The sequence below is a fragment of the Amazonocrinis nigriterrae CENA67 genome (genome assembly GCF_016056305.1).
GTDB lineage: Bacteria > Cyanobacteriota > Cyanobacteriia > Cyanobacteriales > Nostocaceae > Amazonocrinis > Amazonocrinis nigriterrae.
Window position 1 is genome coordinate 1 of the sequence record NZ_JAECZC010000004.1, and the last position, 54,306, is coordinate 54,306.

A 54,306-nucleotide genomic window follows, 5' to 3' on the forward strand; every position below is an offset into this window, starting at 1 on the left:
GCTGCACTGGCTGTAGCAGAGTTATGGTCAGCCGCCGTTGGTGGCAAACAAGAGACTAAAGCTGCCACGATCAACACCATACCTGCACAGAAAGTTCTTGAGCAACGTATCCAACTTTGCATGTTGCATCACCTTCTATTTTAAGTTTGCTTGTTTGAGCAGAAAAAGAGTAGTCCTACTCCTTTTTTGCCTGGAGATTATCGTTTAGACAGCAGGGGAGAATAAATTGCAACTGTAATATTACAGGGGCATTGTAGTAAACTTTTACTCTCATGCTTCCAATAGTCTTGTCTGGTGCGATCGCTCGTTTGCAGATTTGATGGTGTTAACTGCGTAGACATCGCACTCACAATTTAAGTAATTTCAAACAGGATTTGTCAGGATTTACGCTTATATCTTTGAGGCTGATCAGTTCTTCTATTATTTATTTCAACTTTAGTAATTCTAATTCCGGAGATTTCCTACCGACAGTTCCACCAAAATCGCTCAATTGTCTTGATTTCTGGTTATTAGGGAATGGGGAGTGGGGAGTAGAGATGAGGGAGATGAGGGGGATGAGGGAGAAATAGCAACTGACCCTTCGGGTGACGCTCCTGCGTCGCTAACGCTGCGCTAACGGCAGTTGCTTCAAGTCGGCAAAGCCGACGACAGTCGCTTCAAGTCGGCAAAGCCGCCCACAGCGCTGTCTCCCCAACGCACTGCCTCACAACTGACAACTGACAACTGACAACTGACAAATGATACTTGTATGTGATGATAGGATGAATGAGATTTTGAGCTAATTCAGCGGCACAAATGGCACGCACAAAGTCTGGACAAAAGATTCCTATTGAGAAACTTCAAGCTTCCATAGCAGAACTAGAAAAGTTAGAAGAGAAACCTAAAGAAGAATTAACACTGCGAGAGAGTATTTATTTCCTTCGCGCTCATTTGCAATCGGCTCTGAAGAAGGGCTACAGTTATCAAGACCTTTCTAAAATACTTGCAGCTCAAGAAGTTAAAGTTTCGGCAGCCACAATTAAACAATACTTAACAGACATTGAGAAGGAAGAAAGTATAAAGAAGCCAAGGACTAAATCAAGACAAGTTAAGCAAGCTGACTCTGCTGCTCTTGATTTATCAACATCATTAGCAACCCCACCAGAAGCTGAATTAACTCTATTCGTTGAAAAGCTGAATGCAGATGTGGGTCAATCTACTATAGAAATCCCACAGAAGCAGTCATCAACAGATAGTATAGAGCCTGAACAGAAAATTACCAAAGTTGTGAGGCGAAGAAATCCAAAAACTTCTCAGCCGAAAGCAAATATTTTAGATGATTTCAATCAGTACTAGGGGTAGCTGTTATGCCGACAATTCATTTAATAGATGGTGAAAAAGGTGGGGTAGGAAAGTCTCTCGTAACCCGGACAATGGTTCAGTATTGCCTGGATAAAAGAATACCGTTTGTACCTGTGGAGACTGATAGATCTAATCCTGATGTCGCTGGTGTTTATAAGGGAATATGTCAGTATGCTGTGTTTACTGAAGATGAACGGCAGGCTGATAAAGCAGATAGAATTTTTGAAATGGCTATGTCTAAGCCAGTAATTGTCAATCTGGCTGCTCAATCGCATAGAGCTGTCAAAAGCTGGATTGAGAAAAATCAGTTAATCGAACTGGGAAGTTCTGAGGGAGTGAGTTTTTGTAAGTGGTTTGTGTCCACAGGAGGATACGACAGTTTAAATTTATTTGTGCAGTCAGTAAATAGCTATGGTGACAGAATCCTTCATATTCTGGTGAAGAATTTCGGCTTATGCGACGATTGGGAGCATGTTGAGTCAGACCCTGTGATGCAAAAGCTGTTGAAGAAACACAGGATTCAGGTTATAGATTTTCCGAAACTGTCATATAAAGAGAGAAATATCATTGACCAAAACCGCCTGACCTTTGCGGAAGCCAGAGAATATAAAGAATTTGGGGTTCTTGGCAGACAGCGAGTTGTACATTTTCTCAAGCTTGCTTATGCTGCTTTTGAGACAGTCGGCATCTGGTATGAAGAGGTTAATAGAGTGTAAAAAAGTAGCAGTTAGGATGTTGGTATGGACGATCGCCTATACCAACTTCAACCAAGATAAGGGTACTGTGGCGGTTTGATTTTCAATAATTCAGCCCAGTATTTGATAGCATTATTTTTAGTAGTTTCTATGTCACGCGATTTGTGAACTCTGACTATTTCCATGAGAAAATATGTCAGTTTAATAGCAGTAAATAAGTTAATCAATCCCACTGCTTTCAAATGTTGTAAAAATAAGTGAAGCAAAATTTGTATCTTTCGTCTGTGGCGAAAGTGCATCCACCACTGCATTTGATGTATGGCAATAGTATTTTTATAATTTAATGTAGTTTCTACTTGAATTAATTTATCTTTTACTTGCTGATAAAACTGTATTTCTCTATCATGATCACCTGCTTTTTGAGCATTAGCAGCATCATCAGCGAATTGATAAGCCTGACTAATTAAGTTACCTGCGGTTTCTGCCTGCTGTTGAGTATAACCAAGTTTCATATATATAGTAGCTGCTGCTGATGCCAATTCTGCAAACTTAAGAGCATCATGTAACCAATATATTTGTGCTTGTAACTCTCCTAGTGTGGCTGCTAAACTCTCATTCATATTAAATCTAGGTTTTTTTCTCAGGCAATCTGGTTGTGATTGACCACAGAAGTATAGCAAAGTGCTGAGTGCTGAGTGCTGAGTGCTGAGTATAAACCCGGTTATTTCAAGGCTTTGAGCCATCAGCATTGTCCTAACAGATGTGACCACGGCTATATTTTAAATGTTAAGCGATCGCCTCTACCTCCTTAGCTTCATTTTGAGAGGAAAATCAAGAGCGATCGCTCATCGAGCAGCAGAATCTGAATACTCCAACACTCAGATGGATCAACGGTTAACAGTACTCATATCCGGGTAACGCGCACCTGCTGCGACATTTTTTGGTGCAACTGCTTCAAGTCGATTCAACTCTTGTGAAGTCAGGGTAATTTCAGTAGCTGCAATATTCTCCTCCAGGTAAGTGCGGCGTTTTGTACCAGGAATGGGTACAATATCTTCTCCTTGAGCCAAAAGCCATGCTAGTGCTAATTGGCTGGAAGTTACTTTTTTTTCGGTGGCGATCGCCTTGACTTGCTCTACTAATTGCAGGTTCTTATAGAAATTCTCACCTTGAAAGCGAGGAGAATTTCTGCGATAGTCATCAGGTGCAAGATCATCAGGGCTAGTGATTGCACCTGATAAAAATCCTCTTCCTAGTGGGCTATAGGCAACAAACCCAATTCCTAATTCCCGCACAGTAGGTAAAATTTCATCCTCTGGCTCTCGACTCCAAAGAGAGTATTCTGTTTGCAATGCAGTAATGGGGTGAACTGCCACAGCTCGTCGAATCGTGGCAGGAGCAGCTTCGGAAAGTCCTAAATAACGGACTTTGCCAAGCTTGACTAACTCTGCCATTGCCCCTACAGTATCTTCAATGGGTACAGTTGGATCTACACGATGTTGATAGTAGAGGTCAATCACTTCTACTCCCAGGCGTTTTAGCGAGGCATCACAAGCTTGATGGACATATTCTGGCCTGCCACTAATTCCTTTCCAACCACCATCTTCAGTGCGGACATTGCCAAATTTGGTTGCTAATACTACTTGATCCCGGCGGTCTTTAATGGCTTTACCTACTAGTTGCTCATTCGTAAAGGGCCCATACATATCAGCAGTATCAAGAAAATTAACTCCAAGTTCCAATGCTCGATGAATTGTGGCGATCGCCTCCTGTTCATCACGACCACTATAGAACTCAGACATTCCCATACAACCAAGTCCGATACTTGAAACCTCTAACCCTTGTTTGCCTAGCTTTCTGGTTCTCATGAAATAACCTCCTAGTCAGTAATTGGTCAGATCAAATTAGCTCTTTGAGCATTATCCCTTTCCCTATTACCAAGTTATCTATTCATGAACTACTCCTGGCTCTAGCTAAGCTCATATTTTTAACTTCTAGTAGCCTGTCAAAATCTTTTTGGCAGGCACAGGGATTGGGTAAGGGGAAAAGGGTAAAGGTTTTAATTCCTTTCCCTTTACCCTTTTCCCTTTAAGCGGTCTTCAAGAGTCAAAATTTGCGTGGTGAACTACTAGTTTTTCAGTCACTACCGTGCTATTACAGCTAATTACTCCTATGGTCTTTTGATGTATGCAGTTCTGAAGTTAGTTGACACCGTAAGAAATAATTCTGTTGGATATGGCGCTGTTGTGGAGTTCCTTGTGTCAGCGTCCATCTCAGCTAATAACGGCTATATCTTGCTTGCTAAATGAACGCTACAAGCTTGATATCAGCTATGTTTAACTTAAAGGCATTAATTCCTCATCGTATCATTTAATTTGTCACTGTAAATCAGTAGCGACCACCGCTGCCAAAATCTTTGCAGATTTATAGACAAATATTTACATAATTCATAATGCAAAATACATTTGTGTTGTGTAAACTAACTTATAAAAATGCCATAAAGTAGGCGAACATAATTAAATATTGTTAAATGCCAACTGAGGAAACCAACTCAAGAAAAGGTTTTTCCCTTCTGCCCTAGCAAGAACCTTGGTGAGGTAGTCTCATAATTGGGAGTGTCCAAAACTGCGACCTTCTCACCGCTAACGCCCCTCGCAATCGATGCCAGGCTTAAGATGTACGACTGTTTCACCTCCTGCCTTTTAGTTAGAACATCGATAGAAAAGGTCAGAAAGTTTGTGATTTCTTTAAAATAAAAAAGATAAAATTTGCTATAGAAATCACACTGTAAGATAGTGACTATTAAAAAATATAATTTTTGTAACAATTGATAAAATTTTGGGAAAGGTTTAGAAAAGAATCAAAAATATCCTTAACGTCCTATGTTATAGAAATAAAATTCAGAAATTACACGGATATAATTAAATACAAGAATGATTAAGATGATATAGCACTAATGAAAGTATCTGAATGTTCGGAATGTAGCAATCTGATTTGAGAGGTGAAAAATTAGTGAGGGTGTAAAGTATGTTGAGAGGAAATTCTGCATTGGAACGCTACTCTATTAGTAATGCTTTTGTTGTCTCTCTACTTCTTTTGAGCTTTTCAAGCTGACTCAGAAAAACTATACGCCGACACATTTAAAACAAATGGGTTGCTATGAAAATTAGCTGACCATATTGTAGAACGCGATCGCACAGATGCTTGTAGATGGCTAGATGACTAGATAGCTAGTGTGGGTTTTGGAAGAGCTGACTTACTTTTTAATTAAAGGAACAAAGTATGACCCACCCGGAAGTGATGGTATCGAATAATATACTTGATGAATTTAAAACTTGTACTCAACTGCAATATAACGGCCAGTTAAATATTAAAAGTTCAAAGGGACACCAATGGACTTTCTACTATCGCCTGGGAAGACTTGTTTGGGCAACAGGGGGAACTCATCCTTTCAGACGTTGGCGTCGTTATATGGCTCAATATTGCCCCCAGGTTGATGTGGATAAGATGCAGTTACGCAAGCAAGACATATCAATTAATCACTGGGATTATCGCCTGTGGGAGATTTTGTATAAAAAACAAAAAATTCAACGAGAACAAATTAATGCTATTGTGGAAAGCACGATCGCAGAACTATTATTTGACCTAGCTCAGCAAACGAATTTTGTTTATGGAAGTTGCGATCGCAACCAAGACGTGATCTTAGAAACACCAATGAGTTACACGAGTGCAGATGTGTCTATGAAACATATGCAAGACTCGTGGACAACTTGGTCGGAAGCTGGCTTAGCAAATTTTGCTCCTGACTTAGCACCAGTTCTGCGAAGACCCGAACAACTCCAGCAGCAGGTTAGTCCATGTGTTTACAAAAATTTTGTCACTCTGATTAACGGCAAACACACGCTGCGGGACTTGGGAGTCAAAATGAAGCAGAGTGTTTTGCCTGTTACCCGTTCATTACTTCCCTATATTCTCAAAGGAATCATTGAACTAGTGGAAGTACCTGATTTACCCTTGGTAATAACGGAAGACCAAAACAACTCTATCTCCACACAACCGAAAAGATCAACTGCTCCACTAGTAGCCTGCGTGGATGATAGCCCTCAAGTCTGTAAAATGCTAGAGGAAATTCTTACCGCAAATGGACTGAGATTTGTCAAAATTCAAGATGCTGTACAAGCTCTACCAACTCTCATTCAGGATAAGCCAGATCTAATTTTCTTAGATTTGATCATGCCAGTTGCTAGCGGTTACGAAATCTGTACTCAGTTGCGACGAATTTCTGCCTTTGCTAATACACCCGTGATTATTTTAACGGGCAACGACGGTCTATTGGATAGAGTCCGTGCTAAAGTAGTCGGTTCTACAGATTTTCTCACTAAACCTGTAACAGCAGATAGGGTAATGAGTGTAGTACGTAAATATTTACCTGTACAGACTCCATCTCAAGTTAAAAGCAGACCTCAGCCTCCTTTAGAAGTCTGTCATTAAAGCAACAAAGAAAGCAGAAGGCAAAAAGAAAGAAAAGCTTAAAATATAAGCTTTTACTTCATTTCTACCTGCATAGTTTTTGTGAGCCAGCTGCATTCGTTATTCTCTCAACAGAGGAACTCTAAAAAAAATACTTTTGAGCATCAGGATAGCACTATTACAAAATTAGGTTAAGTGGTATTATCTCACATTTCTGGAAAAGCTTTTTAGTCAAGGTTTTTAAGCCAAAATTTCAAATCCCAAATTAGTATTAGGTTTAGTTTTACCCAAAAGCATTTTTATCAGCTTTGGGTTCTGTAACTTCAGCCTGAACTATTAATGGGATTGATAAAACCTTTTTGTATTGAAATTTTTGATGGACAAAATGTAAATATTACGTATTTTTTCGGAGTCAGATATAGAAACGATGAATCAAAATTGGATGAAAACAAAAATTTGTATCAATCTAATTTTGATACACGTTTCAGTTTTTATTTTCACTTTTAGGAGAATTTGACAGGGACTTACCATGAATACTGTTTTAGTTGTTGAAGATGGTTTGACTGATATGCAAATCCTCAGCCGTTACTTGCAACAAGCAGGTTATTCTGTGATTGGCGCCACAAGTAGTGAAGAGGCTCAAGTCAAAATAGACAGCACTAAGCCAGATTTGATATTTCTTGACGTAATTTTGCCAGGTAAAAGCGGATTTGAAATTTGCAGAGAACTGAAAAACAACCCTAATACTAGCAATATACCTGTAGTTTTTTGTTCAACTAAAAATAGTGATGTAGATAAAATTTGGGGTAATATGTTGGGTGCTGAAGGTTATCTTTCTAAGCCAATTAATCAAGAAGAATTAGTATTAATTCTCAAGCAGTTTCTGAAATAAAACGATGAAAATATAATTTTTCAAACCAGTTATGATTTGGCAGTATCAATCCAAGCAGTACTCAAAGGACAAATAACGTTGGAGAACAAGGAAAAATTTTTAAGTTTTAATTTAGGAGTAAGGGATACAGCAGTAATTGCTTTACAGCACATTACAGAAGTTGTGCCAGTATCATTAACAGAAATATGTCCCGTTCCGCAGATGCCTAGTTGTGTTTTGGGTATATACAACTGGCGCGGCGAGATGCTTTGGTTAGTTGATACAGAGGAAATGCTTGGTTATTCATCATTTTCCCAAGGAGTAAATTTGCTTTCAAAAATGATGGCTATTGTCTTAGAAATTGAGGGCAAATATTTGGGACTTTTGGTACGTCAATTCATGGATATCGAATGGCTAGATGATAGTCAAATCAAATCCCCATCTGGTGAGTTATTTTACCCAGAGATGTCACCTTTTTTACGAGGATATTTTATTAACCAAGCTGAGGAAATGATGTTCAGTTTGGATGCAGTAGCGATTATCCAATCTCCGATGTGGGCTATTCATAATTGACTAGGATTTTGCACTCCTCCCGAACAATTGGAAGTCGCGGTTAAACAAACATAGCCGCGATTTTAATCGTTAGTTTAGGTACAAAAAGTGAGTTGACAAATTGATAAGCCATTCTTGTACAGAGAGTATTGAATTTTCAACTACAGATGTCATGTAATGTCTAATTAAAATTCATAAATTAAACATCAAAATTGAGGTTTTTGAAAATGACGATCGCCTACCATAACAGCCAAAATAACCAAGATATATTCACTGATTTAAATCAGAATGATAATAACGTGAAAATAGCCACTATTGCAAGTGATGAAATTGCTGGTTTGAATACAATTAATCACGATTTTAAAATTTGGCGGCGGCAGTTGCAAGAAATTACTACTCACATGCGCCAAGCTACGGAGATGGATACGCTACTGAAAGTGACTGTAGCACAAGTTAGAGAGAAAATTGCTTGCGATCGCGCCTTAATTTATCAATTTACTTCTTTTGATTCTGGTACTGTTTTAGTAGAATCTAGAACCCTTGGTTGGACACCTATTCAAGGCGAAACTATTCCGGGAATTGTTTTTGGTTCCTATACCAATCAAGACTATTTAGAACCAATAGCTATTGACGATGTTAATCAGATACAACTCACGCCTTACCAAAAACAACTGCTGGATAAATTTCAGATCAAATCAAGTTTAAGTTTACCAATTTTAATAGAAGGTAAAGTTTGGGGTTTATTGGTAGTGAACCATTGTTCTGTAGCACGGCACTGGCAAGAGATGGAAATTACCTTACTATCTCAACTTACCACAGAACTAGCTTACAAATCGCAGACTTTTGAATTTCAACAAGAACTGCAAAAACGCACATTGGCAAAAAAATCAGTAGCTAAGGTTATTGACAAAATTCTCCACTTAGCAAATATTGATAAAATTTTCCAGACAACCACTCAAGAAATCCGGCAATTACTACGATGCGATCGCGTCGGTGTTTATCGCTTCAATGCAGACTGGAGTGGTCAATTTGTCGCTGAATCAGTGGGTCATAACTGGGTAAAAATGGTGACTCCTGAGTTTTTTATGGTGTGGGAAGATACCCACTTACAAGAAACCCAAGGAGGACGTTATGCCAAAGGCGAAAGCTTTGTGGTTAATGATATCTATCAAGCAGGTCATGCTCAATGCCACATTGATATTTTAGAACAGTATGAAATGAAGGCTTACATTGTTGCCCCCATATTTACTGGAGAAAAATTATGGGGGTTATTAGGAGTTTATCAAAATTCCGGGCCTCGTAATTGGCAAGCTTGGGAAGAAACGGTTGTGACTCAGATTGCCTTACAATTTGGTGTGGCGATTTCTCAAAGAGAATATGTAGAAAAAGCGGATCAAAAATCTGAGCAATTAACTCAGATAATTGAGCAAGAACAAGCTTTTACCAAAATAGCTAACCGCATCCGCCAATCCTTAGATGTGCAAAACATCTTCAAAATCACCACTCAAGAAGTACGGCATTTATTACGATGCGATCGCGTATCTGTTTTTCGTTTCAATCCTGATTGGAGTGGTGAATTTGTCGCCGAATCAGTAGGTAATAATTGGGCCAAATTAGTAGCCCCTGATATTAAAACAGTTTGGGCAGATACCTACTTACAAGAAAATGAGGGAGGTCGGTATAGCAAAGGTGATAGCTGTGTCGCTCATAATATTTATCAAATGGGCTATTCTTCTTGCCATATCGAAAGGTTAGAACAACTGGAAATTAAATCTCATGTGATTGTGCCAGTATTCACTGGTGAACAATTATGGGGCTTGCTAGCAGCTTATCAAAACACAGACTTTCGTGAATGGCAAGCTTGGGAAATCAACTTTATAGTTCAGATTGGTTTGCAATTTGGCATAGCTTTATCACAAGCAGAACATCTCGAACAAGTGCGGGTGAAATCTAAGCAATTACTTCAGATAGCCGAACAAGAAAAAGCTGTCACCAAGATTATCAACCGGATGCGGCAATCATTGGATATAGAAGACATCTTCAAAATTACTACTCAAGAAGTGCGGCAATTACTACGAAGCGATCGCGTAGCTATTTATCGCTTCAATGCTGACTGGAGTGGTCAATTTGTATCTGAATCGGTAGGTAATAATTGGGTCAAAATTATCAGTCCTGATTTCAAATCTGTTTGGGAAGATACCTACTTACAAGAAAATCAAGGAGGTCGGTATGTTAGAGGTGATCACTTCGTCGTTAATGACATCTATAAAGCAAATTTGACTCCCTGCCACATTGAGATTTTAGAACAGTTTGAAGCTAAATCTTATGTGGTAGTTCCAGTCTTTTCTGGAGAACAATTGTGGGGCTTGCTGGCAACTTACCAAAATTCAGCTTTTCGTCATTGGGAAGAATCGGAAGTCAGTTTAATAGCACGTATTGGCGACCAGTTGGGACTAGCATTACAACAAATTGAATATCTGCAACAACTACAGGGACAGTCAGCCCAATTAGCAGAAGCCGCAGCCAGGGAAAAAGCCGCCAAGGAGTTACTGCAACTACGTTCTATTCAACTTCTCACAGCCCTCAGACCTGCCCTTAACGGTGACTTGACAGTACGTGCGCCAATTACAGAAGACGAACTAGGCACCATCGCCGATGCCTACAATAATACCTTGCAAGCGCTACGACAAATCGTCATCCAAGTGCAAGCAGCCGCCCAAAAAGTTGCCCAAACCTCTGGTAACAGTGATACTTCACTTGCAGCACTGACCAATTTGGCAAAACAACAGTCTGATGATATTACTCAAGCCTTGGGTGAGATTCAACAGATGGTAGACTCCACTCAAGCTGTGGTGGCTAACGCCGAGTTGGTGCAAGCAGCAGTGCAACAAGCCAATCAAACTGTAGTGTCTGGCGATACCGCCATGAACCTGACTGTCCAAGCCATCCAAGCGATTCGTGAAACCGTCGCCCAAACCAGCAAAAAGATTAAACGCCTCAGCGAATCTTCACAAAAAATCTCCAAAGTGGTGAATTTGATCAGTAATTTTGCTACACAGACAAACGTACTGGCTTTGAACGCCGCCATTGAAGCCACCCGTGCAGGTGAATATGGCAAAGGCTTTGCAGTTGTTGCTGATGAAGTGCGTTCTTTGTCTCGCCAGTCAGCAGCAGCAACCATCGAAATTGAAAAATTAGTCCAGGAGATTCAAGCAGAAACCGGAGAAGTGGCAGTAGCAATGGAAATAGGTATTCAGCAAGTAGTAGAAGGTACAAGCCTAGTCAGCGAAACCCGCCAAAACTTGAATGCGATCGTTTCTGCAACTGCCGAAATTAGTCAATTAATCCAACAAATTACCGCAGCCACCTATCAACAAATGGGGCAATCGGTAACGGTGACAACATCAATGAAAGAGGTAGCAGAAATTGCTGACAAGACCTTTGCTGAATCTCAACAAATTGCTAGTGTCTTCCAAGATTTATCAGGAATGGCGCAAGATTTGTTAACAACTGCGAGTAAGTTTAAAGTCAACTGAAAAAAAGTTAGGAGTTAGGAGTTATTAGTTAGGAGTTAAAAGTTGTATAGTCAAAGCATTCATTGGATAAATCTTGGCTTTATGCATCAAGTGAGTAATGCTTTGCTTACTCTTTACCTAATTGTAATGTGAGGTTTCAGTTGTAAACAGTAGGAGAGTAAATGGCAGAAAGTATTATTCAAAAAAAAAGTTTTCAATTTGCTTTGGAAGTTATTAACCTATATATAAGACTGCAAGATCAGCGAGAATATGTGCTTTCTAAGCAGTTACTCAGAAGTGGGACAAGTATTGGTGCAAATGTCGAAGAAGCTAGCGGGGGTCAAAGTAGAAAGGATTTCTTGGCAAAAATGTATATTGCATATAAAGAAGCTAAGGAAACTAAATATTGGCTAAGGTTGTTACAACATTCTCGGCTAGTAAATATTGATTTAACAAATGAACTCGCTTATGCAGATGAAATCATTAGGATTTTAAGTTCAATAGTAAAGACAACTGAAAAATCAATAAATTCAGTAACTCCTCACTCCTAACTTCCAACTCCTCACTCCTAACTTCCAACTCCTAACTCCCCACTCCCTTTTTATGATTACAGACACAGAAATTCGTGAACAAGGTTATCTCTATTTTCTAGCAGAAGCACCAGAACTAGTACAAAATATCGAACAAGAACTGTTTAGTTTGTTGGAAGAATATAGCATTGCTAAAGTACATAATCTCATGCGGGCAACTCATACAATAAAAGGTGGGGCTGCTAACGTTGGACTAGAAACAATTAAGATGATAGCCCATTCTTTAGAAGATGTATTTAAGGCACTATATAGCCCAGAAATAGTAGTTGACGCTGAATTACAAACACTCTTACTACAAGCTTATGAATGTTTGAATTTAGCACTCACTAAAGAATTAACAGGAAGTACTGTTAATGATGAAGAAATTATTCGTCGTGCAACTTCAGTTTTTGCAGAATTACAAGAAAAACTGGGAGATGCTTTTGGTAATGACAATCATATCCCCACTTCTGAAGAATTGGGTTTTGATATTGTGCAATCTATATTTGAAGTAGGAGTACAGCAACGATTAGAAAGTCTTGCAAAAGCCATTAGCAATCCTCCAGATAAAACTGATTTCAGAAATTGTTTAGTTTCGCAAGCTGAGGTTTTTCTTGGTCTGGCAGAATCTTTAAATTTACCAGGATTAGGAGAAATTGCCCAAACAATGATCACAGGACTGCAAGTAAATCCTGACCAGGTATACCAAATTGCAGAAGTTGCTTTTGCAGATTTACAGCAAGCACAAAAACAAGTATTAGCAGGCGATCGCGCTTCTGGTGGAACTCCTTCTCCAGCTTTACAAAAACTCGCAGGAGTGGTAAAGGATAAGTTATCTGTAGAATCACATGATGATTCGTCTACTACAGCAGACAGCACAAATATCAATCCTACATCTCCTACATCTGTGAGCATTGGAGAAGAATTTTACGATTTTTTAACTTTATCTGGAAACACTAAAAATGAGCAGATTAAACCAACAACTGCTAAGTTGTATTTAAAAGTAATTCAGTATATTTTAGGTTGGTTTAATCATGAAATGGAAATACCAGAGTCAGAACTGGTATTGGCTATACTTATTTCAAACAAAAATGAAGAGGCTTCATTTAGTTATATTCAAAATTGGTTAAACAAATTTCTTGATTTCGTTCGAGATGAACAAGATAACTATAATCTTTGTTTGTATCAACAAGGTATGATTTTAATCATTCTACTTGCTGTTATCAAATTCCAATATTCTGTCAATAAAAATGACAACAATCTTGTTTTGATAAAAACACTGCAAAATAGAATTAGTCAATTAGCAAAAGAGTATAAAAAATATCCTCTTGTAACTGCTAAAGAGAAAAATTGGCTTGACAACCCCAAGTTACAAAAACTGTTATTTTTGAAAACAATCTCGACTCCTGTCTCATCTTTGGACGATAGTTTGTTAGAGGCAATCTGGGGAGGTGAAACACATCAACATATTACTGATGAAGTCGAAACTAACCAGCTTCAAGACGAAGTGAAAATTGATAACTCCTTAGAAATAGTTGAACCTTGGGTTGCTAATGAACAACAAATTGCGAATATTACTGTTTCAGCTATCAAAAATAATGAACCAATAGAAGATAAATATCAACCTACTAAAAGTAAAAATTATCGGCAAAGTTCGTTTATTCGTGTAGAGACAGAAGGTCTACAACACATCAATTATTTAGCAGGAGAATTGCTAATTCATCAAAAGCGACGGACTTTACATGATGAACAAATTCAAGAAATAATTGAGCAATTATTGCAGCGACTAGCCAAACATCAAGAAACTTTAAATCAATTACGTGCTTTACCATTACAGAGACAAACTTTTACATCCCAATCTACACAAAATTTTGCTAGTGTTAAATTTGACTCTCTAGAAATGGATGTATATACAGAATTCAATTTAATTTTACACGAAAGCATCGAAGAAACACTACAAATACATGAAACCACAGAGTCTCTTGACTTACTCCTTAAGCAAGCTATTCATATTAGTAATACAAAACAGAATTTAGCTTTTAGCATTATAGATAATTTAGTAGAAGCAAGAATGTTGCCATTAGGTAATATCTTGAATCGCTTTCCCCAAATGCTGAAAAAGTTGGCAAATATTTATAATAAACTTGTAGAACTAAAACTCACTGGCACAGAAGTACTAGTAGATAAAGCCATAGCTGAAAAGCTTTATGAACCCTTATTGCACCTAGTACGTAACGCTTTCGATCATGGTATTGAATCTCCACAAGTTCGTCAGCAAAATGGCAAATCAGAACAAGGATTAATCGAAATTCGTGCCTATCATCAAGGAAGTCAAACTATTATTGAAGTTTGTGATGATGGACAAGGATTAAATTTAGAAAAAATTCGCAGGAAAGCTCTTGAACTTTATCCTATCCAAAGTGAAGATAAAGCTAGAAACTATGCTGCTAATCTGACTGACGCTGAACTATTAGATTTAATGTTCTCGCCCGGATTTACTACTGTTGATAAGGTGAGCGAAATTTCGGGACGTGGTATAGGTTTAGATATTGTGCGTTCACAGTTGCAAGCACTTAACGGCTCAGTTTCAGTTCAATTTTTGCCCAACCGAGGCACAACCTTTGTACTTAAAATTCCTTTTTCTATGACCACAGATAAATTAATGTTAGTCCAAGCGGGGGGTGTTGTTTATGCTTTACTTTTGGATAGTATAGAAAAAATATTGATCCCCTCATCTCAGCAAATCAAAGAGTTTGAAGGTAAAAAAGTCTTGCATTGGAATACAGACCAAGATGAAGCTATGGTCAGCCTACATCAACTTTCAGACCTGATGTATTATAAAGGTTCGTTTTCTCATAGTGCGGCTTTATCTAGTACACCAATTACTCATGAACCACAAGATATGAACAATCCTGTGCTTTTGCTGCGGCGAAATCAAGGAATGTTTGGTTTAGAAATCGACCAAATAATTGGTGAACAAGAATTAGTAATTAGACCTTTAGGAAATGCGATCGCTCCCCCAAAATATATTTATGGTTGTAGTAGTTTAGCCAACGGTAACCTGATTTTAGTGATTGATGGTGCGCTACTGCTGGAGTCTAATGAGAAGCAAGCAACTCTTGATATATCAGCACTACCAACTGCTTATTCTGCTAATAAAAATACCTTGCAGATGTCGGGGTCTACTACTGCATCCATACCGCTACTTACTGCCTCTACTTCCACAGATAATATAGAAAAACAACCAATTCAGTCTACACCAAAAGTAGTGTTGATAGTAGATGACGCAATTAGTTTGCGACAAACCCTCTCTCTCACCTTGCAAAAATCTGGCTATCAAGTCATACAAGCACAAAATGGTGTAGAAGCTTTAGAACAGTTGCAACGTCATCCTGAAATTCAAGTGGTAATTTCCGACTTAGAGATGCCACGAATGAATGGTTTTGAGTTATTAGGTAATCTCCGTCAAAACCCCAATTTTATCAAAATGCCTGTAGTGATTCTCACTTCGCGCAGTGCTAATAAACATCGCCAACTTGCACAAGAATTAGGCGCACATGCTTACTTAACTAAACCTTATTTAGAGCATGAGTTTCTTTCGACTATCGAAACGTTAGTTAATCAAGATGTGAAGAATCTAACTACTTTAGTGATGAATTATTAATCATTAAACCTGTTATAGAAAATTGGCAGTAGGAAGTAGGGGAAAATCTCTGTTGTACCTAAGTGAAAACGGCTGTATGATTCTGTAGCTTCACACACTCTGTCTACACAAGTAAGTTCAGAAATCAAAGCGAATTGCTATGTAAATAAAATACAGAGTAAAAATCATGATTTTTACTCTGTGTTCATATAGGTTGCTCTTTGGGGCAGCTGCACCCTTAAGTTGTGACGCCCTTTGTTTTGTATTTCATAATTTAAATTGATTAGCAATTAATTACATCTGCCTTTTGACTGTTTTAAATAAATTATTGCTTGTCAGATGACTCTATTTTTAAATAGATTTTACCAAGACAAAATACTTTAGTTAATATTAGCATTATTGCGAACATGAAAGCTTTGAATTTGCTTTTTATCGGCCATATCGAATATCTTTGATAATTATAACTGCTCAAAGTATTAATTGATTAAAGGTCGGTGTATCGTTTATTATGAGTAATTTTTGGCGTTTTATCTACTAATATAGTGACTAAAAAAGCTGCGATCGCTCTCAATTATTTATCAAATAACGTATTATAAACTTGATGACATCAATTTAACAAATACTCAACAAAAAAAGATACTTGAATTGCATCATTTATAACATCAATATCAACTGGCAAAATATAGCCAACATATTTAATTAGTGAAAATTTTAAGGTTGAGATTGTCTAATTTTCTCAAAAGTCTAAAATCTTGCGGCTCAAAACTCTCAGGTTGTATTATTTATTTTTATATATAGCAAATTGGACTGCTAGGATTAGAAGTACCATACTCCATAGTTTGGTAGTTTCAACCATCTCTTAATTGAGATTAAATAAACTTATAAGTCTATTGATCATCATTTTTAATTTTTTAAGAATTTGAACTTTCCCAACAAAAAAACCCTGAGATGACAGAAAAACTCTACTATTTATGCAAAACCTTTATTTTTCTTTACTAGTCCGTTATAGTCAGTACCCAATCCCAAATCTCAAATCTAAAATCCAAAATTTCTATGACTCAAGGACAAAAAACCGCTATTGAGGGAATCTATGAAGTATGTATTGGTATCCCAGACCCAATTTTTGCAATTCAATATTGGGAACAATACGGTTATCGCATTGGTCAAGTAGGTGAATTATCCCCAGATGTAGCTCATCAATTATATGGAGTGAATTCTTTTTTACGCTCGATTCGTCTTTACCACCAAAATGCAGATCATGGTTTAATTCGGTTGATGGTTTGGCAAAACCCCACAAATCAAGGATTGGGATTAGCATCAATGAAAGTTAAGGGCAATCGCTGGGCAACTACCTTAACTACCGATGTCATCAATATCTTAAATCATGCAGAAGATGCCAAAGCTGCTGGTTGGAATATTAGATACACCAATCCTTATTGGGAACAGATCTACAACAAAGAAAAGAAAAGCCGTCCTTTTATCGATTCAGCAGTTGGCGTGCGAGAAATGCTGTTACTGCAACCGTTAACTCGACAAGTTTTATTTAAAAGATTTGGTTATACACTGCCCCATTACGGACAAATCAACCACAGTGCTGCTTTCAAGACTAGTCAGTTTACTCACATGGGCATAATCGTTCAAGATGACAGCAAAGATAGCCTGAAGTTTTATGAGGAAGTTTTGGGTTTGCTACGTGTGCGTGATGATGTTGAGACTATCTATGAAGCTTCACCAGCGGGTAGAGATATTTTTGACCTCAAACCAGGTGAAAAGTATATCGTTACTGCCTTTGATGACCCCCGTTCTTCTAAAGATGACCTGATGGCTGCACGCAGTGGCAGACTTTATATCATTCGGTTTCCAGATGCTATCAACTTAGAATCACGGTTTGAGGCATCACAACCGGGTAGCTTGGGTATGTCACTTTACACTTACCGCGTGCGGGGAATACAGGCTTATTGCGATCGCATCAAGGCAAGTCCGGTGCAAAAGTTTACAAACATTGTAGAAAACGAGTTTAGAGAGAAAAGTTTTTCCTTCATTGCACCGGATGGCTACTTCTGGACTTTGGTAGAAAGTTGATAGGGAAATGGGGGCTTTGGGGCCCCTGGAGGGGTTGGTGGGGAATGGGGAACTCGGGGCCCCTGGAGGGGATAAGGGGCGATGGGGAGAATAACTACTAACAAATGACAAATGACAACTGATTTAGCGCCAAAACACTTTTCTTCACTTGTAGGCTAGCAAAATTGCTCTGTTCGTTATCTGACTTTTCACGGTATGTGGAAAAGGAGCTTTGGTGTGGTGTGTTGGGGAGACAGTACAACCCAAACGAAAAAAAATATGACACTTGCGTAAGTCTTAAGTACTTCCTGTGAAAAGTCAGGTTGCTTATTCTTCAAGTTATTAATTAACCTTATACTTTATTTATCAGTAAAACTACAGAAATAATGCTTGAACATGCCATAATTTAATTTGTCAATTACATTAAGTAGTTTCAAAAAACAAAAATGACTACCAATATTCAAGACAAAGAAAATACTTTAGGCATTTTGTGGTTATTTAAGGAAAGGTATGGTTTTAAACAGTTGCCATCAGATCTAGCTTATGAAGCTTATTTAAAAGCACTTATGATTTGTGCCAATGGTGATGGAACACTAGCAGATGAAGAAAGAGATTGGATAATTGGATATGGCTGTGCCTACGATTGCAACCCTGCAATCATTGAACAACTGAAAGTTTACAAGGCTGATGAAGATATAGAGACAGTCATTAGTGGAGATTTTGCAGCCAGTGATTCACGATATTTCCTAATTTATGATGCAATACAAGCTTGTTGTGCTGATGGAGAATATAGCGAGAAAGAACGAGCTGTAGTACTCAAAGGAGCAAAGAAACTTGGTATTTCTGAAGACGAATTTCAAAAAATTGAAGAAATCTATTTAGAAACAGTCCAACTGCATAAAAAACGGCTGGCAGTACTGTTTCCCAACGGCGCACCTTTATAATTTAACATTTTTAGAAGATTAAGTGCTGTGGCTGCGATCGCAGCCACGCTTTTGGCTTAAATTGCACCCAAGCTAGTATTTTATTCATAAATAAATTGACTTGTTCTGTTACCCAGTATTTGGGCAGGATTTTCACCACTATTGCTTGTGCCTATTCCTTGTTCCCTACCTGAAGGGTTTGGTCACTAAATAATGCACTTATTGAATTGACTACATTTGAGTATTAATTGAATGGAGTCTAGATAGTTGTCAACTTACTCTAAGATACAAGGGATACAAGTTTTGGATGCGTTAATGTTTGTATCTATTTTGACTGTCTGACCATGACAAGCGATCGCAGCCATTACCGCGTAAGGAAGTTTTGCGATCTCCAAAAATTTCAGTGCGTCCGAAAGCGATCGCATCTGACAGCCAGTAGATGGTAAATTCTACTTGTGGCTAGACTTGAGAACTATGAGCTTCAAAACAGTAGTCTTCTATGGTTCATACAGAAGCGATCGCCAGGGCATCAAAGCTGCCAGATTCATCATTGATCAGCTTCAGCAAAGAAACCATGAAGTAATTTTTGCGGATGCGAAGGAATATGACTTTGGCATCTTAGACCGGATGTATAAGGAATATCCTCAAGGTCAGGCTCCTGCAAAGATGGAAGAACTGGCAGAACATATCCGCACAGCAGACGGTTTTGTAGTTGTTGCGGGAGAATATAACCACTCCATTCAGCCAGGGTTGAGCAATCTGATGGATCACTATTTAGAGGAATACTTTTTCCGTCCCGCTGGTATTGTTTCCTACTCAGTTGGTGGCTTTGGAGGAGTGCGCGCAGCCATACAGTTACGCGCTTTTCTGTCAGAGATGGGAATGGTTACTATTTCCAGTATTTTTGCTATTTCTAAAATTGGGGACTCTCTGGATGAAGCAGGTACTCCACGGGAAGCAGCTTTGGCCAAGAGAGTCGGTCAATTTTTGGATGAATTAGAGTGGTATGAACAAGCATTGCAACGACAAAGAAAAGAAAAAGGCATCCCATTCTAATATCGTGTCCGGTTGAAGACTTATCATTAAGACTGCAAGGGAGCAGGGGAGAAAAGGTGCAGGGGAGATAATTTTAAGGTTTCTGCACACATACTCCTAATTATAAGTAATAAGCGCGAACGTGATATAATTAGCGTTTTGCCCATTCCCTATTGAGTTGACACTGTTAATACCTGCGGTGGTGTGGCGTCTGGCGGATAAAGCAAGTCTACTTCTACCAATCTGCGATCGCCTGTCTTCATATTTAATAAAACCAAAGGTTCCCCAGATTGTCCTCTCTTTTGTACCAAATGCACAAACTGGGTTTTTGGCTGCCCTTGATCATCTTTATAACGTACCCGCACGCTTCCCCGGAAAAAGGTTTGCCGGGCTGGTGTACTTAAAAAGCGGAGTCCTGGTTTGCCCAACTGGTCTTCTTTCAATGGTGTTTGTATCGATATAGCAACTCTTTGCAGACTGGGAGTATTGTTATATAGCGGCAACTGCAAACTGTATTGAATTCCATAGTTGCCATGAGCGCGATATGCGGTATCTGGATAACGCACTAGCATGGGGGCACTTTGAATTTGACCAGTCCCCAAAGTTCCACCATGCAAGGTACTAAGGGCATAGGAAAACGCTTGACCAGGCTGGGGAATAGTTAAATACTTGGTTTGAGAATTATCTGTTAATAATGCTTTCCATTGAGTACCAGCAGCTACTCCCGCCACACGACCATAAATTCTGGGCTTGCCGGTTTCCTCCAGGGGAGTTGGTGTTTTATCCCTTGGCCCAGATAAATCACCATTATTTAATAAATTTTCCCACTCTTCTAATGTCGGCGCACGCTCACTACCATCAGCATTAGTTCGGGCAAACATGGCGAGACTGGCTGCATAGACAGTACCATTACTCCGTAATCGTACCAACGTAGACCTACCATTTAAAGGTGGTGTTAGTCCCTTGACTGGAATGGGCAGATTTAGCAACATCTGACTTTGCCCTGGTGGAATCACAATTTGGGCAGGAAAAATATTTTGTCGTCGTCCCCTCAGCACATCAGACATGACGCGATCGCCCGGCCCTGCGAAAACTGTACCCAAAATATTTTGAGTTAAAGTTGGTAACTCAATAAATGGTGCATCTGGTTGACTTAAATAACTCGCCGCCTGCAAGATATTCACTTTCACCGACTCAGCAGTGGGGTTATGCAGAATGATTCCTAAATAAAGTGATCTCAGATCCTCCGCTGGTTCAGCCCTAGCAATATGGTGGGCAAAAATATCAAATCGCCCGCGAAACGGAAAATTTAAATGCGCTGTTGGCACTTTTTTTCCATCTGGCGGAAAGGTAGATAATAAAATCCCCTCTTTCAAAACTAGTTCTGGACTATTGCTGTTAAACGTCGACACCCCATCCAACTGACCTGGTAAAGGGCGGACTTCTTGTGGTTGTACTACCTCTTCAGGCGGTGGTGCAGCAGGAGTTGATTGGGCAATGAAAAAACTTGGTAACAAAGGCAACATATACTTAGATTATTTTTCCAACTAACAGACGCTACTAATTTTATGAAAGTGCCAGTTTGTGAATAATTAATACAAAATCAGCGAGAATTCCTCTCAAGTTTTCTGAAGTTAAAACTGGAACGTGGACAAAGATACAACGTGCAGTCAGTTGGTTTTGGTGCAGATAGTTTAACACTGAATAATAAAGACCTTCGCAAACAAATTTACCGCAGTCATGGCTAATCTCAACTGCCGACACTCCCAAGACTAGTTGCTCTAAATCAACCGTTGTCTGCAAAACACTATCTTGACAGCTAGCATTTGCTTCCACACTTAATTGTGTGCGCTTGGCAGCCATGCCACAACAGATAATATAGTCGGGTTGCCATTCATCGATTTTTTGAATTACCAGCGAACTAGCAAGTTGCACATCTACAGGCAGCAGGCGTAAAAATTTCAAGTCAAAGGGGAGCAAGTCAAGTTGAGTAACTTTTAGTAATAAATCATCGGAAGAATTTGACTGTTGATCATCAAGCCAAGTGTCAAAAGAAGTTAATAATAATCTTTTCGTCATAACAATTATTATTTAGAATAGAATAACCCTCCATAATTAATTTACAAGGAGCAGGTCAATGCCAATTATTGCGGTCGTAGATTATGACATGGGAAATTTGCACTCAGTCTGCAAAGGACTAGAAAAAGCTGGAGCTACTCCTAAGATTACTCATTCTCCCAAAGAATTGGCACAGGCGGATGCAGTGGTGTTGCCTGGAGTGGGAGCTTTTGATCCAGCAGTGCAACATTTGCGATCGCGTGATTTAGAACAACCCATTAAAGATACCATTGCATCTGGTAAACCTTTCTTAGGAATCTGCTTAGGTTTGCAAATTCTTTTTGAATCAAGCGCAGAAGGTACACAACCAGGACTAGGAATTGTCAAAGGAAAAGTGAAACGGTTTCGTCCAGAACCTGGAATTACAATCCCTCACATGGGTTGGAATCAGCTGGAAGTGACTCAACCAAAAAGTATTTTGTGGGAGCATTTGCCATCCCAACCTTGGGTTTATTTTGTCCATTCCTATTATGTTGACCCAATTGATCCACAAATTCGTGCTGCAACTGTTACCCACGGTACCCAGACAATCACAGCTGCGATCGCTCATGAAAACCTGACAGCAGTTCAATTTCACCCTGAAAAATCTTCTAACATTGGCTTGCAAATCCTGTCTAATTTTGTTGCTCAAGTCCGGGAGAAAATAGCTGCATAATTCTGTTTTGTCATTTGTCATTTGTCCTTTGTCATTTGTTAAGAATTGAAAATGACCGCTGACTATTGACTATTGACTATTGACTATTGACTAATGACTAATGACCAATGAGTCTGAGAATCTACGGTAATCGCCAGATTAAAACTTTACCAGGGCAAGAAACCAGACCCACGAGTTCGCGGGTTAGGGAGGCAGTTTTTAATATTTGGCAGGGAACAATAGCAGGTTGTCGTTGGCTGGATTTATGCGCCGGTAGTGGTTCAATGGGTGCAGAAGCTTTGTGTAGAGGAGCCAGCTTAGTCATCGGAATTGAACAATCGAGCCGAGCCTGTGCAACTATCCGCCAAAATTGGCAGCAGGTAGCTCATGCTGAACAAAAATGGCAAGTATTGCGGGGAGATGTCATCCAGCAGTTAAAAAGTTTATCAGGAAAGCAATTTGACAGAATATACTTTGATCCACCTTATGCTAGTGGATTGTATCAGCCTGTGTTAGAAGCGATCGCCCATCATCAACTGTTAGATGCTAACGGCGAACTAGCAGCAGAACATAGCCCCCAAGGTTGGACACCTCCAGTAATTCCTGCTTGGGAAATTTGTCGCGAGAAAGTTTACGGCAACACAGCCTTGACTTTCTATAGAATCATGGAATCTGAGGAATAGGGGAGCAGGAGAGCAGGGGTGCAGGGGTGCAGGGGGCGATGGGGAGACAAGCGAAATAATTCTTCACTCCTAACTCCTAACTCCTAACTCCCTACTCCCCACTCCCTACTCCCCACTCCCTAATTCTCTACCCTCCCAACTGATTAGGGCGCTTGTATTGCTTATAGGCAGCGTAAAACAGCCCACCGAGAGTAACTACAATTAGACCAAGGACGATACCTGAGAGCAGGGGTTCAACCACTTTTAATCTCCTGTTTGCAAATATTCAAAATTCGTATCTCGTTTTGATTTTACCAAATCGGGGGTGAATCCCGCTCTCTGCATTGTTTTTAGGTGACAACAGATCATTAAAAAACTCTAATCTGTGCTTGCAGACACCATCAAGAACTTTTAAGCTATGTGTAGGAAATGAAAAATTTTTAGCACACCTAGACTTTCACAGTAAACCTTTTGGATAACAAGATTACCAAACATGAAACTCTGATTCAGCGGATCGCTTTGTTGGCTCTAGCGATACTGCTAGCAGTCCCTTTAGGCATTTTTGGGGTTCAGATGGTTCGAGCTTCCGATCCATACGTCAAAAGTGTTCTTTCTCTGACAGGAGACCCAGTTCAAGGACATGCTATCTTTCAAATCAATTGTGCTGGTTGTCATGGACTGGAAGCAGACGGACGAGTAGGCCCCAGTTTGCAAGCCGTCTCAAAGCACAAATCTCGGTATGGACTCATTCACCAAGTTATTAGTGGCGAAACACCACCCATGCCCAAATTCCAACCAAGCGTTCAAGAGATGGCAGACCTTTTGAGCTATTTGGAGACTTTGTAGGTTCAATATCCAAAGGAACTGAAGATAAACAGTATGTAGGTAGGGCAGTCAAGTTCTTCACATACTGTTTTTATTTGGAAAATTGTAGGACTTACGCAGTTAAATTATTTTTTGAGGTTGGGAATAGGGCATTGGGCATTGGGGAGCCAGTGCGATCCTGTCGCCTTGCGTCGGAAAGCAACTGGCGTCATAGGGCATTGGAATTTTTTTGCCCTATGCCCCAGCAAGAACCCAAACCCTTAATTTATCGTTTCCCATGCGTAAGTTCTAAATTGGTATTTCAGCCGTGTAAACACCTCAAAAGCAGCTTGTTTTACAAATTGCAATTACATATACTTACGTACGTGTAAATACACAACAATGTAATCAAAAGATTGAAAAACTCATCAATAATTTGCATGTAATCACAGCATTTTAGCTGTTTTTTATCTGACTAAAATTATATGTTTAAATAAGGCAGTTAAGCCTCAAAAACCGCCTGAATCTACCTTGGATTAAGGTCTGACGCTAGTAGGAATTATGAATTACAAATTAGTATCACTTCAGTAACTAACTAAAAAATTGGCACTTGTTAAATTTTATGTTATCGTGTCATTTTACACAGTCTTTACAATTCAGTGCAATGATTTATCACCGCCAGTTGCCGAAGTATTTAGCATTTTTATTTCTATCAGTGGTATTGGGATCTGATTTAGTAATTCCTCAAGTTTTTGCCCAAACTAGTGTCCAGACATCTGTCAGTAAAGGCGTGTCATTTACATGCAATGACAGTGAAGCAACCATCAAAGCTAAAAATGGCCCTAGGGTGGTTAGTGGCACAACAAGTATCTATATTGGTTATCAGCAAGTATCATCTAGCAACAAAGACCCTCGGATCATTCGTTTTGATAATGGTATTAAGAAATGGTGTCGCAGTGACTACGAAACAACAACTGACGATGGCACAGGCTATGGATTACTTTGGGCTGGAAGCGTTTTGTATGGCGTTTTCACCTCTACTGGAACCCAGACTGGTAATGATTTTCGACGCTTTTCCACTGGGCGCTGGCTGTCTAGCTATGGTAGCGGTGGCGGTGCAAAAGTAGCAGTTATAGCCCGTATTAATCCCGACAATGGCACCGTTAACTATGCCACATTTTTCTCTGCTAAAAAGATAACTGATGGTAAAACTAACTCTTTGGTTGTCAAAAGTTTGTCATGGAATGGCGCAAATTTGACAGTGCAGGCAGATTCATGGTCAAGTCCACGTCGCGCCAATACAAATTCTATGACTTGCACTGGTTCATCACCTTATAAATACACAGTTGTATTCACTGGCGATTTAACAAAAGTGAACTCGGCTTCAGCAGTTAACTGTACCTAAGAGGGTAATTGGGAATTGGGAATTGGGAATTGGTAATTGGATTTTACTATTAGTCATCACATCTCACCCATTACCCATCACCCATCACCCATTACCCATTACCCATTACCTATTACCTATTACCAGGCAAACGGACTATATCGTAAGTAATAAGCCGAACTTGATATGAGGCAGCAATTGGGTTTGGAGCTTTATTTTCTAACATTATGGTCAAAATCATGTATTTTGACTGAAACTCTTGCGTAGCAAGGATTATATGTTTTTCCTCTGGTGAGAGTGGTGGAAGAGCGATAACATACAAAAAAGCCTCCTAATAATTGGGAGGCCAGGAGTAGTTAGCGGAGACAACTTGTCAACCTACACCACAACAACAGCGATCGCTCCTCCTAATGCGGCGAAAATAGCTGAAACGATGGCTGTGGCAAATAACCACCAAGCTGCTGTAGCTGCGGCTTTGCGGGTTTCTTCTGCTTGCCGCTGTGCTTGGTGCTTCACTTCTTCTAGGCGGCGTTGTGCTTCGTGTTGTAGGCGTTCTGCACGTTGCAGGACTGTGTTGCGGGCGCGTTCAATTTGGTCAATGATGCGGTTGGCATCTTCTTCGGAGATATCCTCACGGGAACTCATAATTGCCACTAAGGTATCGCGGTTGAAAGAAGACAAGCGATCGCGCAATGCCTCAAATCCAGCTTGGGGATCATCAAACAATTGGCGCACATCCCGCTTAATTCCGTCATAGTTGAGTTCTGGGCGATCCAAGGAGTTGAGATAGTAGCGGATGCGTTCAAAAACCCCATCGATGACATCTTGAATCTTTCTTTGGATACTCCGCACTTGTTCGACAAACTGCTCGCGTACCGATATGATATTATCGGCAATTTTTGCTGCTTCTTCATCTGTAATATCTTCCCGAATTTTCAGCAAAGCGATAATTGTCGAACGGTCAAAATGAGACAAGCGATCGCTCAAACTCTCAATCCCGACTCGCGGATCATGCAATAATAATTGCACATCGCGTTTGATACTTTCTGGGTTGAGTTCTTCTTTCCCTGTTTGCCGCAAGTACTCTTCTAAATAAGCTTGGAAATTCTTTACTCTTTGCTGGGTGCGGGTGGCGAGGCGACGCGGCGCACGCACAATATTACGAATCGAAGTCTGCACAGAGTCAATAACTTCATTGACTTGCTGTTCACTCAAATCTTGACGTTGACTGAGCAATTTCACCAAAGTATCCCTGTCTACCTGGGATAAGCGACGGCGCAGTGCGATCGCTCCTTCTTTGGGGTTTTCAAACAGTCGGTTAAAATCTCGTTGAATGCCTTCGGGGTTGAGTTCTGCTTTGCCAGTATTCCGCAAGTAATCTGCAATTGTCGTCGTCACTGTGTCGTATTGTTCCTTAGCTTTGTCTCTTAAAGCTAGGGGTGCATGGCGGACACTATGCCAAGATTCTTCAACGGTATCAATGATTTGATTAACTTGGTGTTCGCTCAAATCTTGGCGCTGACTCAACAATTGTACTAAGGTATCGCGGTCAAAGCGAGACAAGCGAGCGCGAATTGCGGCAATTCCAGCTTGGGGGTCTTCCAGCAACCTCTTGAGATCGGCGCGGATGGCATCGGGGTTTAATTCTGCTTTGCCGGTGTTACGCAGATATGACTCTACATTCAACCACAAAGTTTCTGCTTGATATTGTGCTTGTTTTGCCAATCCTTTGGATTCTATCAAGACGCGATCGCGCTGTTTTTCCAATTCATCGAGAATGCTTTCGGCTTCGTATGACTGAATATCGATACGTTGTAGCAGTATCCTCCGCAATTGTTCACGGTCAAATTGTGCCAGTCGCCGTGAGAGGGTTTCATAATCTGCGTCTGGGTCTGCCAATAAAGGTTTAAGACCCCGTTCAATGCCTTCGGGTGTTAAATCTGTCTTGGCTGTCACCAGCAGATAACTTTCTACTCGCCGTTGCAGATCTTGTACTATCTCTCTTTCTTCTTCAGCAGTTACCGTTATTACCACTGATTGACGGACAGCTTCTAGTTGGTCTGCAATGTGCTGAATTTGGGCTTGGGTCAGGAGTCCCCGTTCTTGCAGGATTTTGACAAAATCGTTGCGAGAAAGGCGATTTAGTTCTCTACGGACTGTACCAGGGTCTGCTGCTGGGTCGTAGATAACATCACGAAATTCTTGGGCAATTCTTTCCGGACTCAGTTGCCAAGCAAAGGTGTTGTGCAGGTAATTCTCCACATCGGCGCGGATGGGGCTGTAGGGTTGTGATGGTGTGGGTAACCCTAGTCTATCAGCTTGTTCTGTGGCTTTGTCTTTGGCGGTGGCAAGCGATCGCAATATTTTTTCCACATCCAAATCTGACAAGTCTGTTCTGCCCAACACAATGCCAGTCAGGGCGGTTATTCCTTGCTGGAGTGTCTGCTGAATTGGCCCTGGAGTAGCTTTTTGGTCTGTTTCTTTGGGGGAACGGGTTTCAGCAATTAGCCGATCTAGCTTGGCGTTGAGTTCATCTGTCTTGGTTTGTCCTGGCGGTAGTGATTTAAGATAGTCAATCAATTCGCCTAAGCGATCTTGAGTGGGTTTTTGCTGGCTTAGTACTTGCTGCCATACATTATATAGTGTATCAGCGATGCGGCTAACGTCTCGTTTAGAAAGGTCGGTGCGGCTGCTGACTAACTCAATAAACTTTTGGCGGTCGATGTTACGCAGGTCTGGACTACCTGCGATCGCTTGCAGTTGGGGGTCGTTGAGTAATCTTTCAAACTCTGTGCGAATCCTGGATAGGTCTAGTTCTGGGGGACGCAGCCTATCTAGATAATCTTCGATGTTCTCCCGGATACTAGCCGGATCAATAGCACTACTTAATTCACGACGTACAGCGGAGGCGGCGGCTTCAGCGGTGGCTACTACTTGCTGATTTACAGCTTTTGCGCCGAGTGCAGCCGTGGCTGTGCCCATAATCGCCTGAAAGCCGGAGGTTGCGGTGTTGACTACCGAACCAATCAAGGAACCCACTGTGGTGGAACTCACCCACATAAGTAGTAAAAAGTAAGCACCCCAAATGACTAACCCTAAAATCGCTCCTAACCTGGGGTCAAAAATCACCAAGCTTAATTTTACTGCTAAGAAAGAAGCGATTAATAAGGCGATCGTCACAGTGACTAATGTCCAAATACCCACTGCGGTGCCGATTTTGCGAATCGTACCTCCAAAACTTCCGGCTTCCCCACTATCTGAATCTGATGGACGCCCCAAGTAGGAAATACCGGCTGCAACTGAGAGGTTAGTTAATACTAATTGGAAAGCAAAAGCTAGAATCACCCCGGAGATTAAAGCGACAAAAAAACGCGGCCCCGAAGTGAGAACTGATGCCTCCGCTGGTGATACATCTGGAACGCCTACTCGATTTTGTGCCAACCATAATAGTGGCTTGTAGAGTCCCAACATGATTTCTGTACATTGAAACATTGTATTTCCTTGTTCTAACTTTAAGTTTGGGGAATTAAGAATTTATTGATGAGAAGCAACTCTGTATATATCTCTGTATCTATGGCAATACCTAACTCTTGTAGCTTACAGAATCGTAGAATTTAGGCGCTTTCAGCATCTCTCTAAAGTTTGAAAACTATATCTAGCGATAGATAGAACTTTGATTATCTAACGAAAGAATTTGTCATCTAATTCACTGTTGATGATGTAGTGAAAAAGCTTACTCTTTACTGAAAATTCGCCTGCTATTTTAATGGCTTAATAACAGGTAATTTATTTCTTTAATTTATAGTTTACTCACAATTCAGTTATCAAAGCTTTACATTTATTTACAAGTACTAACTTTTTTATCACCTCCTCAAGGCGGATTTGTCAGCACCGATAAGTTCCTGATAATCGTCCACAAGAAGTGCCTGTATATTGTGCCTAGAGGCGGAAAGCAACTGACTGATAAATAGCTAACTTAAAGTTAAGTAACAAATTGTTCAGGACAAAAAATGGAATCTCGGTTATCCACAGATTTGCCAACAATTTCTAGAGAATACAAAGGTAGCGATCGCAATGGTTTTGTATTTGGCTGGACACCCCAAGCTGAAGTTTGGAACGGTTGTTTTGCCATAATTAGCGTTCTTGCTAATCTACTTTGGCATTTAGTTGGCTATAGCTTAGTTCGAGATATTTCCAGCCTGATTAGTTACTAGAAAATCAAATATTTAAAAATTAGGTTGATTCGGGAGGAAAAAACAATGGAAACTCGTGAAAATCGTCCATCTACTGATATACCACCTGTTGCTACAGCTTACAATGGTCGTGATCGCAATGAATTTCTGTTTGGCTGGACACCTCAAGCTGAAATTTGGAATGGTCGTTTTGCCATGATTGGTTTTATAGCTTACTTACTTTGGGATTTAGTTGGCTATAGCGTAGTTCGTGATATTTTGCACTTGATTCGTTACTAGAAAAGTAAACAAAAGCTTTGCTGAGTGTTAACAGTCAACAGTCAACAACTTGAATCGAAATCATTTCTTTCTTTAAGTTTACTGAAAATTCACCTTAATTTAGGAGTAGAAAACAATGGCAACCCGTGAAACTCGTCCATCCAGTGACTTACCAGCTGTTGCACCAGAATACAATGGTGTAGACCGTAATGCTTTTCTTTTCGGCTGGACACCCCAAGCTGAAATTTGGAACGGTCGTTTTGCAATGATTGGCTTTATAGCTTATTTACTTTGGGATTTAGCTGGCTATAGTGTAGTTCGTGATGTTTTGCACTTGATTGGTTACTAGAAAAGTAAACAAAAACTTTACTGACTGTTAACAGTCATCAGTCAACAGTCATCAGTTATCAATCATCAGTTAACTAACTGGTCTTGGCAGGCGGAACCAAAATCTGGAACCGCCTGTTTGACGTGGGGAATACCCAATTTCACCTCCCCAGCGTTCAACTGTAATTCGGCAAAAATAAAGACCTAATCCAACTCTCCCTGATTTATCTTTGCCTTGAGAAAACTTTTGAAATAAAGTATTTACCATCTCTGGTGCTACACCGCCTCCCTCATCATCTACAGCTAAAAGAATATACACACCATCTGCTTGTAAATCAATTACCACAGTAGATTCTGGGGGACTATGGCGATAAGCATTTTCTACAATATTTGAAATTACCCTATCTAAACGCAATTTCTCTCCCACAACTTTCCAGTCTGCTTCCATGTCAATGTTAGCAGCTAGCTGCAACTGCTTATTGTTAAGTACAAAATTAGGCTTCAAAAGCGAAATCACTTCTTGTGCAGAACTTAATATATTTGGTGCATTCTCAATATCCACAGTGAAAGCTTCCATTGATAACGCCTCAGCAGAAAATACATCTAATATGTTCTTAATTAGCATTTCTTGCTGAATAGATTGCTTTCTTGCAAGTTCTAAAAAATCTTTTCCTTTAGGAGTCAAATTTTCAAACTCCAACAGAGCTAAACAGCAATTGATAGCACTTAATTGTCCCGCTAAATCATGGACAATACAATGGATTAATACATCTTTTTTTTGACTCTCCTTGATTAATTTCTGATAATCTAATTCGTTTGCTCTAGCTTTTTGGAGAATATATTGCTTGTTGGTGAATTCGTATTCTAATAATTCAATTAATAAGATTTTTTTCACACCCATGCAAATTGCATAAGCTTCAAATTGGTATTCTTTACCAGTTAAATCTAATTCACCCCATAAACCTGAACTCAGCTTAATACCTTGATTTATCTGCCAAAACTCTTCTGCATTCACAAGAAAATTTCCTAAAAAAGGAAACTCTTCCTGTGATATTACTATATCTATACCTGATGTAAATTTTTGATATAAAAAACGATTAAACCAGTTTGGTACATTTCCAGCAATTCTGAATAAGCCATTATTAACTCGCTCTAATACTAAAATATTCAAGCTAGCAAACAGCTCAGACATGATAGAGTTATTCATAAGTTACAACTACCATAATCAATCAATCTTAGCTTTTGTTTACTGATTTGGGATTTTAGTTAATTTTTCTCGTAATAAGCTGCAATCATTTGTAATTTGTTGAATGAGTGATAGTTGCTTTTCATTCCAAGTACTATCTAATAACAATACCCAGTCTCCCTCGTCTGAGGGAAAGATATGAATATCTGCACAAATTCCGTACTCTGTTTTTATCAAAGGTAAAAATAGGGGAATATCATCCAAAGGCAGTAAACCTTCCAAGAAAAAAACTTGCTCACCTATATTCTCTCCTTTGCGGAGGTTCGTAATTCCAAATTCTACCAGCTTACCGCCCCAAGCCACAAGATAACCATCTTTGTTGACTAACAGATACGCCAGTGAACGCGTTTCTAAGAGGAAATTTACAATATAGTGAATTATAGGAGCAGGGATATCTACCATTTACCCATCCAATATTTTTTTTGCAATAGTTTGGAAAACTTCTTCTACACCTAGTCCATTTTTAGCACTGGTTTTCATCACAGTCCAACCCTTCTGAATTACAGCATCTATTTCTGTAGTTTCAATTTCCCATTCTTCTGTCATATCCCATTTGTTAAGTACTAAGATGAAGGGAACTTGACCAAGGGTATTTTCTACTCTTGTTTGCAAATCAAAAGCTTTTTCAAGAGTATTGTTTCGGGTACCATCAACAACTAATAAGTAAGCAGATGAACCCCGTAAGTAAGACATACGTACTTTTTGAAATTCGTCTTCTCCATGAATATCCCAAAGTATCAAATTTATTTTTTTTGCTTGAATATCTATCGTTTTTTTATCAATCTTGACACCCACTGTAGTATAGTATTTTTCCGAAAAAATGCTATTAACAAACCGCGACACTAAACTAGTTTTACCTGTGGCAAATGCACCTACCATACAAATTTTTTTCTGGATCATACAATGTTTTTCCTACTCTCCATTCCTTACTCCCTTTTAATTAGTGGTATCAGTCACGAATACTTGAAAAGATACTCTCCGATTAGCTGTTTCAGCTTTTAATGTCAATTCTGGCTTCCAAGGTAGCTTAGAACCCACACCTACGACTTTAAATTTACTGGTATCGATGCCTTGAGATTTTAAATAAGATAGGATTTTATCTGCACGATTTTGACTGAGGAGCAGGTTTTCCTGTTCTGTTCCCGCTGCATTGGTGTGTCCTATTATTTCTACTCTTACATTTTTATCTAGATACTTGGCACTATCCAAAAGCTTTTGGATATTTAACACTAACTGAGGCAGTTTAATAGCTTCACCAGGGTTTAACTCTATTGTGCCTTCTGCAAAAAATAATTTTTCTTGTTCTATTTCTTTAATATATGTTTGTAAGTTAAGTAGTTCAATGTCTACAATATTTTTGTCTTGAAATTGAGTAATTGCTGGAATGGATCGCCATAAATTACGAGCTTCTAAAATCCATTTACGAGGTGCGTAGCCTGTAGCATAAAGAATACCATTGTTATCAAATTGAAAAGATACAGTTTTAGGCGGTTGCAACAAAACCTTAACTCTTTTTATAGTCAATTCCGGTTCTAAAGATAGGTAAGGTTTCCACTGGCTAATGACTGTTTTCGGATTGAGATTTGCTTGTTGTATCAAAGTATTGGGATCTACTGCTAATGGGTCGCGCATTCCCATAATGAAATGTTTTCCATTGTGTTGCTTGGTGTTAATCACAATAATTCCGGGTTGAGAGTTGAGTTTTTCAAGATAGGCTTGCCATCGGAGATGTTCACGAATCATAAAAAAGCTCCAAATACCACATGCGATCGCTATTGTACCTAAGCAAGACCATGCATAAGTATAATTATTTTTCTGGGAAGTAGGTTTATACTGAACTGCCAGACAGGCTTCTAGATAAGGTATGCTTGCTTTAAATGGTTCTGTTTCTCCTGCAAAAGCCTTAATTTCTTCCCCCAGCTTGAGATGAATTTTTTCTATGGCGTCTTGAAAAACTAACCTTAATTCTTGGGGCGGGTTTCCCCGGATACTACCTGCTATAATTGCTTGCGGCCCTTCTTCAACCAAAATAGTGAGTTCTCCCAAGCGCAAACTTTTCAATGCATCTTCTTTTCTGATGCTGAACGAATCTCTGACAAAATCACCAATAGCTGTCAACATGGCAGAAACTAAATCTGGATCTTGAGTAGCTATCTGTTTAACCATCACATGTTGCAGTAATAATCCAGTTTTTTTATGAATTAGAAATACTTGTTCTACTCGGTAAATTAACGTCCGCAGCAGCACAATTTCTGCAAATGATTTACCCGTGCGTCGCGCTTCTAACCTCCACTTAAAACTTTCAACTGACAAGCTATTTTCCAAGGTTTGATTCAGAGATTGAATCATCTGCTCAAGTGCTGTGGAAATCGCCTTGCGTGTGGCTGGGCCAATGATAGGAAAAAACGCTTCTGAAAGTACATTTTCGTCTTGTTGAACAGAAGTTTTAATTGCTTCTTCCACAGTTGGTACTATTGCTTCAACCAGTTGTTTATCTTGTTTTGACCGCATAATTAAAGCTTCTGGAAGCAGGCGGCTGATATCTTCTGGTTGAATTTGAGGATTATTTAATCGCTCATAGAGTTTGTTAAGTTCGGTTGGCTCAATTCCAAAAAGCAAACTGCGAAGTGTAGTGAGTTCATCGTTAAGTTGTGGTTCTTTGTTACTCGAAGATTGACTGTTGCTACTTGTAGCTTCAGGAGGTACTTTCGGTTTTTGATTTAAGGAATCACTCATTGCCAAAATCCCCAATTGGGGATGGGGAGCAGGGGAAGCAGGGGAGATGGGAAGATGAGGGAACTAAGAGAATAACTACTGACAAATGACAACTGACAACTGACTACTAACTATTTTCCCCATTCAGACGAATAGCTAGGTCTGTAAATAGAGCTGCTAGCTTAGAACGATCTATTTTGTCCCTACGCAGCTCTTCAGCTTCCCGTTCCAGCAAAGCTAATATTTCCTCATATTTTTGCTGAATATCATCTTGTAGGCTTTTAGATTGGTTGAGAATCTGATCGTGTAAATTCCGCTGGCTATTAGTTGTTTGTTCTTCTAATTGGGCAAATTTTTTGTCTAAAGTTATGCTTATATTTCTTTGTTCTTCACCCAATGCTTGCACAGCATTGCCACGTTCTATTTGTTCATTTTTTAGCCGTTCCGCTAAAGAATCAACTTCTTTTTTGATGTAATTCTCTAAATTATCTAAACGTTTTCTTGTCTCATCTCGGATGTTAGTCAATTCTTTTACTAGCCGTTCTTCTAAGCGTACAAACCTTTTGTCTACCTCCCGGATCTGATTTCCAAAAAGTAGGTCTCTAACTTTATCTAAGTTGCTACTTTCACTAATACTATTATTACTAAATTGATTTGCCCCCCCTTTCGCTAGTTCTCCCGAATTACTATTGATATATTCTTCAGGCGGGTTCATAACTTTAATCCTTTTCGAGGCTAAAATTTGGTTTTACTTTTATTTGTAATATCCCATTTGGAGTTAGGATACTACTTTGCGTATAAGCATATGTTAATATTTTAACAAGTATTGGTATTAATTTAAAGTAAAGGAGTCAGTAGGCGAGAAACTCTCACGGCTAACTTGAACCAAAAAGGTTTTCTATGGTATTCAGATAAATCAACGGCAACACAAGCAGCTAAATCAGCCTTTAACATTTTTTTTACACTTTGGACAAAGCCAGGCTCAGCAACAAAGCCCATTACTTCAAAGTTGAGGGTGAAAGAGCGATTATCTAAGTTAACAGTTCCTACCCCTGCCATATCCTGATCGATGAGTATGATTTTCTGGTGCATGAACCCATTTTTGTAACGATATAGCTTGATACCAATTGCCTCCATTTCAGTATAGTAAGAAAAAGAACATAGATAAACAAGTAAGTGGTCGGGTCGGTTTGGTAGGATAATTCGCACATCTACACCCCGCATTGCAGCCAGTTTTAAAGCCGATAGTGTTGATTCGTCTGGGACAAAGTAAGGACTGGCAATCCAGAGGAGAGTCTGAGCTTGATTAATCACATTGACGAAAAAAAGCCTACAAGCTGGTAGCTGATCTGCGGGGCCTGTAGGAAGTACTAATGCGGTTTGGTTAATTTCTTGATTAGGTTTGACTTGCCAGTTCACTTCAATAACTTTGCGAGTTGCCCAATACCAATCTTGTATAAATGAGTTTTGTAGGGTTTTGACTGTGGGCCCTTGGAGTATCATATGGGTGTCGCGCCAAGGACTCAAGCGGCGATTTTTTCCTAAGTATTCATCGCCAATATTCAGACCACCTAAAAATGCTATTTCACCATCCACCACAATAATTTTGCGATGGTTGCGGAAATTGAGTTGGAAACGATTACCTTTACCTTTAGTGGTGTTGAATGCACTAACTTTAATTCCATATTGTTGTAGAGATTTGATATATGAGCGGGATAGTTTTTTTGAACCAATTTCATCGTAGAGAAAGTAGATTCTGATTCCTTCCTTAGCTCTAGCAATCAACGCTTCTTTAAACTTGTTGCCTATCTGGTCATCATTAATAGTATAAGATTGCAACAAAATATAATCTCTTGCCGATGCGATCGCGCTCAACATCGCTTCATAAGTCTGCTGACCATCAATTAGTAATTCAGCAGCATGACCACAGGTGAAAGGAATGCCTGTAAAAGCCTCAGCCAGTGGTTGCAGCTGGGCCAATTTATCTGGTGGTGCAACTTTAAATTCAGCTAGTTCATGGTAAGTATGGCGAGCGAGTTTGTAGTGTTGTGCATAAACTGAGCGCAGGGTTTCAGCATATCCATGAAATCTAGTCCTTCCTAAAATCCAATACAAGGGAATAGCTAGCCAAGGAAAAGTCACTAGAGATATACTCCAAGCGATCGCTCCTTGGGAAGAACGCACATTCATCACTGCATGAGCCGCATGTACAATTCCCAAGGCATGAACAATAACTGTAGCTGTGCTAAAAATAGCTAAAATTCCACTATCTACAAGCATGTTAATTTTTTCAGGTATCCATATAAGAAAATTCTGCCAGTAATGGTTTGTGATCGGATGAGCAAATTTGGTCTAGTACTTTAGCACTGGCTTTGTTTTCACTCAATTTTCGGTAAAATATCCTATCTAGGGGGGATGACAATAGGAACCGTTTAATTTTGCGGCTTTCATGGGGTGCAAAAGTAACTGGTATTAACCCCAGTCGAGTTACTACTTGATCCAAAATAACTGCTCTTTTTCGGTTCCAAGTATTAAAGTCTCCTGAAAATATCAGGGGGCCATGATGTGCAGATAACGCCAATTCTAATTCATGTAACTGTAGTTCAAATTTATTTAAATCTACAAAATTAATTAAATGGCTATTGATTGCTAAAAGAGTTGTTTGATGATTAGATAGCGCATATTCAGTGATCAGAGAAATTTTAGGAGTTTTAATAATAGGTTCATGATGCCTAGTTCTTAAAACTTTTTTAGTCAACGGACTGATTGTAGATGCTGTGAATATTCCTGAATAACTCTGATGATGTACGTCCAGAAAATTAGGGGCAAAACTCCAATTCATTCCTATCCATTCTCCTAATTTATCTCTTCCTAATTTTAAACGAAATTCTTGTAAAAATATGAGATGTGGTTGGTATTCTTCTACAATGGTTAAAAAATCTTTTAACCAAATCTGATTATAATTATTTTTAGCAATATTCCAGTTAAGTACTTTAATTGAGTTACTATTTAATTCTCTTTGAAGCAAATAGCTGCTATCAATTGTAGATTCTTGTGAGCTAAGGAATCGGTAGGATGGAACAAATTTTTTGGCGAAAGTATCTACGTGTTGTTTAATATTAGGCATTACTAATAGTTATCTAGTTTTTTCTAGCTTAACGCTATTAGATAATTAGAAGGCGGAAGGGAGGAGTTAGCAGTTAACAGTCATCTTCCTCATCTCCTGCATTCCTCATTCCCCACTTACAGTATTAGCTGGATATGAAAAGTTTACGGCCGATAATAGCTTGACATAAAACTAGACTTTTACTATGCAAAACAAATTTACTATTTTTATCAAATTCCTGCTAGGCATGGAATATAGCAAGTGATCTGAAAACCTGTAGCCCTGTATAATTCCCAGCCAGCACAGAAGGCTGTAAATTAAATAGAGTGAGCGATCGCACCTAGGTACTCCTCTAGGCGTGTTCGCAAGCAAACATCTAGCATTTACATTCCTAGTTGGTTCGGCTCAGCACCGATCAAGCCATTCCGCGAAAAACTTTTTTAAGTTATTCAAGGATATGGGGTGGGTAAAGTTCAAATTAAAGATGATTTCTAGAATTTGAGATTATTTTGGACATTTCTGTTGACAAATTTTTCATTATCTTTTATTTACATCATTGAACTCTATTTTTTATTAGGTAAATAAGGATGTATAAATAGGGACGACTGAGCTATGAATGCAATAAGTATTAGAGATAAAGGAGAGTGTTTTGGCTACAATAAATACAATTAGACTAAAAATACACGGTTTGTTGATTAAAACTCAGTATTTGTTTATATACCAGGTTAACGAGCGTCAAAATTAGGTTATTTTTACTAAATTTATAATACATGAATTCTAAAAATTTGAAACGTAAACGTGGTGTTTTACTTACTGCTAGAGGTTTACAAAAACTTCAAGAAGCAAAGCGGATGTCAGAAGCAAATGAAAATTATGGAAATAGCTACACACTGGAAGAGATGAGTACACTCACAGGATTATATTCCAGTACCATTTCTAAAGTTTTAAATCGTGAAGGAGGAGTTGATAAAAAAACTCTCGAAAAGCTATTTTTAGTTTTGAACTCAGAATTAGATAAAACTGATTATTTAAACTCAACTACTCGTATTGACTGGGGAAATGCTACCCCTAGTCCAGTTTTTTATGGACGTAAAGACGAACTGAGTACTTTAGAGCAATGGATTTTGAATGACCGTTGCCAAGTAGTGGCATTATTAGGAATGGGTGGTATTGGTAAAACAGCATTGTCTGTGAAACTTGCTCAACAAATTCAAGAAGACTTTGAATATGTAATCTGGCGATCGCTACGAGAAGCTCCACCTGTTAAAACTATTATTGCTAATCTGATCCAGGTTCTATCTGATGAGCAGGAAATAGAAAGCAATTTATCAGAGAACTTATCTGAGAGAATATCACGATTAATATATTACTTACAAAATTCTCGTTGTCTAGTGTTACTTGATAATGTAGAATCAGTTCTCCGCGGTGGTAGTCGGGCCGGACAATATGGAGAAGGATATGAAGGATATGGTGAGCTTTTCAAACAGTTAGGAGAAGCATCTCACACTAGTTGCATTATATTAACTAGTCGAGAAAAAACTAAAGAGATAGCATTACTTGAAGGAAAAGAAGCATCTGTTCGCTCATTACCACTCAGTGGTCTGAAGGTGCAGGAAGCACGGGAAATATTGAGAATTAAAGGGATAACTGCGGCAGAGGATGAATGGAAATTACTAATTGAACTTTATGCAGGTAATCCATTAGCGTTGAAAATAGTTGGCACAACTATTCAAGATATATTTGATGGTAATGTGACTCAATTTTTGCAAGAAAGTACATCTGTATTTGGAGACATCCGCGATATTTTAGATCAACAGTTTGAGCGTTTGTCACATTTAGAGAAAGAAATAATTTATTGGCTAGCAATTAACCAGGAACCAGTTACTTTAGCAGAGTTGCGACAAGACATCATATTACCAAGGTCAACTCAAAAATTACTTGAGTCTCTAGAATCTTTAGTGCGGCGATCGCTAATAGAGAAAAGTACAGCAACTTTCACCTTACAACCTGTAGTTATAGAGTATGTATCTCAGGTATTTATAGAGCAAATTTGTGAAGAGGTTGTCACTGCTGATATTGAGCTTTTTAATTCCCATGCTTTAATGAAAGCAACTGCTAAAGACTATATTAGAGAAGCTCAAATTCGCCTTGTTCTCCGGCCAGTAATAGATGGGCTACTTACTGTCTTAAAAAGTAAAAGAGGCGTTGAAAAGCAATTAACTAAAATTCTAGCAAGGCTAAGAGAAGAATCTCCGTTAGAACCAGGGTATACAGTTGGAAATATTCTGAATTTGCTATGTCAACTTCAGATTGATTTAAAGGACTATGATTTTTCTAATTTAACTGTTTGGCAAGCAGACTTGCAGAATGTAAAACTACACAATGTAAATTTCCAAAACGCCAATTTAGCTAAGTCTGTTTTTGCTGAAACTTTTGGTAGTGTTTTATCTGTAGCCTTCAGTCATGATGGCAAACTTTTGGCTATAGGTGATACCAATGGTGAGATTCGCTTGTACCAAGTTTCGGATTGGAAACAGCTTCTAACCTGTAAGGGACATACTAACTGGGTTGTATCACTAGCCTTTAGTCCTAATGATAGTATGCTTGCTAGCAGTACTACTGACTATGCTGTGAAGCTTTGGGATGTTAATACAGGTCAATGCCTACAAACTTTACAAGGGCACAATAACGAGGTTTGGTCTGTAGCCTTTAGTCCTGATGGTGACAGACTAGCTAGTGCTAGTGACGACAACACAATAAAATTATGGAGTGTCCGCATTGGTGAATGTATCAGAACCTTTCAGGGACACACTAGTTGGGTATGCTCAGTTATATTCAGTTTAGATGGACAAATTCTCATAAGTGGGAGTGAAGACCAGACAATAAGATTGTGGAATATTGACACTGGTCAATGTCTTAAAATTTTTCAAGGACACCGTGATGGAATACGTTCCATTACTGTCAGTCCTAATGGTGAAATATTAGCCAGTGGTAGTGAAGACCAAACGGTAAATTTATGGGATATTAATACTGGTGAATGCCTTAAAACTCTTAAGGGACATTGTAATGAAGTATATTCAGTTGCCTTTAGTCCAAAGGGCGATCTCCTAGCTAGTGGCAGTTTTGACCAAACAGTAAAGTTATGGGATGTTAGTACTGGTGAATGCCTCAAAACCTTCCATGGGCATTCTAGTTGGATATTTTCTGTCGCCTTTAGCGCCAAAGGTGATTTCCTAGCTAGTGGCAGTTATGACCAAACAGTGAGATTGTGGAGTACCAGCACTGGTCAATGTCTAAAAACATTACAAGGATATACAAATCAGGTTCTATCAATTGCTTTTAGTCCAGATGGACGTATGCTAGCAAGCGGCAGTCATGATTCGTCGGTGAGATTGTGGGATGTTAAGACAGGTCAATGCCTGAAAACATTCCAAGGACATCGCGCTGCTGTTCAATCGATTAGCTTCAGTGCTGACGGACAGAAACTGGCAAGCGGTAGTCATGACCAGACAATAAAGTTATGGGAGGTCAGTACAGGACAATGCCTGAAAACGTTTCAGGGACATCGTGCTGCGATTTGGTCAGTTGCTTTTTGTCCTGACGGCCAAACACTAGCCAGTGGTAGTGATGATCATACAGTGAGGTTGTGGAACATCAAGACGGGTCAAAACTTAAAAATGTTTGAGGGACATCAGGCTGCGGTTTGGTCAGTTGCCTTTAGTCCAGATGGGCAAATGCTAGCAAGTGGCTCTTTAGATCAGACAATCAAATTGTGGGACGTTAGCGTTGGTAAGTGCAAGACAACATTAAAGGGACTTACAACTTGGGTTTGGTCTGTGGCCTTTAGCCCTGATGGTGAAATGCTGGCAAGTACTAGTCCAGATGGAACATTAAGGTTATGGAGCGTCAAAACAGATGAATGCCTTAAAATTTTGCAGGTAAACACAGCTTGGTTAAAATCAGTTGCCTTTAGTCCAGATAGCTTGGCAATAGCAACTGGAAGTCATGATTATACAGTCAAGTTATGGAATGTCGATACAGGGGAATGCCTCAGATCTTTGCAAGGACACACAGGTGGAATTTGGTCAGTCGTCTTTAGTCCTGATAACCAATTTCTTGCTAGTAGTGGTGATGATGAGACAATTAGACTGTGGAGTATAACAACAGGTGAGTGCTTAAAAATTTTGAAAGCTGAGAAACCGTACAAGGACATGAATATCATAGGAGTTACAGGTTTAACTACAGCTACTATTGCTACACTGAATGTTTTGGGGGCAGTTGCTACCGAAAAACAGCCTCCGCAAGCAGTGACATTAGAGTAGTTGAGATTCAAGTACTTCTCAGTTCACCTCACCATCAACCTTGTCCAAAACATCAGACCCATGAAAAATAAACTGCCTTTGCTCAGTTAGTGTGAATCTCCACATATTGAGCTATTAGATTAGTCAGCAAACCAGTTTTTCAGCTGGTTTGCCTTACGATATTACAGCGACAAGATACTCATGGTATCGTCGGTTTAGAGTTAAAGTAATAAACTAACAGTTCGGCTGAATTTAAAAAGAAGCAATTTCAGTGTCGTTAGGCATTCCTTGTGCGAATTCAGCGGTCATTATACTTTCCAAATCATCAGTTTCGATATCATTCAATACATCAAAACTATTTTCCAACATATCAAAACTAGTTTTGAGGGAGTTGTTGGTCAGTTGTTGTAAAGACTGTTGCTCGATAGAAACTGTGAATGTAGTCATCGTTTTATTCTCCTTGAAGTTGTTTCTTTGAAATACAGCTATATATTGCTTTATATAAACTGCTTAAATAGTTCTGTTTCTTTTATTAACACCTAACAAACAGATTAGACTAGCAGATTTGTAGGTCGCTCTAGAGATTTCAATATATGCTGTAGTTCCTCGTCTGAAATGTAGTCTTCCTTGGGTGGGCTAAAGCGTAATACTGCCGTTTCATAACAAGCTTTCGCTATGCGGCTATGCTCTTCGGGACTAAGCTGTGCAACAATTTCAAGAATATCGTCTACATGCTTGACTTCTGAGCCAACATTACTGTGTACCCTTAGCCAGCGTGTAGCTTGGATACCTGGTGGCAACAAAGCCTCCACACGTTGAATGTACTCCTCACCTATAAATGTCCCTAAACGCTCACTTGCATAACAAAGACCAACACAATCAATTGGATTCGTTCTCTGCACAATTTGAGTAAAGAAATCAATGTAATCCTGCATACTTGTTGGTACAAGAGCTTGCACTACAGCAAGAGCGTCATATCCCATCGCTTGAATATCGAGCAGGGCGAGTCGGTCATGGCCTGCCTCTTCTCTTGCTTTCTGTGCAGCCCACTGTGCCAAATTCCAACGACCCAATGCACTAAAGCCTTGAGCAGCTTTTTCCATTAGTGGAGAAGTATGACGACTTGAATGGTAAGCACCTGCAAGCCGCCATACCCAACGTGTAGCAGTTAGATTGGGTGGTCTGCGTTCCGACTTAACTGCGTGCCAGGCATGTACTATTGCCTGATCTAAAAATTTTCGGATTTTAGTTAAGGTAGCAGCATCAATTACTTTTTCGCCCAAGGAATCACTGTTTTCACTCAGGCCAGTTTGATACATCCCAGTGCTGTTAGCAGCATCTACCACTTCTTTGCCAAGCACAATACATGCTGATTCAGTAGCAATTAGAAAGTTATTATGCATGGTTGATTTTGCACCCGCGTATTTCCATCATCTTGACAACCGCTTCTGCTTCTAAAAATTAGGCACAGAAGTCTTCTGTGAGATAGATTATAAATATCTCACTTTTTATGCTGTATTGAACTTTCTAGCCTTCAAATCAGTGTTTTAATCAGTTAATTGAGACACACATTAACAAAAACTTTTACTTGGTCATAATCTTAACATAACAACGAGTCTTTAAGCATAAAAAAACATAAAGTAATAAAGCTAATTTACTAATACCGCATTTCTTAATATTTCTTAGCAGATGATACATCTTAACTCTAGTTGAAATTTCAAATACTATCAATATAATTATCTAATTTCTGAATAGACAAATCTCTATACAAAGAAAGAAGTATAAAGTCAGACGACATCAAGAATAAAATCAATATTTCATGTGTTTAGTTGTAAACTTTACTTAAGGTAGTTTTGCACTAAGTAAATTAGAGAAAAACATTTATTAGCACTACAATTAAACCGCGTTCACAGTGTTAAGATCCTGTCATTACCGCATTGAGCTAATTTTGCGAAAATAGAATTACTATAAATACTGTCAGTACCCTACAGCAAATTTGCAGAGTTGTATAATTTATATCGTATAAATTTAATTTAATAGTTCTATGTACTGGGCACTGAAGCGATCGCCTCAACCCCACAAGTTATCATGGGCAATATAGCGTTGCATCTGAATTCAATACACTGCCTACATCAATTAAATGGGGCATTGGGCATTGGGCATTGGGGAGCCAGTGCCGTGGTGTTAGCGTAGCGGTAGCGACGTAGGAGCGTCGGCAACGCGGTGAGGCAGCCCCCGTCTTGGTGAGGCAGTGCGGTCTTGGGGTTTCACGCCACTCCCTTTGGCTGTCGGGAGACCCGCCCACGGGGGTCTTTCTGGGGCAGGTTTTTTTTGATTAGACAAATTTTTGGGATTTTAAAACCAAAATCATTGTCTAAGAACTTAAAACTACGTTCAATAATTGAGAACATTCTCAACTATTTATCGAAAGCCTAAAAACCTGCCCTTCAAAGCTCCCCAGATCCCCAGCTCCCTGACTTCCCCCACCTCCTCTAGCCTGTTGACCCTCACAAAGGATTATGACTATCGAACGAGTTCCCCAAAAACACTATCCCAAAGCTGAGATTTGGCGGCGAGGCATGGCATTAGGGCTTGATTTCCTCGGTGTCTGGTTAGTCAGTTCTCTATTGGGAAGCAATAGTATCGGTATTCAATTTGCTCAAATCCTCATTTTTGTCATAGGTTGGCTGGTTTTGCGGGTGCTAGTGGTCTACAACAATCAAGGGCAAAGCTTAGGGCGTTGGGCGTTCGATTTGAAGATCCTCGAAGTCGAGGACGGCCAAGTAGTGAGCAGGATTCCAGAATTGCAGGCACTGCTAAAACGAGAAGCCATAGTTTGCTTTGGCGCTCTTTTGGTTTCAATTGCCCTAAACAACATCCGTGCCAATCCCACTGCTATACTGCTATTACTTCCTCTGGCAATTGACTGTGGTAACGCTTTATCCGATACTCAGTTGCGGCAAGCTTTGCATGACCGCTATGCTGGAACTTTCATAGTTTCGTCGCGTCGTGGCTACTCGCTGGATCTAAAAGTCAAGCGATTAGTTGAAAAAGTACGGCGAAATGTGAGAAGATAGTCATTTGTGTTAATTCTCCTCAGGCTTTAGCGTTTGTAAGATTATGGCTAAAAGTAAAGGTGTCCGCATAATAGTGACACTAGAATGTACCGAGTGTCGTACGAATCCAGACAAGCGATCCCCTGGTGTTTCACGGTATACCAGCACTAAGAATCGTCGCAACACTACGAATCGGCTAGAACTGAAAAAGTTCTGTACCCACTGCAACAAACATACCGTTCACAAGGAAATCAAGTAAAGATGAGCTATTACCGTCGTCGCCTGTCTCCAATCAAGCCTGGAGAGCCAATCGATTATAAAGATGTTGACTTGTTGCGTAAGTTTATCACCGAGCGGGGTAAGATACTACCACGTCGGATTACGGGGCTGACATGTCAGCAACAGCGAGACTTGACACTAGCAATTAAGCGGGCACGAATTGTAGCTTTATTGCCCTTTATCAATGCGGAAGGCTAAATCAATTTTAGATTTAGGATTTTAGATTTTGGATTATCTGAAGAAGCTGTGTTTAAATGACATTGGCTTTGTTTTTATGAGTCCAAAATCTCAAATCTGAGTGATAAAGTGTAAAATTGGTTACTAAAGAAAAATTTTTGGATTCAGGATTTCATACCAGTTCATTAGAATCCAAAATCACGCCAGTTCAACGCCACTTGCGGGACTTGGGGAGAATCCCCAAGGGCGCAGTGGCTCATCAAGCCAGGAAACCCTTCCTGTGCGACTGGCTCCCAAATCTAAAATCTAAAATTACTAGAGTGCGAGAGTTGTGGAGAAGGGGACGCTAGTTGAATTTAGGGTTCAAGGCGATCGCCGTCTGGGTGTGGTAGATCGTCCAGACGGTAAAACCCGCTGGTTTGTGGTAGACGAACGCGGTCAATCCCACAGCCTCGCGCCTAGACAAATTACTTATACAGTGGCGGGGCAAGCCTACAAGCCCTCTGAGATCACCAGCTTTTTAGAGCAGGTCAAGCCTTATCTAGATCCATCAAGCTTAGAGGTAGCATGGGAATTACTGGTGGAAGACGCCCAAACAGTCACACCTGCTGAAATGGCAAATCTGCTGTTTTCTCAATCAGACCCAGCGCCAAGTTATGCCGCCCATTGCTTGTTATCAGACGACAAACTCTATTTCAAGCAAAAAGGAGACGCTTACGAACCGCGAACAGCAGCTCAAGTGGCAGAACGTAAGCACCAAATAGAAGTAGAAACCCTCAAAGCTAAAGGACAACAAGAATTTTTAGCTCGCGTAGAGCAAGCGCTCACTGGTGAAACAGTAGAATGGCAGCGCCACGATCGCCAGCGTTTGGAAGGGCTAGAAAAATACGCGACTTTACTGGCAGATATTGTACGGGTAGGGCTAAACTATGAATCTCTAGCTCGTGCCTATCCTCCTAGTGCCCCAGTCTTAGAAACTATGACTATGCTGGGGCGTGCCGCAACCCCCCAAGGAGCTTTTCAATTATTGATAGACTTGGGTTGGTGGAATGCTCACGAGAACTTGTTCCTGCGTCGTGCTTCAATTCCAGTTCAGTTTCCTAGCAAGGTAGTAGAAGTGGCGCAACAGCGTTTGGATTTCCCTCCAACTGACTTAGATGCAAATCGCCTCGATTTGACTCATCTGAAAGTCTATACAATTGATGATGAAAGCACCACTGAGATAGACGATGGTCTTAGCTGGGAATTACTCCCGGATGGACGGGAGCAGCTTTGGGTACACATCGCCGATCCGACTCGCTGGTTAATACCAGAAGATGATTTAGATCTTGAAGCCAGAAAGCGGGGAAGTACAGTTTATTTACCTACGGGTATGATTCCCATGTTCCCGGAAGTACTGGCAACTGGGCCCATGAGTTTGGTGCAGGGACAAATTTGTTGTGCCCTCAGTTTTGGAGTTATTTTAAATACAACTGGGGCAGTAGAAGATTACTGCATTCGTACCAGCTTCATCAAACCCACCTATCGCCTCACCTACGAAGATGTAGATGAGATGCTGGAATTAGGAGTACAAGCAGAACCAGAAATAGAAGCGATCGCTAATTGGGCACAAAGGCGGAAATCTTGGCGCTACAACCAAGGCGCAATCAGCATCAACATGCCAGAGGCGATGATCAAAGTCAAAGGCGACGATATCAGCATCGACATTTTAGATGATTCTCCGTCGCGACAACTGGTCGCAGAAATGATGATTCTTGCCGGTGAAGTCGCTGCTCGTTATGGTCAAGTTAATAACATACCTTTGCCTTTTCGGGGTCAGCCGCAGCCAGAATTACCCCCAGAAGAAGAATTGCTTCTGTTACCAGCCGGATTCGTACGTGCCTGTGCCATGCGTCGCTGTATGCCTAAGAGTGAAATGAGCATCACGCCTGTACGTCATGCTGGTTTAGGATTAGATACCTACACTCAAGCAACTTCTCCCATCCGTCGCTACAGTGATTTACTCACCCACTTTCAACTGAAAGCCCACCTGCGGGGTGAAGTTCTGCCTTTTTCCGCAGAACAACTCAAAGAAGTAATGATGACCGTCACAAGTACCACCCAAGAAGTGACGATGGTAGAACGGCAAACTAATAGATATTGGGCATTAGAGTATTTACGCCGTCATCCAGAGCAAGTTTGGCATGTAACAGTTTTAATGTGGCTGCGAGAAGACAGCAATTTAGCATTGATTCTATTAGAAGATTTGGGCTTGCAGTTACCCATGTCCTTTAGACGCACGGTGAGATTAGGTGAACAAATATTAGTAAAAGTTAGCCACGCCGATCCGCAAAAAGATTCTATTCAATTCCAAGAAATAATATATCAAGAAGCCCAAACAGCTACGAATTAAGTCTTCTGTCCTGGATTTAACCATAGCAATCTTATTTATTTTATGAAAATCGGCTAAGATTCCCAACTTCTCCAATCAGTCGGGAATCTTTCTGTTAACGAATGATTTAACGTGACGTGAGTTCGACGCATAAATAGCCCTTTAGCGATAGATATATTGCCAATAGAAGTCACCGATTATACAGACAATTACTGATTTTTTGCGATTTTAGCTGTCATAATCTATGCCCAGAGAAGGTTTGAGTTTTTTTAGCTTAAGTTAAATTGAAAAAAGACTGTGGTGGGAGTGTCAAGTATTAGCCCTAACGTTTAGCGTGACTATATTGAGAAATTCTGAGAATACTTTTGTAGCAAGCATTTGAAAAAATAAATATTGAGTAATTAAATGAGTACATTACTTAACTAAGTTACTTAAAATAAATAAATTATGCTTCTACTATATCAGTATTAATTTAATAGAAACTTTACCCTATAATTGGGCAAATATTCAATCTGATACTGTTCGTCTGATGTTGATTACATCTCCAGAATGGGAACTCTAGTTAGTGAGGTTGAGATAAAGTTCTTACTTAGAGTAATTATCTATGTTCCATTCCGATAATGCCGTGCTGCATCGACCGTCATTCCGTGGTTTGCCACGTAGCTTGAGTTCTTGGGAGACTTGGGCTTTTGGGTTGACATCCCATCTTGCTTGGACATCAGTAGTGCCGGCTGTTCATGCGGCTTTGGGAACACAAGCTATTTTTGTTTGGATTCCTGCTGTGATTCTTGGGATGCTACTAAATTATCAGATAAAGCATTTAGGTAAAAGTTTATTTGATGTAGCTGGAGGAACGCCTAACTATACAACTAAACTGTGGCAGCGATACCCAATAATTGCACGCTATGCAGCAATAGGATATCTCTTGGGTTGGCTTTCTTTCCTCTCAGTAAACGCTGTTGTATTGACAGATCTTATCAAAGTAAATTTTGAAGCATTAGGTATTAGCTTCCCAGAAGCAATTCTGAGGATTACCTTTATATTATTGCCCTTTGTTGTTGCCTTCAGTGGCACACGTGCATTAAGCATTCTACATTTATTTTTTGCGATTCCTGCCTGCGTCTTGTTACTTACTTTTTGTCTACAAGGTCTAGGATTTTTAGCGTTTTCTAGTAATAGTCCTGGCTTTTTTCCTAATGAGTGGTCATCTTTGAGCTTTGTTGATTGGGCAAAATGGTTTTATTTCGCTAGCTATACAGCCTACAGTTGTGAAACGGCCTCATCCTTTGTTGCTGATAGCCGTGAACCTGATAAAACTTTGAGGTTTTTAGATATTGCAGCTTGGTTAATGTTGCCTGTGTTAATGGGTGGTTCTTGGGTAATTATGCGTTTAGCAACAGCCCCAGATTTAGAAGATAATGCTTTTTTGAATTTTGTTGCCGCTTCTACACCATTTTGGGGAAATTTTGCTCCGGCGATCGTTACTTTCTTACTAGCTGGTTCTTGTTTGTTAGGTTCAGCCACAACAGTTTCTAACTGTCCTCGGATCATCTATCAGTTAGCTGTTGATGAACACTTAGCACCAGTATTTTCTGTAGTCTCACCTCGTGGTGTCTTTGGTTCGTCTCTGACTCTAAGCCTAATTTTGGGACTAATTTATTTTATTTGGGGTAATGTAGCTCACATTATTGCCGCTACAAATGCAGCTTGGTTTATATCAATAATGCTATTGCATTTAGGTTTATGGCAACAGCGAGCTAAGTTCGATGTAGTGCTTCCAAAACTGACTTTAGGTATCTTTTTGTTGGAGATATTAATCTTATTAGCAGGAAGCTATGCTTGGGGCTGGCAAGATTCTCTGATTGGATTATTAGTTCCGTTTGGTGTATTAGCAATTGATGCGTTAGTTCGCCGCATTCGCCTTCCTATTTTCCGTTCTAGTTGGTGGTTAAAACTTTATCAATCACGACGAACAAAGCAATTTCAAGATTCAGTGATGCTACAAGTGAGCATCTTAATTTTTCTCTTGTGTAGTGCTGTTTTAGTTGGCTGCTTATTTGGTTGGTATATAAATAAAGCTGCAATTACAAATTTTGAAAATTTAGTTGTTGTTTTGCTGATGACGGTAGCATTTGTGGGAGTTACGATCGCCTGCTGGACAAGTTTACCTCAAGTAGTGGCAATCACCGAAGCACGAGAGGCCGCTGAACACCTTTTTCATGTTGCCCAAGATGGTATCGTCGTTACAGATGAACAAGGTATAGTTTGCCAAGCAAACCCAGCGATTGAATTTTTTTTTGGTGTGAATCCATTTGCTCTTTTAGGCCATCACCTCAACAAATGGTTGCCAGAATTAGCTCACTGTCCTCAACAGTGGACACGGCGTAGTGAACATACCATACTTTATAAGGCAAAAATCAAAAATTTAGAAGTTTCTATCTCAGATCGACCCCATCAAGACTTTCGAGAATATGTTGTTATTCTTCACGACATCACAAGGCGCAAACAAGCAGAAGAGATATTGCGACAATCAGAGGCAAAATTACGGGAAGAAGCTAAACAACTAGCTACTCAACTGGTGCAGAGTGAAAAGATGTCCAGCTTAGGACAGTTAGTAGCAGGAGTAGCACATGAAATTAACAACCCAGTCAACTTTATTTATGGCAACCTTACTCCTGCTAGTGAATACATCCAAGATTTACTCAAACTGCTACTACTTTATCAACAGCACTATCCCAATCCAGTAGTAGAAATTCAAGAGGAAGCAGAAGCGATTGATATTGATTTTTTACTTCAAGATTTGCCACAGTTGCTAACTTCAATGAAAGTTGGAGCGCAAAGAATTAAAGAAATTGTACTATCTCTACGTAACTTTTCTCGCTTAGATGAGGCAGAGATGAAAGAGGTAAATATTCATGATGGTATTGACAGTACTTTAATGATTCTTGAGCATCGTCTTAAGGAGAAAACTAAATATCCAGCAATAGCAATTATCAAAGAATATGGAAATATTCCATTAGTAGAATGCTACGCTGGACAACTCAATCAAGTATTTATGAATATTTTGGCAAATGCAATTGATACTTTAGAAGAAGCATTTATTACTGGGCAAAATCTTCAGAATCTTCAGATTCGGATCAAAACCGAATTAAGAGATAATAAACAAGTAATTATTTGCATAGCTGATAATGGCACTGGTATGTCAGAAACTGTGCAAAAGCAATTATTTGATCCTTTTTTCACTACCAAACCCATTGGTAAAGGAACTGGGCTAGGTTTATCAATTAGTTATAAAATTATTACAGAGAAACATCAAGGGAGATTGCATTGTATTTCCTGCCTAAATCAAGGAACAGAATTTTTAATTGAGATTCCTCTGCGTCAATATGCCACTACTGTTGATGTGAGAAAAGCTATAAATTTGTAATTTTAAATTAAAAATAGAATGTTAAGTTTTGCAACTCAACCTATTTTTAGAAAGCACTCGCTCTTTTCTTTTTTGACAAACTTCTAAAAAACCCCGCTTCCATTCCTCTCCCCTGCAAGGAGGAACCACTGCATTGGGCGGGTTCCCACGGCAGTCTGCTCAAGTCGGGAAACTATGCGCGGCAATCACTCATGGGGCCCTGAGTTCCCCTGCTTCCCCTGCTCACCAATTGGAAGTCCCTAACCCCAAAAACCGCTCCTGTTGGGGGCTGCCTCACGATGCGGTTGCCTTTGCCTTGTAGCAAGTGGCGTCAGAAGCTTTAAAAGCTTAATTTTTTTGATACTTCAGCCCCTCTTTGCGTCGGAGAGGGGTTGAGGAGAGGTTCATCGAACTCACGTTAATATTAGGTACATCTTAATAGAAGATTGATATTAGTCCTTAATTACGAATTAAATGCTATTGTCTCATCTCTATAGTTTTTTAACTGCTCCTATTAATGAAACTTCTGTTCATCGAGAAAAACATTTTAACAAATCAGTTGTATTTTGGTTCATCTTGAGTCTAGCTTTTGCAGCATTTTATGGTTTTTTAGGACTACAAAAAGCCTTTAGAGGAGAATATGTTGCTCAGGATGATGCACGAGAATATGTATTTTGGATGCAGCAGTTTGTCGATCCCAAGTTACTACCGAATGATTTGATTGCAGATTATTTTCAATCGATTACACCTTTAGGATTTGCCGCTATTTACAAATTGATGGCGTGTCTAGGCATTCAGCCTTTGTTGCTGAGTAAACTTTTGCCTATCCTGTTGGGGTTGATTGTTACTATCTACTGTTTTTGGCTGTGTCTGCAAATATTTCCAGTACCAATTTCTGGATTTATTACTTCTTTATTGCTAAATCAAAGTCTTTGGTTCAAAAGTGATTTAGTTTCTGCCACACCCAAAGCTTTTATATATCCTTTGCTATTAGCTTTTCTCTACTATCTCTTGCGCGAATCTTGGCTAATCATTTGTTTCATAATTATCTTAGAAGGACTTTTATATCCGCCACTAGTATTAATTTCTTTAGGAATATTATTGATGAGATTGCGAAATAATTATTTTTGGCTGGTCACAACTTTCGGATTAGGGTTTTTAGTGATGTTGCCTTATGCTTTAGCTTCCTCTGAATATGGGCCAGTTGTCACTGCCTCTCAAGCCTGGAGAATGCCAGAATTTTGGCCCGGAGGACGACATCCTTTTTTTAACAATAATCCTTGGTGGTTTTGGCTGGTTGGTCAACATAGTGGCATTCTCCCACCGTTAATGCCTCCCCTAATTTGGTTAGGATTATTCTTGCCTCTGGTACTACGATATTCATCTCATTTGCAATTGGTTAATTTGGTAAATAGTAAAGTTAAAATATTGCCGCAAATTATCATAGTATCCTTGACTCTATTTCTTGCTGCCCATGCTTTTCTATTAAAATTGTTTTTCCCTACCCGCTATACAATTCATTCGCTGCGAGTTGTGATGGCTGTTGCTGCTGGTATCACGTTAACTGTAATGCTGGATAACTTTTTGCGTGTATATCAACAAAAACCCAGGGTTTGGCAACTGGCATTAACATTAGTTTTAGCCGTTGTCCTGCTTTTATACCCAAATTTTTCAGGACGTTTCCCCACAACTGATTACAGACAATCTGGAGAATCAGCACTGTACAAATTTCTGCAACAGCAACCTAAAGACAGTCTTATTGCTAGTCTCTCTGATGAAGCTGATAACATTCCAACTTTTGCCCAAAGGTCTATTTTAGTGGGTCGAGAATATGCGCTTCCTTTTCATCTCGGTTATTATTCTCCAATTCGCCAACGCACTAGTGATTTGATTGTTGCTCAATATAGTGACAATTTGACAGCAGCAAAACAATTAATCCAAAAGTATAAAGTAAATTTCTGGCTGGTGGAACGCACAGCTTTTCAACCTGAGTATTTGACTGAAAAAACCTGGCTGCAAAGTTTTCAACCAGCGTTTGCTGAAGCTGTCAGCAGTTTGTCACAGGGTAATGTTCCTGCATTGACAAAGGTGACATCTCGGTGTTCTGTTTTGGAGACAGAGAGGTTTATTGTGTTAAAGGCAGAGTGTGTTGTCAAAATTAGGGCTTAGGGACTGGGGAAGAGTTTTCCCAGTACCCAATCCCCAATCCCCAGTACCCAATACTGACCAAATAATTGCAAAATAAAGGCAGTTCGTCATGGTTACTACCTAAAAATGCCGACTACAATTGCTGACGCACAAAATTTACTTTCTGACCTCATCGCCCGCTACTCATCCCGTGTCGATTATTTGATGATTCGCCTCGAAGAAGCAGAAGGGACTGATATCTTGTTGCGTGGCGACAAGGTAGAAACCCTCAGCGAAGGTATTTCTATTGGTGGACATATTCGGGCTTGTCACAAAGGTGGATGGGGGTTAAGCAGCTTTAATCAACTAGAGACGATTCAACACCGCATTGAAGAAGCGATCGCAGCTGCACGCATGGTTGGTGATGAAGAAACTTTACTCGCTCCCATTGACCCAGTGCAAGCAGTATGCCAACTACCTCTAACAGGTACTGACCCCCGGAAAATTCCTCTGAGTCAGAAAAAACAGTTGTGCGATCGCTATACTGAACTGCTAAAAAGTGTTGATCGTCGTATTACCACTACTTCAGTACGTTACGGTGACAGTACCCAAACCGTTATCCTGGCTACCTCAGAAGGCACTTTCATCAAACAATCTTGGGTAGATATGGAAATGCGCTTTTCAGCCACTGCCAGAAACGGCGAAATCATCCAAACTGGACGAGAAACTACAGGTTCTCGTAAAGCTTACGAAGACTTAACTAATTTGGATGAACAAGTTAAAAGTGCCGGACAAAGGGCTGTTGCAGCCTTATCTCTACCATCGGTAAAAGGTAGTACCTACACTGTGGTTATTGACCCCATCCTCACAGGTTTGTTTGTCCACGAAGCCTTTGGACATCTTTCTGAAGCAGATATGGCTTACGAAAACCCGGATCTGCTAGAAGTCATGACCATCGGACGGCGATTTGGCCCAGAAGAACTACAAATTTTTGATGGTGCTGCCCCTCAAGGACATCGGGGAAGTTATTTTTATGATGATGAAGGTACACCCGCCACCACTACCCAATTGATTAAAGATGGTATTTTGGTGGGACGTTTGCATTCTCGTGAAACTGCCGGCAAGTTGGAAGAAGCACCCACAGGCAACGCCCGCTGTCTCAATTATCACTTTACGCCCATTGTGCGGATGACAAACACCTGGATTGAACGAGGTAAAACCCCAGTTGCAGATTTATTTACCGATATCAAAGAAGGAGTATATGCCCGTAATTGGCTGGGTGGCATGACTAATGGAGAAATGTTTACCTTCAGTGCTGGGGAAGCTTGGATGATTAGAAACGGTAAAATCGCTGAACCAGTGCGCGATGTCACACTTTCAGGGAATGTTTTCCAAACCCTAGCGGATATTGAAGCAATTGGTGATGATTTTTATTGGGATGAATCTGGCGGTTGTGGAAAAGGTGGA

Annotated in this window: 43 protein-coding genes; 26 read left to right on the forward strand and 17 right to left on the reverse strand. The window is 39.8% G+C overall.

Translation table 11 applies throughout. From position 1 onward, the window contains the following. Positions 1–197 precede the first annotated feature (197 nt). The gene (locus tag I8748_RS34475; protein WP_214662414.1) at positions 198–341 is read right to left on the reverse strand and encodes a hypothetical protein; all 144 of its coding nucleotides are present in this window, start codon (positions 339–341) and stop codon (positions 198–200) included. 454 nt (positions 342–795) lie between these two features. Here I8748_RS34475 and I8748_RS03790 point away from each other — a divergent pair, with 454 nt between their 5' ends. Both I8748_RS03790 and I8748_RS03795 read left to right on the forward strand, forming a co-directional pair. Further along, complete coding sequence (locus I8748_RS03790; RefSeq protein ID WP_198123341.1) at positions 796–1,335, forward strand: hypothetical protein; 540 nt, start codon at positions 796–798, stop codon at positions 1,333–1,335. A gap of 11 nt (positions 1,336–1,346) precedes the next feature. Continuing rightward, a complete protein-coding gene (locus I8748_RS03795) occupies positions 1,347–2,057 on the forward strand; it encodes a P-loop NTPase family protein (RefSeq protein WP_198123342.1) in 711 nt (236 codons plus the stop codon). Positions 2,058–2,104: 47 nt separating this feature from the next. On the opposite strand, the gene I8748_RS03800 is transcribed toward I8748_RS03795, so the two are convergent. Further along, the gene (locus tag I8748_RS03800; RefSeq protein ID WP_225896301.1) at positions 2,105–2,779 is read right to left on the reverse strand and encodes a hypothetical protein; all 675 of its coding nucleotides are present in this window, start codon (positions 2,777–2,779) and stop codon (positions 2,105–2,107) included. A gap of 144 nt (positions 2,780–2,923) precedes the next feature. After that, positions 2,924–3,904 carry an aldo/keto reductase gene (locus I8748_RS03805; RefSeq protein WP_198123343.1) on the reverse strand — a complete coding sequence of 327 codons (981 nt, stop codon included), beginning with the start codon at positions 3,902–3,904 and terminating at the stop codon, positions 2,924–2,926. 1,414 nt (positions 3,905–5,318) lie between these two features. Here I8748_RS03805 and I8748_RS03810 point away from each other — a divergent pair. The 9 genes from I8748_RS03810 (at position 5,319) to I8748_RS03850 (ending at position 19,696) form a co-directional block, all read left to right on the forward strand. Continuing rightward, on the forward strand, positions 5,319–6,527 hold the full coding sequence (locus I8748_RS03810) for a response regulator (protein ID WP_198123344.1): 1,209 nt from the start codon (positions 5,319–5,321) through the stop codon (positions 6,525–6,527). A 508-nt stretch (positions 6,528–7,035) separates the two neighbouring features. Next, on the forward strand, positions 7,036–7,398 hold the full coding sequence (locus I8748_RS03815) for a response regulator transcription factor (RefSeq protein ID WP_198123345.1): 363 nt from the start codon (positions 7,036–7,038) through the stop codon (positions 7,396–7,398). Between the two features lie 78 nt (positions 7,399–7,476). After that, positions 7,477–7,950: a chemotaxis protein CheW gene (locus I8748_RS03820; RefSeq protein ID WP_198123458.1), complete on the forward strand. Its 474-nt coding sequence runs from the start codon at positions 7,477–7,479 to the stop codon at positions 7,948–7,950. 206 nt (positions 7,951–8,156) lie between these two features. After that, positions 8,157–11,465 carry a GAF domain-containing protein gene (locus I8748_RS03825; protein ID WP_198123346.1) on the forward strand — a complete coding sequence of 1,103 codons (3,309 nt, stop codon included), beginning with the start codon at positions 8,157–8,159 and terminating at the stop codon, positions 11,463–11,465. Between the two features lie 161 nt (positions 11,466–11,626). Then, positions 11,627–11,995, forward strand: coding sequence for a four helix bundle protein (locus tag I8748_RS03830; protein ID WP_198123347.1), 369 nt, complete (start codon positions 11,627–11,629; stop codon positions 11,993–11,995). A gap of 52 nt (positions 11,996–12,047) precedes the next feature. Then, complete coding sequence (locus I8748_RS03835; RefSeq protein WP_198123348.1) at positions 12,048–15,677, forward strand: hybrid sensor histidine kinase/response regulator; 3,630 nt, start codon at positions 12,048–12,050, stop codon at positions 15,675–15,677. A gap of 1,032 nt (positions 15,678–16,709) precedes the next feature. After that, positions 16,710–17,738, forward strand: coding sequence for a VOC family protein (locus tag I8748_RS03840; protein ID WP_198123349.1), 1,029 nt, complete (start codon positions 16,710–16,712; stop codon positions 17,736–17,738). 425 nt (positions 17,739–18,163) lie between these two features. After that, positions 18,164–18,661 carry a tellurite resistance TerB family protein gene (locus tag I8748_RS03845; protein ID WP_198123350.1) on the forward strand — a complete coding sequence of 166 codons (498 nt, stop codon included), beginning with the start codon at positions 18,164–18,166 and terminating at the stop codon, positions 18,659–18,661. 453 nt (positions 18,662–19,114) lie between these two features. Further along, on the forward strand, positions 19,115–19,696 hold the full coding sequence (locus tag I8748_RS03850) for an NADPH-dependent FMN reductase (protein WP_198123351.1): 582 nt from the start codon (positions 19,115–19,117) through the stop codon (positions 19,694–19,696). A 149-nt stretch (positions 19,697–19,845) separates the two neighbouring features. Here the strand turns inward: I8748_RS03850 and I8748_RS03855 are convergent, their stop codons facing one another. Next, positions 19,846–21,201 (reverse strand): DUF3370 domain-containing protein, encoded by a 1,356-nt coding sequence (locus tag I8748_RS03855; RefSeq protein WP_198123352.1) that lies wholly within the window; start codon positions 21,199–21,201, stop codon positions 19,846–19,848. Positions 21,202–21,241: 40 nt separating this feature from the next. Next, positions 21,242–21,754, reverse strand: coding sequence for a pyroglutamyl-peptidase I family protein (locus I8748_RS03860; RefSeq protein ID WP_198123353.1), 513 nt, complete (start codon positions 21,752–21,754; stop codon positions 21,242–21,244). Between the two features lie 58 nt (positions 21,755–21,812). On the opposite strand from I8748_RS03860, the gene hisH reads away from it, so the two are divergent. Then, positions 21,813–22,448: an imidazole glycerol phosphate synthase subunit HisH gene (gene hisH, locus I8748_RS03865; RefSeq protein ID WP_198123354.1), complete on the forward strand. Its 636-nt coding sequence runs from the start codon at positions 21,813–21,815 to the stop codon at positions 22,446–22,448. Between the two features lie 107 nt (positions 22,449–22,555). Further along, complete coding sequence (rsmD, locus tag I8748_RS03870; RefSeq protein WP_198123355.1) at positions 22,556–23,110, forward strand: 16S rRNA (guanine(966)-N(2))-methyltransferase RsmD; 555 nt, start codon at positions 22,556–22,558, stop codon at positions 23,108–23,110. Positions 23,111–23,237: 127 nt separating this feature from the next. Here rsmD and petG read toward each other — a convergent pair whose 3' ends face one another. Further along, positions 23,238–23,351, reverse strand: a complete 114-nt coding sequence (gene petG, locus I8748_RS03875) for a cytochrome b6-f complex subunit V (protein WP_096553423.1) — start codon at positions 23,349–23,351, stop codon at positions 23,238–23,240. A gap of 209 nt (positions 23,352–23,560) precedes the next feature. On the opposite strand from petG, the gene I8748_RS03880 reads away from it, so the two are divergent. Together I8748_RS03880 and I8748_RS03885 are read left to right on the forward strand one after the other, a co-directional pair. Beyond that, the gene (locus I8748_RS03880) at positions 23,561–23,935 is read left to right on the forward strand and encodes a c-type cytochrome (RefSeq protein ID WP_096553422.1); all 375 of its coding nucleotides are present in this window, start codon (positions 23,561–23,563) and stop codon (positions 23,933–23,935) included. A gap of 622 nt (positions 23,936–24,557) precedes the next feature. After that, a complete protein-coding gene (locus I8748_RS03885; protein WP_198123459.1) occupies positions 24,558–25,298 on the forward strand; it encodes a hypothetical protein in 741 nt (246 codons plus the stop codon). Between the two features lie 357 nt (positions 25,299–25,655). Here I8748_RS03885 and I8748_RS03890 read toward each other — a convergent pair whose 3' ends face one another. Continuing rightward, complete coding sequence (locus tag I8748_RS03890) at positions 25,656–28,769, reverse strand: MFS transporter (RefSeq protein ID WP_198123356.1); 3,114 nt, start codon at positions 28,767–28,769, stop codon at positions 25,656–25,658. 518 nt (positions 28,770–29,287) lie between these two features. Here I8748_RS03890 and I8748_RS03895 point away from each other — a divergent pair. The 3 genes from I8748_RS03895 to I8748_RS03905 all read left to right on the forward strand — a co-directional run bounded on the left by I8748_RS03895 (position 29,288) and on the right by I8748_RS03905 (position 30,077). Further along, a complete protein-coding gene (locus I8748_RS03895; RefSeq protein ID WP_198123357.1) occupies positions 29,288–29,491 on the forward strand; it encodes a high light inducible protein in 204 nt (67 codons plus the stop codon). Between the two features lie 45 nt (positions 29,492–29,536). After that, positions 29,537–29,749 (forward strand): chlorophyll a/b-binding protein, encoded by a 213-nt coding sequence (locus tag I8748_RS03900; RefSeq protein ID WP_198123358.1) that lies wholly within the window; start codon positions 29,537–29,539, stop codon positions 29,747–29,749. 115 nt (positions 29,750–29,864) lie between these two features. Beyond that, positions 29,865–30,077 carry a chlorophyll a/b-binding protein gene (locus I8748_RS03905; RefSeq protein WP_198123359.1) on the forward strand — a complete coding sequence of 71 codons (213 nt, stop codon included), beginning with the start codon at positions 29,865–29,867 and terminating at the stop codon, positions 30,075–30,077. A 69-nt stretch (positions 30,078–30,146) separates the two neighbouring features. On the opposite strand, the gene I8748_RS03910 is transcribed toward I8748_RS03905, so the two are convergent. The 7 genes from I8748_RS03910 to I8748_RS03940 all read right to left on the reverse strand — a co-directional run bounded on the left by I8748_RS03910 (position 30,147) and on the right by I8748_RS03940 (position 37,143). Next, complete coding sequence (locus tag I8748_RS03910) at positions 30,147–31,262, reverse strand: sensor histidine kinase (RefSeq protein WP_198123360.1); 1,116 nt, start codon at positions 31,260–31,262, stop codon at positions 30,147–30,149. A 39-nt stretch (positions 31,263–31,301) separates the two neighbouring features. After that, the gene (locus I8748_RS03915; RefSeq protein ID WP_198123361.1) at positions 31,302–31,703 is read right to left on the reverse strand and encodes a hypothetical protein; all 402 of its coding nucleotides are present in this window, start codon (positions 31,701–31,703) and stop codon (positions 31,302–31,304) included. Then, complete coding sequence (locus I8748_RS03920) at positions 31,704–32,201, reverse strand: Rab family GTPase (protein ID WP_198123362.1); 498 nt, start codon at positions 32,199–32,201, stop codon at positions 31,704–31,706. Between the two features lie 36 nt (positions 32,202–32,237). Next, positions 32,238–34,037, reverse strand: a complete 1,800-nt coding sequence (locus I8748_RS03925; protein ID WP_198123363.1) for an OmpA family protein — start codon at positions 34,035–34,037, stop codon at positions 32,238–32,240. Positions 34,038–34,143: 106 nt separating this feature from the next. Beyond that, positions 34,144–34,731, reverse strand: a complete 588-nt coding sequence (locus tag I8748_RS03930) for a hypothetical protein (protein WP_198123364.1) — start codon at positions 34,729–34,731, stop codon at positions 34,144–34,146. Between the two features lie 122 nt (positions 34,732–34,853). Continuing rightward, complete coding sequence (gene cls, locus I8748_RS03935; protein WP_198123365.1) at positions 34,854–36,296, reverse strand: cardiolipin synthase; 1,443 nt, start codon at positions 36,294–36,296, stop codon at positions 34,854–34,856. 10 nt (positions 36,297–36,306) lie between these two features. Beyond that, positions 36,307–37,143, reverse strand: a complete 837-nt coding sequence (locus I8748_RS03940; protein ID WP_198123366.1) for an endonuclease/exonuclease/phosphatase family protein — start codon at positions 37,141–37,143, stop codon at positions 36,307–36,309. 749 nt (positions 37,144–37,892) lie between these two features. Here I8748_RS03940 and I8748_RS03945 point away from each other — a divergent pair. Next, complete coding sequence (locus tag I8748_RS03945) at positions 37,893–41,444, forward strand: WD40 domain-containing protein (RefSeq protein WP_198123367.1); 3,552 nt, start codon at positions 37,893–37,895, stop codon at positions 41,442–41,444. A 231-nt stretch (positions 41,445–41,675) separates the two neighbouring features. On the opposite strand, the gene I8748_RS03950 is transcribed toward I8748_RS03945, so the two are convergent. The 3 genes from I8748_RS03950 to I8748_RS34480 all read right to left on the reverse strand — a co-directional run bounded on the left by I8748_RS03950 (position 41,676) and on the right by I8748_RS34480 (position 43,766). Continuing rightward, a complete protein-coding gene (locus tag I8748_RS03950) occupies positions 41,676–41,870 on the reverse strand; it encodes a hypothetical protein (protein ID WP_198123368.1) in 195 nt (64 codons plus the stop codon). 104 nt (positions 41,871–41,974) lie between these two features. After that, positions 41,975–42,826, reverse strand: coding sequence for a hypothetical protein (locus I8748_RS03955; protein WP_198123369.1), 852 nt, complete (start codon positions 42,824–42,826; stop codon positions 41,975–41,977). A 781-nt stretch (positions 42,827–43,607) separates the two neighbouring features. Then, complete coding sequence (locus tag I8748_RS34480) at positions 43,608–43,766, reverse strand: hypothetical protein (protein WP_214662415.1); 159 nt, start codon at positions 43,764–43,766, stop codon at positions 43,608–43,610. A 176-nt stretch (positions 43,767–43,942) separates the two neighbouring features. On the opposite strand from I8748_RS34480, the gene I8748_RS03960 reads away from it, so the two are divergent. The 7 genes from I8748_RS03960 to I8748_RS03990 form a co-directional block, all read left to right on the forward strand. After that, positions 43,943–44,500, forward strand: coding sequence for an RDD family protein (locus I8748_RS03960; protein ID WP_198123370.1), 558 nt, complete (start codon positions 43,943–43,945; stop codon positions 44,498–44,500). A 43-nt stretch (positions 44,501–44,543) separates the two neighbouring features. Then, a complete protein-coding gene (gene rpmG, locus I8748_RS03965) occupies positions 44,544–44,738 on the forward strand; it encodes a 50S ribosomal protein L33 (RefSeq protein WP_096554383.1) in 195 nt (64 codons plus the stop codon). 2 nt (positions 44,739–44,740) lie between these two features. Then, positions 44,741–44,956, forward strand: a complete 216-nt coding sequence (rpsR, locus tag I8748_RS03970; protein ID WP_062296148.1) for a 30S ribosomal protein S18 — start codon at positions 44,741–44,743, stop codon at positions 44,954–44,956. Between the two features lie 310 nt (positions 44,957–45,266). Beyond that, positions 45,267–47,327, forward strand: coding sequence for a ribonuclease catalytic domain-containing protein (locus tag I8748_RS03975; RefSeq protein ID WP_198123371.1), 2,061 nt, complete (start codon positions 45,267–45,269; stop codon positions 47,325–47,327). Positions 47,328–47,910: 583 nt separating this feature from the next. Further along, a complete protein-coding gene (locus I8748_RS03980; RefSeq protein ID WP_198123372.1) occupies positions 47,911–50,733 on the forward strand; it encodes an ATP-binding protein in 2,823 nt (940 codons plus the stop codon). 453 nt (positions 50,734–51,186) lie between these two features. Further along, positions 51,187–52,881, forward strand: coding sequence for a hypothetical protein (locus tag I8748_RS03985; protein ID WP_198123373.1), 1,695 nt, complete (start codon positions 51,187–51,189; stop codon positions 52,879–52,881). Positions 52,882–52,986: 105 nt separating this feature from the next. Then, positions 52,987–54,306 (forward strand): TldD/PmbA family protein (locus tag I8748_RS03990; RefSeq protein WP_198123374.1); only part of this gene is annotated, 1,320 nt, incomplete at its 3' end.

Bases quoted from the DNA above. Each gene is read 5' to 3' on its own strand.
- I8748_RS03925 (WP_198123363.1), bottom strand. From the start codon at position 34,037: ATGAGTGATTCCTTAAATCAAAAACCGAAAGTACCTCCTGAAGCTACA.
- I8748_RS03795 (WP_198123342.1), top strand. From the start codon at position 1,347: ATGCCGACAATTCATTTAATAGATGGTGAAAAAGGTGGGGTAGGAAAG.
- I8748_RS03830 (WP_198123347.1), top strand. From the start codon at position 11,627: ATGGCAGAAAGTATTATTCAAAAAAAAAGTTTTCAATTTGCTTTGGAA.
- I8748_RS03800 (WP_225896301.1), bottom strand. From the start codon at position 2,779: ATGGCTCAAAGCCTTGAAATAACCGGGTTTATACTCAGCACTCAGCAC.
- I8748_RS34475 (WP_214662414.1), bottom strand. From the start codon at position 341: ATGTCTACGCAGTTAACACCATCAAATCTGCAAACGAGCGATCGCACC.
- rpmG (WP_096554383.1), top strand. From the start codon at position 44,544: ATGGCTAAAAGTAAAGGTGTCCGCATAATAGTGACACTAGAATGTACC.
- I8748_RS03980 (WP_198123372.1), top strand. From the start codon at position 47,911: ATGTTCCATTCCGATAATGCCGTGCTGCATCGACCGTCATTCCGTGGT.
- I8748_RS03860 (WP_198123353.1), bottom strand. From the start codon at position 21,754: ATGACGAAAAGATTATTATTAACTTCTTTTGACACTTGGCTTGATGAT.
- I8748_RS03895 (WP_198123357.1), top strand. From the start codon at position 29,288: ATGGAATCTCGGTTATCCACAGATTTGCCAACAATTTCTAGAGAATAC.
- I8748_RS03960 (WP_198123370.1), top strand. From the start codon at position 43,943: ATGACTATCGAACGAGTTCCCCAAAAACACTATCCCAAAGCTGAGATT.
- rsmD (WP_198123355.1), top strand. From the start codon at position 22,556: ATGAGTCTGAGAATCTACGGTAATCGCCAGATTAAAACTTTACCAGGG.
- I8748_RS03815 (WP_198123345.1), top strand. From the start codon at position 7,036: ATGAATACTGTTTTAGTTGTTGAAGATGGTTTGACTGATATGCAAATC.
- I8748_RS03955 (WP_198123369.1), bottom strand. From the start codon at position 42,826: ATGCATAATAACTTTCTAATTGCTACTGAATCAGCATGTATTGTGCTT.
- I8748_RS03845 (WP_198123350.1), top strand. From the start codon at position 18,164: ATGACTACCAATATTCAAGACAAAGAAAATACTTTAGGCATTTTGTGG.
- I8748_RS03900 (WP_198123358.1), top strand. From the start codon at position 29,537: ATGGAAACTCGTGAAAATCGTCCATCTACTGATATACCACCTGTTGCT.
- cls (WP_198123365.1), bottom strand. From the start codon at position 36,296: ATGCTTGTAGATAGTGGAATTTTAGCTATTTTTAGCACAGCTACAGTT.
- I8748_RS03825 (WP_198123346.1), top strand. From the start codon at position 8,157: ATGACGATCGCCTACCATAACAGCCAAAATAACCAAGATATATTCACT.
- I8748_RS03920 (WP_198123362.1), bottom strand. From the start codon at position 32,201: ATGATCCAGAAAAAAATTTGTATGGTAGGTGCATTTGCCACAGGTAAA.
- hisH (WP_198123354.1), top strand. From the start codon at position 21,813: ATGCCAATTATTGCGGTCGTAGATTATGACATGGGAAATTTGCACTCA.
- rpsR (WP_062296148.1), top strand. From the start codon at position 44,741: ATGAGCTATTACCGTCGTCGCCTGTCTCCAATCAAGCCTGGAGAGCCA.
- I8748_RS03905 (WP_198123359.1), top strand. From the start codon at position 29,865: ATGGCAACCCGTGAAACTCGTCCATCCAGTGACTTACCAGCTGTTGCA.
- I8748_RS03910 (WP_198123360.1), bottom strand. From the start codon at position 31,262: ATGAATAACTCTATCATGTCTGAGCTGTTTGCTAGCTTGAATATTTTA.
- I8748_RS03810 (WP_198123344.1), top strand. From the start codon at position 5,319: ATGACCCACCCGGAAGTGATGGTATCGAATAATATACTTGATGAATTT.
- I8748_RS03915 (WP_198123361.1), bottom strand. From the start codon at position 31,703: ATGGTAGATATCCCTGCTCCTATAATTCACTATATTGTAAATTTCCTC.
- I8748_RS03890 (WP_198123356.1), bottom strand. From the start codon at position 28,769: ATGTTTCAATGTACAGAAATCATGTTGGGACTCTACAAGCCACTATTA.
- I8748_RS03840 (WP_198123349.1), top strand. From the start codon at position 16,710: ATGACTCAAGGACAAAAAACCGCTATTGAGGGAATCTATGAAGTATGT.
- I8748_RS03850 (WP_198123351.1), top strand. From the start codon at position 19,115: ATGAGCTTCAAAACAGTAGTCTTCTATGGTTCATACAGAAGCGATCGC.
- I8748_RS03985 (WP_198123373.1), top strand. From the start codon at position 51,187: ATGCTATTGTCTCATCTCTATAGTTTTTTAACTGCTCCTATTAATGAA.
- I8748_RS03855 (WP_198123352.1), bottom strand. From the start codon at position 21,201: ATGTTGCCTTTGTTACCAAGTTTTTTCATTGCCCAATCAACTCCTGCT.
- I8748_RS03930 (WP_198123364.1), bottom strand. From the start codon at position 34,731: ATGAACCCGCCTGAAGAATATATCAATAGTAATTCGGGAGAACTAGCG.
- I8748_RS03940 (WP_198123366.1), bottom strand. From the start codon at position 37,143: ATGCCTAATATTAAACAACACGTAGATACTTTCGCCAAAAAATTTGTT.
- I8748_RS03885 (WP_198123459.1), top strand. From the start codon at position 24,558: ATGATTTATCACCGCCAGTTGCCGAAGTATTTAGCATTTTTATTTCTA.
- I8748_RS03835 (WP_198123348.1), top strand. From the start codon at position 12,048: ATGATTACAGACACAGAAATTCGTGAACAAGGTTATCTCTATTTTCTA.
- I8748_RS03790 (WP_198123341.1), top strand. From the start codon at position 796: ATGGCACGCACAAAGTCTGGACAAAAGATTCCTATTGAGAAACTTCAA.
- I8748_RS03805 (WP_198123343.1), bottom strand. From the start codon at position 3,904: ATGAGAACCAGAAAGCTAGGCAAACAAGGGTTAGAGGTTTCAAGTATC.
- I8748_RS03945 (WP_198123367.1), top strand. From the start codon at position 37,893: ATGAATTCTAAAAATTTGAAACGTAAACGTGGTGTTTTACTTACTGCT.
- I8748_RS03950 (WP_198123368.1), bottom strand. From the start codon at position 41,870: ATGACTACATTCACAGTTTCTATCGAGCAACAGTCTTTACAACAACTG.